At 35.0% G+C, this 57,671-nt stretch carries 40 protein-coding genes (2 of these 40 cut by a window edge); 13 read left to right on the plus strand and 27 right to left on the minus strand.

The annotated features are described in order from the left end of the window. Nucleotides 1–251, minus strand: partial view of a GTP-binding protein gene (locus tag G9C87_RS17230; protein WP_172283398.1) — the 5' end (the start) only. 952 nt of this gene lie to the left of the window's left edge; the window shows 251 of its 1,203 coding nt (coding positions 1–251); its start codon is at nt 249–251; its stop codon lies off the left edge, out of view. Between the two features lie 6 nt (nt 252–257). Continuing rightward, nucleotides 258–596, minus strand: coding sequence for a MerC domain-containing protein (locus G9C87_RS17235; RefSeq protein WP_172283400.1), 339 nt, complete (start codon nt 594–596; stop codon nt 258–260). 90 nt (nt 597–686) lie between these two features. Between G9C87_RS17235 and G9C87_RS17240 the strand changes: the two genes are divergently transcribed. The 4 genes from G9C87_RS17240 to G9C87_RS17255 all read left to right on the plus strand — a co-directional run bounded on the left by G9C87_RS17240 (nt 687) and on the right by G9C87_RS17255 (nt 4,764). Next, on the plus strand, nt 687–1,073 hold the full coding sequence (locus G9C87_RS17240; RefSeq protein WP_172283402.1) for a Fur family transcriptional regulator: 387 nt from the start codon (nt 687–689) through the stop codon (nt 1,071–1,073). 117 nt (nt 1,074–1,190) lie between these two features. Continuing rightward, the gene (locus G9C87_RS17245) at nt 1,191–3,782 is read left to right on the plus strand and encodes a phosphatidylglycerol lysyltransferase domain-containing protein (protein ID WP_172283404.1); all 2,592 of its coding nucleotides are present in this window, start codon (nt 1,191–1,193) and stop codon (nt 3,780–3,782) included. Then, nucleotides 3,772–4,458, plus strand: coding sequence for an alpha/beta fold hydrolase (locus tag G9C87_RS17250; protein ID WP_172283406.1), 687 nt, complete (start codon nt 3,772–3,774; stop codon nt 4,456–4,458). Before G9C87_RS17245 ends, G9C87_RS17250 begins: the two co-directional genes overlap by 11 nt. A 60-nt stretch (nt 4,459–4,518) precedes the next feature. After that, nucleotides 4,519–4,764, plus strand: coding sequence for a redox-active disulfide protein 2 (locus G9C87_RS17255; protein ID WP_172283408.1), 246 nt, complete (start codon nt 4,519–4,521; stop codon nt 4,762–4,764). A 50-nt stretch (nt 4,765–4,814) separates the two neighbouring features. On the opposite strand, the gene G9C87_RS17260 is transcribed toward G9C87_RS17255, so the two are convergent. From G9C87_RS17260 to G9C87_RS17280, 5 genes are read right to left on the minus strand one after another with little or no spacing between them, the layout of a single operon-like run. Further along, on the minus strand, nt 4,815–5,984 hold the full coding sequence (locus G9C87_RS17260) for a MalY/PatB family protein (RefSeq protein ID WP_172283410.1): 1,170 nt from the start codon (nt 5,982–5,984) through the stop codon (nt 4,815–4,817). 4 nt (nt 5,985–5,988) lie between these two features. Continuing rightward, nucleotides 5,989–7,554: an ABC transporter permease/substrate-binding protein gene (locus tag G9C87_RS17265; protein WP_172283412.1), complete on the minus strand. Its 1,566-nt coding sequence runs from the start codon at nt 7,552–7,554 to the stop codon at nt 5,989–5,991. Then, nucleotides 7,554–8,468, minus strand: coding sequence for an ABC transporter ATP-binding protein (locus tag G9C87_RS17270; protein ID WP_172283414.1), 915 nt, complete (start codon nt 8,466–8,468; stop codon nt 7,554–7,556). The genes G9C87_RS17265 and G9C87_RS17270 overlap by 1 nt, the downstream gene beginning before the upstream one ends. A 9-nt stretch (nt 8,469–8,477) precedes the next feature. Further along, a complete protein-coding gene (egtB, locus tag G9C87_RS17275) occupies nt 8,478–9,650 on the minus strand; it encodes an ergothioneine biosynthesis protein EgtB (protein ID WP_172283416.1) in 1,173 nt (390 codons plus the stop codon). Nucleotides 9,651–9,670: 20 nt separating this feature from the next. Then, nucleotides 9,671–10,654: an L-histidine N(alpha)-methyltransferase gene (locus tag G9C87_RS17280; protein WP_172283418.1), complete on the minus strand. Its 984-nt coding sequence runs from the start codon at nt 10,652–10,654 to the stop codon at nt 9,671–9,673. A 375-nt stretch (nt 10,655–11,029) separates the two neighbouring features. On the opposite strand from G9C87_RS17280, the gene G9C87_RS17285 reads away from it, so the two are divergent. The 4 genes from G9C87_RS17285 to G9C87_RS17300 all read left to right on the plus strand — a co-directional run bounded on the left by G9C87_RS17285 (nt 11,030) and on the right by G9C87_RS17300 (nt 15,702). Next, nucleotides 11,030–12,073, plus strand: a complete 1,044-nt coding sequence (locus tag G9C87_RS17285) for a helix-turn-helix domain-containing protein (protein WP_228457039.1) — start codon at nt 11,030–11,032, stop codon at nt 12,071–12,073. Between the two features lie 217 nt (nt 12,074–12,290). Then, nucleotides 12,291–12,902 carry a DUF2306 domain-containing protein gene (locus G9C87_RS17290; protein ID WP_172283422.1) on the plus strand — a complete coding sequence of 204 codons (612 nt, stop codon included), beginning with the start codon at nt 12,291–12,293 and terminating at the stop codon, nt 12,900–12,902. 155 nt (nt 12,903–13,057) lie between these two features. After that, nucleotides 13,058–15,061 carry a sensor histidine kinase gene (locus G9C87_RS17295; protein ID WP_172283424.1) on the plus strand — a complete coding sequence of 668 codons (2,004 nt, stop codon included), beginning with the start codon at nt 13,058–13,060 and terminating at the stop codon, nt 15,059–15,061. A gap of 11 nt (nt 15,062–15,072) precedes the next feature. Further along, nucleotides 15,073–15,702: a response regulator gene (locus G9C87_RS17300; RefSeq protein ID WP_172283426.1), complete on the plus strand. Its 630-nt coding sequence runs from the start codon at nt 15,073–15,075 to the stop codon at nt 15,700–15,702. A gap of 81 nt (nt 15,703–15,783) precedes the next feature. Here the strand turns inward: G9C87_RS17300 and G9C87_RS17305 are convergent, their stop codons facing one another. Beyond that, the gene (locus tag G9C87_RS17305) at nt 15,784–16,758 is read right to left on the minus strand and encodes a T9SS type A sorting domain-containing protein (protein ID WP_172283428.1); all 975 of its coding nucleotides are present in this window, start codon (nt 16,756–16,758) and stop codon (nt 15,784–15,786) included. Nucleotides 16,759–17,042: 284 nt separating this feature from the next. On the opposite strand from G9C87_RS17305, the gene G9C87_RS17310 reads away from it, so the two are divergent. From G9C87_RS17310 to G9C87_RS17320, 3 genes are read left to right on the plus strand one after another with little or no spacing between them, the layout of a single operon-like run. Beyond that, entirely contained in the window at nt 17,043–17,825 is a 783-nt protein-coding gene (locus G9C87_RS17310; protein WP_172283430.1) for a hypothetical protein, read from the plus strand. A 50-nt stretch (nt 17,826–17,875) separates the two neighbouring features. Continuing rightward, complete coding sequence (locus G9C87_RS17315; protein WP_172283432.1) at nt 17,876–20,200, plus strand: chlorophyllase/cutinase-like alpha/beta fold protein; 2,325 nt, start codon at nt 17,876–17,878, stop codon at nt 20,198–20,200. 29 nt (nt 20,201–20,229) lie between these two features. After that, on the plus strand, nt 20,230–20,574 hold the full coding sequence (locus G9C87_RS17320) for a nuclear transport factor 2 family protein (protein ID WP_172283434.1): 345 nt from the start codon (nt 20,230–20,232) through the stop codon (nt 20,572–20,574). A gap of 34 nt (nt 20,575–20,608) precedes the next feature. Here G9C87_RS17320 and G9C87_RS17325 read toward each other — a convergent pair whose 3' ends face one another. Then, the gene (locus G9C87_RS17325; RefSeq protein WP_172283436.1) at nt 20,609–22,192 is read right to left on the minus strand and encodes a Na+/H+ antiporter; all 1,584 of its coding nucleotides are present in this window, start codon (nt 22,190–22,192) and stop codon (nt 20,609–20,611) included. Nucleotides 22,193–22,420: 228 nt separating this feature from the next. On the opposite strand from G9C87_RS17325, the gene G9C87_RS17330 reads away from it, so the two are divergent. Further along, nucleotides 22,421–23,260 carry an alpha/beta fold hydrolase gene (locus G9C87_RS17330; protein WP_172283438.1) on the plus strand — a complete coding sequence of 280 codons (840 nt, stop codon included), beginning with the start codon at nt 22,421–22,423 and terminating at the stop codon, nt 23,258–23,260. Nucleotides 23,261–23,324: 64 nt separating this feature from the next. Here G9C87_RS17330 and G9C87_RS17335 read toward each other — a convergent pair whose 3' ends face one another. Both G9C87_RS17335 and G9C87_RS17340 read right to left on the minus strand, forming a co-directional pair. Continuing rightward, nucleotides 23,325–24,209 carry a serine hydrolase gene (locus G9C87_RS17335; protein WP_172283440.1) on the minus strand — a complete coding sequence of 295 codons (885 nt, stop codon included), beginning with the start codon at nt 24,207–24,209 and terminating at the stop codon, nt 23,325–23,327. Nucleotides 24,210–24,350: 141 nt separating this feature from the next. Further along, nucleotides 24,351–24,710 carry a VOC family protein gene (locus tag G9C87_RS17340; protein WP_172283442.1) on the minus strand — a complete coding sequence of 120 codons (360 nt, stop codon included), beginning with the start codon at nt 24,708–24,710 and terminating at the stop codon, nt 24,351–24,353. A gap of 382 nt (nt 24,711–25,092) precedes the next feature. On the opposite strand from G9C87_RS17340, the gene ppk1 reads away from it, so the two are divergent. Beyond that, a complete protein-coding gene (ppk1, locus tag G9C87_RS17345) occupies nt 25,093–27,117 on the plus strand; it encodes a polyphosphate kinase 1 (protein ID WP_172283444.1) in 2,025 nt (674 codons plus the stop codon). Between the two features lie 5 nt (nt 27,118–27,122). Here ppk1 and G9C87_RS17350 read toward each other — a convergent pair whose 3' ends face one another. The 16 genes from G9C87_RS17350 to G9C87_RS17425 all read right to left on the minus strand — a co-directional run. Next, nucleotides 27,123–27,866, minus strand: a complete 744-nt coding sequence (locus G9C87_RS17350) for a 4'-phosphopantetheinyl transferase family protein (RefSeq protein WP_172283446.1) — start codon at nt 27,864–27,866, stop codon at nt 27,123–27,125. 702 nt (nt 27,867–28,568) lie between these two features. After that, nucleotides 28,569–29,939, minus strand: a complete 1,371-nt coding sequence (locus G9C87_RS17355; protein WP_172283447.1) for a DUF6734 family protein — start codon at nt 29,937–29,939, stop codon at nt 28,569–28,571. A gap of 49 nt (nt 29,940–29,988) precedes the next feature. After that, a complete protein-coding gene (locus G9C87_RS17360) occupies nt 29,989–31,152 on the minus strand; it encodes a DUF6625 family protein (protein WP_172283449.1) in 1,164 nt (387 codons plus the stop codon). Between the two features lie 61 nt (nt 31,153–31,213). After that, nucleotides 31,214–33,034 carry a lanthionine synthetase LanC family protein gene (locus G9C87_RS17365; protein WP_172283451.1) on the minus strand — a complete coding sequence of 607 codons (1,821 nt, stop codon included), beginning with the start codon at nt 33,032–33,034 and terminating at the stop codon, nt 31,214–31,216. Next, complete coding sequence (locus G9C87_RS17370) at nt 33,031–33,921, minus strand: DUF6734 family protein (protein WP_172283453.1); 891 nt, start codon at nt 33,919–33,921, stop codon at nt 33,031–33,033. Before G9C87_RS17370 ends, G9C87_RS17365 begins: the two co-directional genes overlap by 4 nt. Before the next feature lie 11 nt (nt 33,922–33,932). Further along, the gene (locus tag G9C87_RS17375; RefSeq protein WP_172283454.1) at nt 33,933–35,855 is read right to left on the minus strand and encodes an alpha/beta fold hydrolase; all 1,923 of its coding nucleotides are present in this window, start codon (nt 35,853–35,855) and stop codon (nt 33,933–33,935) included. A 74-nt stretch (nt 35,856–35,929) separates the two neighbouring features. Next, on the minus strand, nt 35,930–40,336 hold the full coding sequence (locus G9C87_RS17380; RefSeq protein WP_172283455.1) for a non-ribosomal peptide synthetase: 4,407 nt from the start codon (nt 40,334–40,336) through the stop codon (nt 35,930–35,932). A gap of 12 nt (nt 40,337–40,348) precedes the next feature. Continuing rightward, the gene (locus G9C87_RS17385) at nt 40,349–41,965 is read right to left on the minus strand and encodes a cyclic peptide export ABC transporter (protein WP_172283456.1); all 1,617 of its coding nucleotides are present in this window, start codon (nt 41,963–41,965) and stop codon (nt 40,349–40,351) included. A gap of 28 nt (nt 41,966–41,993) precedes the next feature. Beyond that, nucleotides 41,994–42,692, minus strand: a complete 699-nt coding sequence (locus G9C87_RS17390; RefSeq protein WP_172283457.1) for a thioesterase II family protein — start codon at nt 42,690–42,692, stop codon at nt 41,994–41,996. Nucleotides 42,693–42,717: 25 nt separating this feature from the next. Beyond that, nucleotides 42,718–43,935 (minus strand): glycosyltransferase, encoded by a 1,218-nt coding sequence (locus G9C87_RS17395; RefSeq protein WP_172283458.1) that lies wholly within the window; start codon nt 43,933–43,935, stop codon nt 42,718–42,720. 19 nt (nt 43,936–43,954) lie between these two features. Further along, nucleotides 43,955–46,336 carry a TonB-dependent receptor domain-containing protein gene (locus tag G9C87_RS17400; RefSeq protein WP_172283459.1) on the minus strand — a complete coding sequence of 794 codons (2,382 nt, stop codon included), beginning with the start codon at nt 46,334–46,336 and terminating at the stop codon, nt 43,955–43,957. An 8-nt stretch (nt 46,337–46,344) separates the two neighbouring features. After that, entirely contained in the window at nt 46,345–47,739 is a 1,395-nt protein-coding gene (locus G9C87_RS17405) for a hypothetical protein (RefSeq protein ID WP_172283460.1), read from the minus strand. A 118-nt stretch (nt 47,740–47,857) separates the two neighbouring features. Next, nucleotides 47,858–49,468 (minus strand): MBL fold metallo-hydrolase, encoded by a 1,611-nt coding sequence (locus tag G9C87_RS17410; protein ID WP_172283461.1) that lies wholly within the window; start codon nt 49,466–49,468, stop codon nt 47,858–47,860. 21 nt (nt 49,469–49,489) lie between these two features. After that, entirely contained in the window at nt 49,490–52,822 is a 3,333-nt protein-coding gene (locus G9C87_RS17415; protein WP_172283462.1) for a non-ribosomal peptide synthetase, read from the minus strand. 27 nt (nt 52,823–52,849) lie between these two features. Beyond that, a complete protein-coding gene (locus tag G9C87_RS17420; RefSeq protein WP_172283464.1) occupies nt 52,850–57,181 on the minus strand; it encodes a type I polyketide synthase in 4,332 nt (1,443 codons plus the stop codon). A gap of 7 nt (nt 57,182–57,188) precedes the next feature. Further along, nucleotides 57,189–57,671, minus strand: partial view of a non-ribosomal peptide synthetase gene (locus G9C87_RS17425; protein WP_172283466.1) — the 3' end only. The gene runs 2,850 nt beyond the window's last position; 483 of the gene's 3,333 nt are visible here — the last part of the coding sequence; its start codon lies off the right edge, out of view; its stop codon occupies nt 57,189–57,191.

The raw sequence follows: 57,671 nt of genomic DNA on the forward strand, positions 1-57,671 counted from the left end.
ACTTCAATCATCAGATCTTCGCGAAGAGTACAGCAGATACAGCCATTACTCATTTCCACCAGCTTCTCTTCTGTACGGGATAATGTACCCTGATTTTCTACAAGTCGTGCATCGATATTGATTTCACTCATATCATTAACGATTACCGCTACTTTTAAACCTTCTTTATTGTGTAGAACATGATTCAGTAATGTCGTTTTTCCGGCGCCAAGAAATCCGCTGAGCACGGTTACGGGAAGTTTATTCTCCATAATAGGTTAATGTTGATGATTATTAAAATTGAAAATATGGCCTGCGATTAAACCTGCAGCTCCAATATATATTAAAGGAATATGGATTTCAAAAATCAGGTCTACCAATACAGACACGGAGATTAAAAGAATGGAGATCCAAAACCACCATTTCAGCCATGTTTTTGAGATTTTCTTCGTGACTCTATAGACTACGATGGCTCCGATGAGCAGAAACGCCAGATCGATATAGGGATTGTGGGATATTCCAAGGGGAATGATCATCAGTAAAGGAAAGACAATACAATGAATCAGGCATAAAACCGCTGCGGAAATACCTACTGCATCTAAAATTTTTGATTTCATAAATGATATTTAAGTTTAAAATACTTATCGTAACTTTGTTGCAAATGTAGATATTAATTTTAATTAATGCAACAAAGTTGCAATAAAATCATGAAACAAGTCAGAAACACCCAGGCCAAAACAGAAATATTAAACATCATTAATAGCTCCGACAGCGCATTATCTCACACTGCTATCCAGGAAAAAATCGGGGATCTGTGCAACCGTGTTACCACTTACCGCGTGCTCGACCGTCTTGAAGAGGAAGGAAAAATCCATAAGATCGTTAATGTGGATGGGGTTGTGAATTACGCAAAATGCCATCATTGCACAGAAAATGATCACTCTCATAATCATATTCACTTTAATTGTGAAAAATGCTTGTCTGTAACATGCATAGAAAATGTGGTTCCTGAAATAACACTCCCTAAACACTTTGTTGCCAAAAGCTACAATTTTGTGGTAAGTGGAATCTGTCCGAAATGCTATCAGAACTAACAACAGATTACTTTAAATAAAGTAAAATATCTGTGAATTGCTACACGTTTTTTATTTATTTTTGATTTCAGGACATTTCAGCGTAAAAAATGCATGAAAGGGTTCTATATCACGAATATGAAAAACATAAAATTTTCAAAAATCTTCAGGCTGGTTCGTTGGAAAGAAGTTCTGGCAGTTATTATTTTATTACTGGCCTTCGTATTTTTCCGCAGTGAAAGACACGAACTCGCAACCATAGGCCCTCAATTGCAAAACTCAAAATTAAGCTGGGTTCTGACAGGTATACTTTTAACACTGATTTATGTCCTGCTCCAAGGTTTAATGTATGTAACGAGCTTTCGTGCAACCCAACTGAATGTAGGGATATCTGATGCCACCGTTTTATTTTTAAAACGAAACTTTCTTAGTGTATTTCTTCCTGCCGGAGGTGTAAGCTCGCTGGCATACCTTCCCAGGAATATCAGAACAAAAGGATATAAATCCTCCAAGATCCATCAGGCAAGTGCAATTTATGGATTTGTAGGATTACTAACGGTAATGATCGTAGGAATCCCGTTAATTGCTTACGCAGTCCTGATCAATAAAAGCTTCAATGACAGCTGGGTGGGGATTATTGTCTTGGCGGCTATTCTTTTAGGCAGTTATTCAGCATTCGTTTCGTTCCGTAAGAAAAATTCCCTCTACCGGTTTCTGGATCGGAAATTTCCTAAATTCATTGCTTCCATAGATGAGATATTCAATAATGAAATCGACAGAAAGTATTTCTGGATCACTATTTTAGTTTCAGTACTTATTGAATTCTGTGGTGTTTTCCATCTCCTGATTGCCATGTATGCTTTCGGAGTTCCGGCATCATTTTCTGCTGCAGCGATATCGTATGTTGTTTCGATTTTACTGATGATCGTCTCCCCTTTCCTCCGTGGCTTGGGAGCCGTGGAGTTTTCGCTTACCTATATTCTTACGAACTTCGGATACAGCCACGCTGACGGTTTAGGCATTACTCTGCTCTACCGTTTTTTTGAATTCTGGATTCCATTGGTTCTTGGGATTTTTGCTTACCTATGGAGCGGACGGAAACTATTGGCCCGTATTTTACCTGTAGTTATGATTTTTTTATTGGGCATCATCAATATCCTTTCGGTAATTACTCCCGCCCTCACGGATCGTTTACACATCCTGAAAGGGTATCTGCCCTGGGAGCTCATCCATATTTCCAAAATGATCACACTCATTTCCGGAGTCTTGCTGCTGGTAACCTCCGCTAATCTTTTCCGGGGATATAAAAGAGCCTGGTATTTTGCAGTAGTACTCACCATAGTATCCATTATTTTTAATTTGTCTAAAGCACTTGACTATGAGGAGGCCTTATTTTCTGCATTTACTTTAGGACTTCTCTGGTACAGCAGAAAGGAGTATATCTTTACCACTAAAATCGTTTCTTTACAAAGAGGTTTCAGCTGGTTTTTAGGAATATTCACCATTATCCTTATTTTCAACTATTTCAGCTTTTACTTTATCAGTAAATCCCATTTCGGCATTGATTTTACAAAGAAAGAAGCCCTTTATTATACATTGTACACATTCCTGCTGTTCAAAGATTCGGGACTTACCCCTCTTACCGGATTTGCACGGGATTTCCAGAACCTTAACTATATTCTTGGGGTAATTTCCTGGTTGGTGCTCATTCTTTCGTTTTACAGAACTCATTCCTGGGTCGTGAAAGATGAGAAAGAAAATGCCATTAACGCTAAACAGCTGATAGAAGAATTCGGAACATCTTCATTGGATTATTTTAAGTTGGCCAAAGAAAAGGAGTTTTATTTTTCTGAAGAAATTAATGGGGTTGTGTCTTTTCGTACGGCGAATGGATTTGCAGTTGTTCTCGAAGAGCCCGTATGCGCTGAACATCACAAAACAGACTTGATCAGGGAATTCGATCTGTTCTGTAAGAAAAACAATTTAAAAACCTGCTATTACAGAGTGAGTGAAAGTGGTATTATTTATTTTAATCCCTTAAAAAAACAAAAATTGTTTATCGGTCAGGATGCCATCCTGGATGCTGAAGGTTTTACGCTTACAGGAAAAGATAAAAAGACGATCAGGAACGGCATCAATGCGGTTGAAAAGTCCGGTTATATTACGGAAATACGATATGCGCCTCAGGATGATAAAACCATAGACCAGATCCAAAGTGTTTCTGATGAATGGCTCAGGGAATTTGATAAAAAGGAAATTGTTTTTGCAGAGGGAATGTTTGATCGCGATACGGTAAGAAACCAGGATCTTATTACCATTTCTGATAATAACGGACAATGCGTTGCATTTCTGAATATAATTCCTCATTGTGCTCCTGACGAGTGCAGCTATGATATGATCAGAAAAACTGAAGATGCTCCCAACGGCAGTACTGATGTACTGATCGTAAAACTTGTAGAATATGCCAAAAGCAAAAACCTGAAATACATAAACATGGGAATGACCCCAATGGCAGGGATACAACAGACCCATAATACGGCTGAGGATATCATGAAGTTTGCATATCAGAGGGTCGGTAGCTTTAAACATTATCAAACACTGCGAAACTTTAAAGAGAAATATGCCAGTCTCTGGGAAGATCAGTATCTTGTTTATAACAGTGATTTTGAACTGCTTCAGATACCAACGGCATTAAATAAAGTGATGAAACCACAGAAAAATGAAGAATAGACTACGAAAATTCGGCAATCTCCTATCATTATCCCTACTGGCCATTTTTTCAGGCTGTCAAAAAGATAATGACTTCAAAATAACGGAATGGAATTTAAACACAGACAAACCTGTTATCTTTTACATCAGTGGCGACGCCGGCTTTAATACTTTTACAAAAGGCCTGGGTACAGATCTCCACAAATTAGGGTATGATGTGTTTGCTTTGGACACGAAGGCTTACTTCTGGAATAAAAAAACACCGGAACAAACTTCCGGAGATATAGAGAATTACATCAACCAGCAATTGCAGGGACGCAAAAATCAAAAAGTAGTTCTTCTTGGGTTTTCATTTGGTGCTGATGTAACTCCATTTGTATATAACCGTTTTACTCCTGATCTGAAAAGCAAGATCCAAAAAGTCTTTATTATGGGGCCTTCTAAAAGCAATGACTTTCAGATTCACCTGGATGAATATTTTGGAGTTGAGCCCAAAGGAAGTTTACAGGTCATCCCGGAGATCAACAAAATGGGAACAGTTCCTGTACTGCTTATTGTAAGTGATTTTGAATTTGCCCATTTTCCGTATTATGAAATAAAGCTGGGTAGTAATTATAAGATGAAACATATTCCGGGAAACCATCATTACGGAAATAATACGAAGATGCTGGCCAACTTTATCAATCTTAATTTATAAAATACAGCGACCGCACCGGTTGGAAAAATTAATAACCTTGAAGTCATCAACAAAAATAACATGAAAAATAAACCAATAACAGAATACACCAATGAGGAACTCATTAATCAGGAAAAAAATTCAAAAGCAATAACCATTTTGCTTATGGTTGCTATTCCACTTTTATTCTTTAGTAATCTTTTTCTGACATTCAAACACAAATTCAGTGCTTTGGCCGTGATTCCTATCGCTCTGGTTCCTATTTTAATTGTAAATATTAATAAATGGAAGCAACTTAAAAAAGAAAAAGCCTATAGAAATCTATAAAATAAAAGCCTTCCAGAATTATTGAAAGACCTTTAAAGTAGGAATATAAGTTAATCCTGTTTCTTATTGATATATTTTTCAAACCGTTTTAAACCTCCTTCCAAAACTTCTCTGGGACAGGCAATGTTCATTCGCAAAAAACCTTCCCCGGAACTGCCATACATTGTTCCCGGGTTCAGCCACAATTTTTCTTCCTTAAACAGGAGTTTTGAAAGCTCTTCAGATCCTTTACCCAAAATCCGGCAATCCAGCCATACAAGGTAGGTCGCCTGTAATGGGCTAATGGTTATAGTGGGTAAATGATCTTTGCAAAAATCTTTTAAAAACAGATAATTATTATACAAATATTCTTTTAATTCCTCCATCCAGTCCCTTCCATGTGTATAGGCAGCAATTAAAGCTTCAGCCGCAAATGGATTGATACCATAAGTCTCCTGTACGGATAATATTTTTGAAATTTGTTTTTTAAACTCCTGATCTTTAGTAATAACATATGACACAGACAGGCTGGACAAATTAAATGTTTTACAGGGAGAACCGCAGGTTACAGAAAGTAGATCATAATCTTCCGCTACAGAAAGAAATGGCACATGCTTGTTTTCTTTATACACGATATCGGCGTGAATTTCATCAGAGATAACCATCACATTATGTCTCGAACATATTGAAGCTATTTTTTCCAGTTCCTGTCTTGTCCATACTCTTCCTACAGGGTTGTGGGGACTACAAAGCAGCAGCATTTTATTCTGAGGGTCTGAAGCCTTCATTTCGAGGTCTTCAAAATCAATCTGATAGTTTCCGTTTTCGTACATCAGATGATTTTCAACCGCATGGCATCCGCAATTTTCAATCAATATAAAAAAATGGTTGTATACCGGTGATTGTACTATAATATGATCTCCCGGCTGAAGGTATGTTCTTACAATAGCAGAAATTACCGGAATCATTCCCGGAACAGGAAGCAGCCATTCTTTTTTTAAACTGACCTCATGACTTGTTTCCCACCAACTGATAATTGCATCATACAGTGCCTGGGGAGTAAAGCTATATCCAAACATTCCCTGTTCAGCTTTCCGTGAAAGAGCATTTATGATTTCAGGAGGTGTTTTAAAGTCCATATCAGCCACCCACATAGGGAGCACATTATCATCTGCCACAGAATCCCATTTGATGGAATTGGTGCCTCGTCTGGAGATTATTTCGTCGAAATTATAAGTCATTGAATTAAGGAGTATCTAGATAGTTTTTGAGATCTGAAATATTTTTTATGTTTAATTGCCGGGCCTGTTCCCGTCTCATCATCAGGGCGTAGGAATTATTAAACCCTAAAGGCTGAAGCCATTCTATACCATATTGTTTTTTAAATTCAGTGTTTACGTAGTTATAGGTTTTTTCAGGACTTGGGCTCACCTCTTTTAAAATTGTTTCCGAAGGTTTTAAAAGGACCAAAAGGCCTGTTCCCGTATATTCAGGGTAGAAATCAATGGCATCATTCACCAGTGCATCGAAACAAATTTTCGTTCCTCCCAAGCCTGTTTTGGTTTCTACTTTATAATCCGTATTGCCTTCAATAAGCATTTTATACATTTCTGTAAGAATATATTGCTCTCCAAAAATTTTGGAGCCGATCCGCACGGTCCCTCCATTTCCTTTTCGGGAATTTTTGAAAAGATCATGCTGCTTCAGGAAGTCCTTTGCAATTTTTTCCGGGGTTTGGTGGAGGTAATCAGACCGATAATTGAGATCCGTCATGACAGAGTCATTGAATTTTCCTGCCAGCAAATTGAGCGTTTCTTGCAGCTGCGGAAACTTTTGTAATGTTTTTGTCTTTATAATGGGTGCGGCAAAATACGGTGGAAATATTTTTTTATCGTCCTCCAGTACATACAGATCATAAGCTTTAATCCTTCCGTCTGTAGAATATCCGCTTATGAGATCCAGTTCCTTATCGTAAGCTGCTTTATACATAATGGCATCACTTACAATAAGTGGTTTGGCATTAAGCCCGTATACTGATCTCAATCCAATATCTCCATCCTGCCTTCCCATAAATTCAGGCGTAAAACCTGCTTTAAGCTTGGTTCCGGAATAGGAATTAAACACATATACACCTCCAATAATAACCAAAACTATGGGAATAATGAACAGCATCTTACGAAGCCTCCTATAGCCGGATTTCTGTAAAACAGAAATCAGTTGATCCAGGATAATAGCCAGTAACGCAGCCGGGATGGCGCCTGCTAGAATCATATTGGTATTATTAAGGGAGATTCCTCCAAATATAAATTCTCCCAATCCTCCTGCCGCAACAAATGAGGCTAAAGTCGCCACACCTACATTGATTACTGCAGCTGTCCTTATTCCTGCAATGATTACAGGCATTGCCAATGGAAGCTCTACTTTGAACAAGAGCTGTTTTTTGTTCATTCCCATTGCCTGGGCAGCTTCTACAACCGAAGCATCTACTCCCGTAATTCCCGTATAGGTATTCCGTATAATTGGTAGAAGGGCATATATCAGTAATGCTACAATGGCTGGAGTAGCCCCGATGCCAAAGGCAGGAATCATAAATCCAAGTAAAGCTATACTCGGAATGGTTTGCAGTATACCGGCAGTTCCCAGGACAGGGTTGGCAAATAATTTCTTTCTGGCGATGAATATTCCTAACGGAACACCCACAATTATTGCCAGGAGTAATGATACAAAAGTAAGCCCAAGATGCTGTATAATCTGGAGAAGAAGTTTATCCTGCTGTTCGGCAATAAACTGCCAGAGGTTCTGCTGTGTCATTATGCCTGTGCTTTTCTGTAAAGGTTAAATGCCTCGCTCAGTTTTTCATACTGATCCGAATAGCTTTTATCTGCACTGAGTTTCTGTAAAATATTCCACACATTTTCCTTTCTATCAAATTCTTCTCTGAAACTTTCGTTCTGTTCAAGAAAAGGACTTATATTATCCAGCGTGGCAACTTTATATTCAAGCAAAAGCCTGTTTTCTGCAAAGAAATTTTTCACAAAATCCCCGGCAGGATGATAGAGCATTTCCTTGGGAGTTCCGATCTGGACAATCTTTCCTTCATTCATAAGGCAGATCCTTTGCCCCAGCTCGAAAGCTTCCTGTACATCATGTGTAACAAGAATAATGGTTTTATTTTTAAGTTCCTCTAATGATTTAAATTCAGAATGAATATCCGCTTTAGTAATATTATCTAATGCTCCAAAAGGCTCATCCATTAATAATATCGGGGTATCTGCTATTAAAGCTCTTGCGATCCCGACCCGTTGCTGCTGTCCGCCGCTTAATTCCTGGGGAAAACGGGAAAGCAGTTCTTCCGGCAGGTGAAGCTTTTCCATAAGTTCTTCCGTTCTGCTTCTGATCTTCTTTTTCTCCCATTTGAGCAGCTCGGGAACCACAGCAATATTCCGGCGGATGTTATAATGAGGAAAAAGCCCGGCATGCTGCATAACAAAGCCAATGTGCATGCGGAGCTCTTCCGGTTTTTTTCCAAGAATATTTTGTCCGTCAATCCAGATATCACCGGAATCAGCTTCTATCAGACGGTTGATCATTTTCAGGGTTGTGGTTTTTCCACAACCGCTTGTTCCGAGAAGCACCAGAATTTCTTTATCCTGTGCTTCGAAAGAGATATGATCAACGGCAATCCGGTCATCAAATTTTTTGGTGAGTGATTCTACTTTAATCATAGGCAGGACTTATCTCGCTAATCTTATTCCTGTAAACTGCCACTGAAGACTTGCATGAAAGAAATTCCTGTATGTATTTCTGCTGTGCCCTTTCGGTGTAGCTTCGGAAGCCCCTCTTAAAACCATTTGATTGACCATAAACTTTCCGTTATACTCGCCTACGGCACCCGCTTCTTTTTTAAATCCGGGATATGGTAAATAAGCACTTCCCGTCCATTCCCACCTTTCTCCCCACTGAAAATGTACGGAAGCAACCTCCCACTCCGCTTCGGTTGGAAGACGCATTCCTTTCCATGCTGCAAAGGCTGAAGCTTCATAGAAATTGATGTGACAAACCGCTTCGTCAGGATCTACTTGCTGTAAACCGTCTAAGGTATAATACATCCATTTTTCATCGATCCAATGCCAATATAACGGTGATTTCACCTCATTTTGTTTCACCCAGTCCCAACCCTCTGCATGCCAATGCCTGAAATCCTTATATCCATTGTCATTTATAAATTCCAGATACTCGCCATTGGTAACCAGACGGTCACTTATTTCAAAATTGTTGAGGTATACTTTATGTCTTCCCAGTTCGTTATCAAAGCAAAAGCCATTACCATTAAAACCAATTTCATACACCCCTTCACTTAATCTGATCATTTCACCGGTCCGAACCATTTCCTTGCTCTCTTCCTTACCTTTCCGGTACGCCGGGAAAAGAGGATTGTGACCTAAAATATATTTGATGTCCGTAAGCAACAACTCCTGGTGTTGTTGTTCATGATTGAGTCCCAGCTCCAAAAGCGGCTCAATGGAAGGGTTCATAAATTCACTCTGAAGAAAAGCAGTCATCTGGCGGTCCACATATTCCCTGTAGCGATACACATCTGCCACTGAAGGGCGGCTCAAATTACCCCGGTCTGTACGGATGACTCTTGCTCCTATGGTTTCGTAATAGCTGTTGAATACAAAATTATATTGAGGATCAAAAACAGTGTACCCCGGAAAATTCGGAACGAGAATAAAGGTTTCAAAAAACCATGTGGTATGTCCTAAATGCCATTTTGGCGGGCTTACATCCACGATAGGCTGTACGACAAAATCTTCAGTCTCAAGAGGAGCACAAATAGCCAACGAATGGCTGCGAATATTCCTGTAAGTCGTTACGGCATCAATAATCTTAGGATTTGCTATCATCTTTTTAGATTTTTTATTATTTATTTAAACTTCCAGACGGAGTCAATAAACCATTTCCTCGAGTCTTTAATTTCTCCGTCAATCTCAAAGCCCGTTTTCTTTGCCAATTCTTTTATATCGGTCTCAGAAAATTTCTGTGAAACCTCCATATCTATCAGTTCATTTTCCTTAAATATAATCTCCGTATGATCTATATTTACCACCTGATCGGCCAGACTAACGAGATAACTCCTGCATGCTCCGCTTACAGGATCATACGTCTGATAATGCTGAAATTGCTCAATATTAAAATCAGCATTAAGTTCCTTATTGATACGCGTAAGAAGATTAAGGTTAAAAGCTGCTGTTATACCGGTGGCGTCGTTATAGGCATTTAAGATGGTGTGAGGATTTTTTTTAAGATCAAACCCTATCAGAATCCTGTCTCCGGGATTCAGGTGATCTTTCAATCCTATACAAAATGCATTAGCCTCTTCGAGTTCCATATTACCGATGTTCCCTCCCAAAAACAAAATGACTTTTCTTCTTGAGGAAAGCGAGGCCGCTTTATTGAGCATTTGAAAATATTCTCCCTCGAGCTGGGTAACTTTTAAATCAGGTATCTCCTTTTTTAATTTCTGATCCAGGACAGATAAAATATTACCTGAAATATCAATGGGCATATAAGTAAAATCCAACCCCTTATCTATCATATATTTAAGAAGATAGGTCGATTTCATAGCATCACCTGCCCCCAGTTCGATCAGATCGAAAGGAGTATTGTCAAAACCTATCAGATTAGCGATATCGGCTGTTTTATTTTGAAATATATCAAGCTCACATTGGGTAAGATAGTATTCAGGCATTGCCATTATCTTCTGGAAAAGCCGGTCTCCTACTTCATCATAAAAATATTTTGAAGATAATCTTTTGGGATTGCTATCCAGTCCTTTTTTTACATCGAGGAAAAAATTTCCGGTCTTATTGTGATTGTTTTTTATTTGTGAATTGGTGTTTGAGTTCATTTTACGTTTTCATTATAGTTCGGTAAGCACTACAAATTACCGTTCTCCTCATTACTCTTCATAAAAGTAGTTGCTTGGCGCATTCAATATAATTAAATGTACACTTAAATTTTGATTTAGCTATTCTATTTTCCATCTTTTTAATAAAATTATGAAAATTTAAAAGTCAAAATTCATATTAAAAAGTTCTTATTAATAGCAGGTTATTCACTCCCAACCCTGAAAAATGTCCGTTAAATAAAATATACCTCAGAAATATGATTTTAATATTTTATTTTTGGTCATTACTCGGTTTGGTATTGTAACATGTTCTATTTATCAGGAATCTTTATTGCTTATTTTTCTTCTTTTCTCATTTTAGGTAAGAAAAGGAAAATGATGGCAGATTACCTTTTGGCATTATGGTTCTTTATCATTGGGATTCATTTGACATTATTTTATTTAAATTTTTCCGAAAACAATATTACTACTCCCTATTTATTGGGATTAGAGATTCCTCTTCCTTTGATACATGGACCTATGCTTTATGTATATGTCCTTACGCTTACTCAGCAAAACAATCGCAGATATCTGAGGATTCTGCATTTCATTCCTCCTTTGGTCGTGTATCTTATTTTGTGGGATTTCTATTTACTTTCGACAAAAGATAAGATTTTAATTTATCATAATGGCGGAATGAGGTATCAAAACATAAGAGAAAATATCAATATACTTATTTATATTTCCGGAATTACATATATCATACTTAGTATCAGATCATTAAAAAAATACAAAGACAGTATTGCAAAACAGTATTCTAACATTGAAAGGATCAACTTGAACTGGGTATATTATCTTATTTTTGGAATCGCTGTAATCTGGATCTTAGTTATCCTTAAAGATGACAGAATCACATTTACCTCAGTTGTAATTTTTATATTACTGGCGGCTTATTTCGGAATTACCAAAGCAGGAATTTTAAATTTACCAGAGCCAAAAATAAAAGATACTGAAAAAGATGATACCACACCGCCTAATGAAAATCAACAGATTAAATATCAGAAATCGATTTTAAACGAAGCCTCAATCCAGGAAATCTACACCAGGCTGACTTCCAAAATGCAATCTGAACAACTTTTCAAAGATCCCGAATTAAACCTGGCTACACTGGCCGGCATTATCGAAGTACATCCCAATACTCTTTCTCAGGTTATCAATACCATTGAAGACAAAAACTTCTACGATTACATCAATATACAAAGGATTGAAGAATTTAAAAGAATCGCTGTCCTTCCGGAAAATCAAAAATTCACTATTCTTTCACTGGCATTTGAATGTGGGTTTAATTCCAAAACTGCTTTTAATCGCAATTTTAAAAAATATATGAATTGTTCCCCGAGAGACTTTTTAAAGGAGCAGAATCTTGAGATTGGAGGTTAGAAGTTAGAGGTTAGAGGTTAGAGGTTAGAGGTTAGAGGTTAGAAAGAAAATAATTATTCGACTTCCACAAAACAATCCGCTCAATCAGTTATTTTATGTGTATGAAATTAGTTCCACCTTACATTCTGGGGCATTTATTTTTTTAACAATCCGCACTTTTGCTAAAAAAACAACATTTAACCCCATTGTTAAGCCATTTAACTCAAGCTCTTTTACTATGAAAATATTTTTGTTCGTTATCCTGGTCATTTTTGCATTATTAATCGGACTATATCCTTTAATTTATCTTTTTGTTGATCACAAACATACTTTTTTACAAACCAAGCTTCCTGAAGTTGTTCATGATACTGTCTGGAGAGCTCTTTTCTTTAGCCATATGATCTTCGGGGGTATCTCTCTTTTTATTGGATGGAGACAGTTTGGAGCAACATTTCGGAATAAGCATAAAGTTTTACACAGAATAATAGGTAAAACATATATATTCTCAGTAATTATCAGCTCAGTATCGGGTATATATATTGGCTTCTTTGCTAATGGAGGAATTATTTCTTCATTAGGTTTTATAAGCTTGGGAATAATTTGGTTTTCTACAACCGTTGCCGCATTTTTAAAGATAAAAAGAGGTGATGTTTTACAGCATCAGAAACTGATGACTTATAGCTATGCCTGTACTTTTGCAGCAGTAACACTAAGACTGTGGATGCCTTTATTAAAAATAGCTATAGGGACACCGGATATATCCTACCTTATTGTTGCCTGGCTATGCTGGGTTCCAAATCTCTTAGTAGCATATTATATTAATAAAACTCACTCATTGCAGAATCAATAATGTTTTGAAAAGATGTCTCATGAAGGCTTGAGTTGTTTAACCAGATAAAAATCCACGAACTGCACTTAAGTATCTACCATTTAAATGGTGATAAATGTATATTTGTATAAGTAAGAATTTTATTTTTGCTGCACCAAAGATCACAATTTATACGTATGAAAAGAAAATTACTCCTGTTGCTGGTATCTTTCACTTTCGGTTTTTCTTATTCTCAAAGGTTTTACACCCTTGATGATGACGGCCCGTATATCGACAGTCTTACTCATGTTATACAGACAACCAAGTCAGACAGCATACGAGGAATAAACAGTTTTAAGCTGGCCGATCTGTTCAGAAGAAGTAAAAAGAACGAGCTATCTGACAGATATCTCCTTACTGCCAATAAGATAGCACCCAAATATCCTTTCTTAAAAGCTGCGGCTATTTATTATAATGCGGCAGGATTAGTAAGCAAGGGAGATTTTGACAATTATGGTAAGCAGCTCAACCTTGCTCTTACTGAGCTCAGGAAATATAAAACAAAGGACTCATATTCATTACAGGCTTTTATCCTGAAAAACATATCTCTTATCAAAGTTTTACAAAACAATGAGCTGGAAGGGATGAAAATTCTCATCAATGAAGCCATCCCTACGGGTAAAAAAGGAAACGATCTGGAAACTCTGAGTATTCTTTACAAATCCGTTGCAACCATTTTCATGAACTATGATGAAAGGATTAAGGCAGACAGCTACCTGAAAACCGCTAAGGAATATATTGAACAGGCCTCCAGATCTACATATACTTACCAGGAAACAAAGGCCGACATCTATATTATAGATGCTGAAAACAAAAGCCGCCTTCATATGTTGGCGGAGGCTAAAAAATCTCTTGATATCGCATACAATATCATTAGAAAATATCCGGATTCTAATCTCAACGGCAGCTATTATACAGCTGAGGGTTTTTATTTTTACAGACTCGGACAGTTTAATAATGCTTTAAAAAGTTATGATAAAGGGATTGTAAACAGTACCCTCCATCAGGATATCCTTTTAACCAATCGACTGAAGTTTTCCAAATATGAACCCCTGAAAGCTCTGAACCGGCTTGAAGATGCTAAAAACCTGCTGCTGGATCTTATAGGAAGCACGACCCATTTTGCCCTTGACCAGAGAAACTATACCAAGGAACTGGCGCAGACCTTTGAAAGTCTGGGGGATACCAAAAATGCTTATAAATACCTGTCCAGATACAATACGATCAATGACAGCCTCAACCTGAGTGAGTATCAGGGAAAAATAGCAGCTCTTGAAGCCAAGTTTAACCGGGCGGAAAATGAGAAAAAGATCAGCCAGCTTGAAGCTCAACGCGAACGTGATCGTTTGGTTGCACAGAACAATAAACTTTACTATGGTTTGCTGGTTGCGGTTTCGGTTATTCTGTTATTACTTGTTATCTTCCTTTGGATCAATTCAAAAAATCAGAAGAAAATAGCCACCCAACAGTCCCTTAATTATGTACAAAACCTGGAAAGCTTAAAAAATCAGAAGGAAATAGAAGTCATGCAGGCGGTGATCAGAGGAGAAGAAGATGAACGTAAGAGAATAGCCCGGGACCTCCATGACGGCGTGGGAAGTATGCTATCTTCCCTTAGAACCAGATTTTTAAAGATAAGCAGTTCTTCGGGACCTGCATCGAAGGATGAAATTGAAAATATGAACGGAATCCTGAACAATTCAATTACTGAATTACGGCAGATTTCTTTTAACCTTATTCCGGAAACGCTTCTCAAATTAGGTCTGGAACATGCATTAAATGACCTCTGCCATATGTTGGAAACCGATGACATCCGTATTTATTTCCAGGCCAATCAGATCCGGTCTGATATTCCGGAAAATATTCAGATTATGATTTACAGAATTATTCAGGAATTACTGAACAATGCTTTGAAACATTCATCCTGTACAGAAATCCTGGTGGACTGCAGCCAGAATCAATCCCGTTTTTTCATTACGGTAGAAGATAATGGTAAAGGTTTCGATACCAGTCAAATCAAGAACTTTACAGGACAGGGATTGAAAAATCTCAAAAGCAGAGTGGAACTTTTTAATGGAAAAATAGACATCCAATCTTCTGCAAATCATCCTACTACTTTTAATATTGAATTATCCATTTAACTGCACCCATCATGACAAAACCCTACAAAACAATTATTGTTGATGACCATCCTATTATCGCTGAGGGACTGCAAATGCTTTTTTCGAAATCAGATGATGTGGAAATTGTCCGGAGCTTCAATACCGGTGAAGCCCTCCTCAATTATGAGCATCTTGGTAAAGCAGATGTTGTTCTGCTGGATGTATTTCTTCCGGACATCAATGGCATCGATCTATGCCTGAAAATAAAAAAAAACCATCCTAAAATCATCGTATTGGCAATGAGCAGCCAATCCGAAAGAAGCATTATTTTACAAATGATCAAAAACGGAGCACATGGATATTTGCTAAAAAATGCGTCACTCGAAGAATTCAAATCCTGCATTAATAAGGCTGTATCCGGAGAAATGGCTTTTAGCTCCGAAATTGAAGCAATTGTTGAAAAGACCAGTATTTATGATCTTAAATCGGTTCCCAGGTTGACACAAAGGGAGAAAGAAATTCTAAAGCTGGTATCGGAAGGTAAATCGACACAGGAGATCTCGGATATCCTTTTCTTAAGCTATCTTACAGTACAAACTCACCGGAGAAATTTATTGAACAAATGTGAGGTCCGTAATGTGGTTGAACTTTTAAAATTTGCAAAAGAAAACGGACTTTGACAAAAGGAAATGATCTCCACATAAAATAAAAAGTACTATCCAAAGCGGATAGTACCTTTCCATCATAAAAAATGAAAAAAATTACTGTTTACTGATTTTTTTCGAAATAATTTTCCCACTTTTTAATTCTCCCTGAACCACATATATTCCATTAGGCAGCTCTGAAACATCGATCATTCCGGAATTCTGTGTTTTCTGAACAACTTTACCATCTAGGCTGATAATACTGATATTCTTAATGTCATCTTTAGATTTTATTGTGATGAATTTTGATGTCGGGTTAGGATAAATCACAATCTCATCTTTTTTGTTATCCATATCTATCGTAGATAATGTAGACGACGGTGAAAAATATGCCAATGAAGGCTGGGTCGTGGTTTGTCCGTTAGTTGTAAATGTATTAAATGCAATTACCAGAACTGGTCCGTTGGATTCAGTGACCCATTGATACGATTCATTATGATAGTCCTGAGATACTCCGCCGCTGGTTTGGGTTGCCGTTCTTACTCTCTTAATCCTCAAAGCATTCTGAAAAGTTCCGTTAGGTGTTATCACAGTGCCATACCCGTCTACTTTAAAGTTTTCCTGTCCGTTCTCTACCGTACCGGGAATATTGATCTGATAAGTATCTGTAAATTCCTGAAGGTAATTAACAGGAAATTTGTAATTGATCAAGGGATCAGTATAGGTCATCATTACATCTCCCTGTGTACTGTAATTACCAATAGTTGTGGCTTCCGTATCACTATTGAGAAGATAATCGTAAGTACTTCCTCCTACCAATTCGCTTATTCTGTTGGCCGTTGGAAATTTAGAACAATTGGCATGCCCCGGACACGGATATAGTTTAGTAGTGATTACGGGTGTGCCTACATAAGATGAGAAATCCCAGGTTTGTCCGGCTCCGGAAGGTCCCGGATTCAAAGATGCCGAAACATTGGCATGATAAACATCAGTGGTAATATTAATTTTATCAAGTGCCGCTCTCGTCACTGTGGGTTGTGCCGCAATGCTCAACCCTGTTAAAAATAAAAAAGTACAGATTAATTTTTTCATTTTTTTATTGTTTGGTGTTAAAATATATACTGTTAAATCCATGAAATGAATTCAGATGCATCGAAAATATGGTTACAAGCTCTTACCCTTCCTTTCATCAATTATAAAAGCAAATTTACCTGCATAAAGAGGCCCCTCCAATACCTGCCGGAGCGTATTTTTTTCTACCTGACAGCAGGTATATACTAAATAAATTGATTAATTTCACCTACTTAAAAAAAATAATAGTACACAAGTTCGAATTCACATCATTATAATTAGGAAGGAGATAAAAAAAAGTTAATATGAAAAAAGCAGGAATAATCGGTTGTGGCTGGCTGGGATCAAGGATTGCAACAAAATTGTCCGAAACCTTTGAGATCTATACAACAATAACAAGTCCGGACAAGGCTAAGCACTTGGAAAAACAGGGATTTCATCCTTACCTTGTCAATTTTCCCGATTATCTGCTGACCGAAAAAATGGATCAATGGCAGATTATCAATGAGCTGGATGTCCTGATCATTACTATTCCTATTTCGGGAAAAAGCTGCTGTGCAAGTTCTTTATACAACAGGATCCAGAATCTTTTTTCATTTATAGAAGATTATGACGGACAGATTTTTCTTATGAGTACAACAGGGGTATATCCTGATCACAATAAAGAATTTACCGAGGAAGATGTATCTCCTGATCAGATTTCCGGAGAAAGAATGATCAGAACCAGATATCCCCAAACTAATATTTTAAGGTTGGCTGGTCTCATGGGAGATGATCGTTTTCTAAGCAAATATAATGTCTCAAATCTCAATTTTTTTGTCAATCATATTCACTACAACGACATTTGTTCGGTTATTGAGAAAATGATTGAAAAGCAATGTTCTTCCAGAATCTATAATGTGGTTGCCCCACTTCATCCTACCAAATCAGAAGTCATCAGTATTCAGAAAAACATATTGAACACAGATACCGCAAAACCGGAAGGAAAGAAAATCTCTTCAGCCAGACTGATCGCTGAACTGAATTTCGAATTTGAATATGCTGATCCCAAGTACTTCCACCCTCCTTTTTCAGCAATTGATGTGTAGCTTCTATAGTAGACTTCCATTTTATAAAAACAAACACCAAGCAATATATTATGAACGAAAAAACTTCACTATGGAAAAAAATAACAGGTTGGTTTCAACGTTTAGAAAACTCGATTGCTCCAAGCCGTCAGACATTAAAAGCAAGCGGGTATGGCATTCTTTTGAGTTCCTGTATTTTTTTCATTCTGGTATCCGCGGATAAATTCCTTCCTGCCATAGGATGGGGAAATTTCATTTTATTTCTGCTGATTTCACTTCTGGTAAGTTACCTTATTGGCGGATTAATAGGCTGGTTGACCGGCTTAATAGGCAGAACACCTTCTAATTTCAGACATGCAATCGGTTTTACCCTGTTTTTTTTCTTCTATCTTATTTTAATTACATCTACATTTCGCTGGGTATTGATTGTATTTCTTGTTCTTTTTCCTTCTCTTACCTTTGGAGCTTTGTTCTATTGGAGATCCAAATCTAAAACAAGCTGGTCATTGCGTCAGAAAATACTTACCGCAACTTCACTTTTTATTGGAATTCTTGGAATCGTGATTGGCGGTTATATTTATTTGGATTCGGGGAATACTCCTTCAGCAGTTAAAAATTATAAAATGTCCGGGAAACTTCCCCTCCCGATCAATGCTCCTGACCCTTCCCTTCCGGGAAAATACAAAGTAGCTTTCCTTACTTACGGATCGGGAAAAGATAAACACCGTACGATCTATGGCCGGGATGTAAATATTAAAACAGCTTCTGTAGACGGCTCCCTACTTCTTAACTCATGGGATGGAATGTCCGGTAAACTCCGTACACGCTATTTTGGATTTGATAAAACGCAACTTCCCCTGAATGCAATGGTTTGGTATCCTGAAAATCTCAATGGAAAGGCTCCTTTGGTATTGATCGTTCATGGCAATCATCTGGCCCAGGACTGGTCTGAAAAAGGATATGATTATCTGGGTAAGCTTCTGGCAAGCAAAGGATATATCGTAGCATCCGTTGATGAAAATTTCCTGAATACAAGTTTTACGGATATCGACCAAAAAGGATTCAAAGACGAAAACGGAGCAAGAGGCTGGCTGATGCTTAAACATCTGCAGCTTTGGAGAAAATGGGGTCAGGATCCTCGTAATCCGTTTTTTAACAGGATCAATATGGATCAGATTGCGCTCATAGGACATTCCAGAGGCGGGGAAGCCATGTCGCACGCTGCGCTGTTCAATAAGCTGCCTTATTTTCCTGATAATGCCAATGAAAGATTCGATTTTAATTTTAATATAAAAGCTTACATAGCTATTGCACCGGTGGATGGACAGTATCAGCCGGCATCTATTTTAGCACCCTTGGAAGACATCAATTATTTTGTCATCCAGGGAGTTCATGATATGGACATGCAGTCTTACGGCGGACTTGCCACATATAAACGGATTCAGTATTCACCGGATTATAAGGGATTCAAAGCTGGATTGTATGTTCATCAGGCAAACCACGGACAGTTCAATACTTCATGGGGAAGCTATGATTCCAGCAGTCCGTATATCAATCAGTTCAATATGAAAAACCTGATGCCTGAAAAGGAACAACAACAGATTGCGAAAGTATACATATCCGCTTTTTTAGATGTTAACCTGAAAGGAGAAAACGTCTACAAACCTCTTTTTACAGATTACCGATATGGACGAAAATGGCTTCCGAACCATGTTTATTTCAATCAGTTTGAAGATAGTGAAACGACATTTGTTGCCCGTTATGAAGAAGATCTCAACTTATCTACCGCCACTTTAAAAGGTGTACAGATCACGGGTGAAAACCTTAGCTTATGGCGGGAAGCCCAGCAGAAGCTGATATGGAACAGTCAAATTTCAAGAGCTGCTTATATCGGCTGGAATCACAGTGAAACCGGTAATAAACCAGGAAAATATACTTTTACTTTCCCTGACAGCCTCCGCCAGGATTTAAAGGGCAAAGCATTGGCATTTAATCTTGCAGAGAGCGATGAATCTTCGGTAGCAGCCCGGAAAGGAAAAAAAGAAACTAAAAAGGAGGAGTCCGTAAAAAAAGATCTGCAAAAAAAGGCCATCGATTTCAGTATTGAGCTGACGGATCAAAACGGAAAAAAAGCACATTTCCTTTTGAGTGACTGTGCACCTTTACAACCTCAACTGAAAAAGAACTTAACCAAATTCAGTTTTTTCAATGATAATCCTGATGCAGAATCTATTCCAGACTATTTTTATTTTGACCTTGATACCGTCAGAAAAAAGTATCCGGAACTGGATCTGGATAAGCTGAAATCGATCTCATTGATCTTTGATAAAACTCCGGAAGGCGTAGTTATTCTGGATGACATCAGCTTTGTTAAACTTCCTACTTCTACCCGTTAATCTATTGACCCTAAAAAACTAAATATTCTATGGACATTAAAAATTTTGCCAACCTTTGGATCAATTCCTGGAATTCTCATAATTTAGAAGACATCCTGAGCCATTATGCAGATGATATCGAGATCACTACTCCGATGATCAAAACATTCACATCAGGTGAAGATACCCTTAAAGGAAAAGAAGCTGTTAGAGAATATTGGGGACGTGCTCTTGAGAAGGTACCCGATTTGCATTTTGAGCTGTATGATGTCACTTACGGTATCAATTCCGTTGCATTGTATTACCAATCTATTATGAACAAAAAAGCAATTGAGGTGATGTTCTTTAATGATGAGGGCAAGGTGAAAAGGATGCATGCATTTTATACTGATTAACAAAAATAAACGAGCCAAAGCCCGTTTTATTGATTTATAAAAGTCTGATTCTCTCTTCTTCCAGATCGATCTGATATATTTGCCAATTGATGTATTCTTCATGCAATTCAGGATCTTTGTTAAGTCCCGATAAGAACTTACGCTGATTTTCCAGCAATTCGAGGTAATTCTGTTTGGTCCGTTCGGTCATTCTCAAATGTTCCGGCTGGCTTATTTTATATTCCCACTGGTCAATCATCTTTTGTAAATGAGGATCTTCATACTCCCCCATTTTTTGTTTTTCTTTTAACAAACGTATTGTTTCTACCACAAGATGGTTTTTAACTTTCATTTTTGCTTCATCCTCCGGTAATTCCCTGCCGTAATCAAACAGTTTCGAGCGTTCAATGATAAGAGGAAGAGTAAGCCCCTGGATAAGAAGTGTAAAAAGTATCACTGTAAAGGTGACGAACAATATAAGATTTCTATGTGGAAAAGCTTCTCCGGTCGGTAAGGTCAACGGAATAGATAAAGCAGCGGCTAATGACACCACACCCCGCATTCCTGTCCAACCTAATAACAGCGGTAAGCCAAGTATTCTCCGGCGGCTTAAACCTCTTCCGGGAGCAACACTGGGTCTGAACATAACAGTTGCAATCAGTGCGGCATAAGAAGAGATCATCCGGGTAGCAATTAAAATTACCGTAACAAGGGCTCCATAAAAAATTGCTGTTCTTAAAGGAATTCCATCTGCCCTAAGCCCCTTCACAATTTCCGGAAGAGCTAATCCGATGATCATAAATACGATACCATTTAAAATAAAGATCAGCGCTTCCCAAAAACTGAGCCCTTTGATCCTGCTGGCGCTACTGAGAAAAGTGAGCCTCCGGGTGGATAAAAACAATCCACCAGCGACTACGGCCAGCACACCTGAACTATGTGCCTGTTCAGCCACCCAATACAGCAGATAGGATTCCACCAGTGTAAATACAATATCTGAAGGTGCATCCGTAGGCAGTCTTTTATGAGCCTGAATAAAAAGCCATCCTCCTAAAAGTCCGATTCCTATTCCTCCTATAACCATCCAGAAGAAATCCGTAATCGCCGTCTGGAAAATAAATTGTCCCGTTCCTATAGCTACTAAAGCAAAGCGGACAATAATAAGCGATGAGGCATCGTTCAGTAAGCTTTCACCTTCCAGAACTGCGGAGGTGGATTTTGGAATTCTCACAAACTTCATTATTGCTCCCGTACTAACCGCGTCGGGAGGCGATACAATTCCTCCTAACAGAAAACCTAATGCAAGGGTAAAACCCGGAATAAAATAATTAGATATCAATGCAACTGTGAGCGCGGAAAAAAATACAACCAGAAACGCAAAACTTCCAATGATCCGCCACCACTTTTTCATTTCTTTAAATGAAATACTCCATGCAGCTTCAAAGAGAATAGGCGGCAGGAAAATAAAGAATATAAGGTCCGGATCAATCTGTATGCCTGGCAGCCCGGGAATAAAACTGATCAGCAGTCCGGCAACAACAAGAAGTATGGGATATGCAATTCTCAGTTTTTCAGCCAACATTTCGATCAATACAATTGCTATAATCAAGGCTAACATGAAAGGTAATAGTTCGTGCATATTCGTTACTCGTTGTTTGAAATAGTTATTTGAAATGATACGGATTTTAAAAATAGTATTTTCGGAGATTACTTTCAAGAAAAATTATGTATAACACTTAAAATCAAGGCAATTCTTCTCTTATTAAAAAAATTATGGCTTACATTTATTAAAAATTTTTATTCACTATTTTATCAAAAACCTCTTAATAATGAGAAATCATTATTTATTCAAACTACATAACCAAATATGATGAAAACAGTAGAAATCAAAACCAATGAAGGGTATCGTGTTTCTGCCCATATTTACGAAATTCCTGACAGTAAAAATATTCTGATCATATCATCAGCCACCGGAGTAAAACAATCTTATTATAAAAAGTTTGCGCAGTTCCTTTCTGATCATGGAGTTTCAGTCATTACTTTTGACTACCTTGGTATAGGAGAATCTCTTAAAAAGCCTATTCAAAAACTGAATAATGGTGCTTCAGACTGGGGAAAAACCGATTTGCATGCTGTAACGGAATACACTAAAAAGAATTATCCGGACCAGAATATCATTTTATTGGGGCACAGTATCGGAGGTCAGCTTATCGGGTTATCATCATCTTCCACAGAGGCTGGTAAAATTATTCTTGTCGCAGCCCAGAGCGGATACTGGAAATTCTGGAAAGGGTTTCAAAAATATAAGTTATGGACTTATTGGAAAGCGATGTTTCCTCTACTAATCAACTTTTTTAATTATCTTCCCTCCAAAAGAATCAGCGGTATGGAAAATTTACCTAAGAATGTTGCCAAACAATGGGGAAAATGGTGTTTGTCGCCTAATTATCTTTTTGATCATATTCCGAAGCAGGATCTATTTTTCAAAAACATCACAACCCCTTTAATTTCTGTTAGCATTGAAGATGATCATTTTGCCCCCAGAAAAGCCGTTGACTGGCTCAGTAAAAAATATGAAAGCGCAGATCTGACCAGAATTCATCTGGTTCCAAAAGATTTTAATACTGATACTATCGGGCATTTTGGCATTTTCCGTGAACAATTCAAAGACAATATATGGCCATTATTTTTACGGGAAATAATTTAAGAAAAGTACAGTGTTAAAGTCCGTCCATAAACATACAAATCAGACACATAAAGTACATGAACATTTATTTGTTCAACTTACTATACACTAAGTCCGTTATTTTTGCTATTACATCATCATTGGTCTTATTGTCTTCATGGGAGTCGGATATAAATACGGCAATACTGAAAGATTTACCATCCTGAAGATTTACAATTCCAATATCATTACATGCCCGGAGCACACCATTGTCCCTGCCTGATGTTCCTGATTTATGAAATGATTTTGTTTTATTTTGTATCAATCCCTGTATTCTGGTATTTGTTACCGAATGTTCCATTCCGTTTTTTAGCAGATCAAAACTTTCGTGAGATAATATTTTCTTCTTTTCAACCTGATAAAGGATTTTTGTAGCAAAACCAGGGGTAATCCTATTTGATTCAAAGTCTTTTAAAGGACTGGTATAATCATACATAATACTGAAATCTCCCGGATTTCCCATGTGAATTTCATGGATAAAAGTATTGAGGCCGCCAAAGCTTCCGGGAACATGATTCGCAAGCTTATCGAATATATTATTATCACTACGTTTAAGCATAAAAGAGACGGACTGTTTAAGAGACATTGTTGTCCCCTGGGGAATACTATCTCTCAGAGGGCTATAGGTATCTGGTCTTAAATCTTCTTTAGAAAATACAACCTGTTGATTCAGATTCATCTTTCCCTGATCTACAAGATGTAAAATATAAAGACCTAAAAAGTATTTTGATACACTGTATAGCCTGTATTTCTTATCATTATTAATCTTAACTAATTCATTTCCTTCATTATTTCTGACAGAAACTCCTATGTCCATTTTTTTGCCATCTATCAATTTATTGATGTCATTTGTTAAATTTGTTTCCACAGAAGTACTCCTGCACGACGTCATAAAAATGACCAGCAAAAAATACATAAACGCTTTTTTCATCTGAATGTGTTTGTTTTTATTATTGTTTTCTATTTTAAATTTTTAGTTTTTCCGGATTCCATTCAACCTATCATCTAAAACATTCGTATAAGATTCACAAAATCAAAATCTTAAAAACCTCTACCTTAATCAAACTAAAAACTATTCATAATAATGCCCCACCTCTATCATCAGGTTTTCATAGCTGAAATAAAAACCAAAGCTATCCCTTATTTTGCGGGGTTCCTGTTCTCCTACGATACCTCCTGTTTTTAAACGTTGGTATATATAATTAACCTGTTCTATGGTGTCCAGCATAAATCCTATGTGAAAGGCTTCGGGGTAAGCAGGAGTTCCTTCTCGGTTTTTCATCAATACCAGTGTAAAATTACCTTCTCCCTTTAATACACTAACGATATAATCTCCTTTTACATCTACACATTTAAAACCGAAATAGGTCTGAAAGAATTTTGTTGTCTTTTCAACATTGGCAACAACTAAATTGATATGATTAAGCTTCATCTTCTTTTTGTTAAAAAGTGAATTTAGCTATTATTTTTTAATTTAAAATATAGATTCAATAGATTATTTAATAATCAAGCGCTAACGATTACGCTTTTTCTCTATTGCTTATCCCTGTATTTGTACATATTCAGCCTCATTTCATGTCTATTTTGATCAGGAATCAATATTTAAGATCACCTATATTTTGCTTTATCACAATAACCGGGTCTTATCTAATTTCCAGTATTAATATTTCGCAAACTAACCATGAATTATGGTTTTGATATTAAAAATTGTATTAATTTCACATTCAATATCGCTTAATGAAATTTTGAAAGAGGATTTTCTAAACTAAAACTTGAATCCATCCTTATCTATATTTGACTTCAACAATTATAAAATGCCTAAAAAATATATATTTCCATCCGAATTGTCCTGGTTATCTTTTAATGACTGTGTTTTACAGGAAGCGGCTGATAAAACCAATCCTCTGTATGAAAGAATAAAATTCCTTGCCATTCATTCTTCTAATCTTGATGAATTTTATAGGGTAAAGATCAGCGATCTTCATTCTATTCCTGAAAAAAGCAATTTGTTTGAGAAGGTTAATAAGGAAATTAACCGCCAGCAGAATACATTCGGTTCGATATGGAAAAAGCAGATTATCCCGGAACTTCAGGAAAATAAGATCATCTATTACGAAAACCAGCCGTTGCTCCCCCTGCATACAGAGGAGATCGACAGTTACTTTAAAACAACCATCCTTTCTTATATCCAAATTGTTTATTTGTCAGAAGACGAAAATCAGGAGTATTTTTTAAATAACAGGCAGCTTTACTTATTGATCCGGCTAAAAAATACAAATGGCGAAATCACTTATTGTTACATCAATATACCAGCTGATAAGCTGAACCGGTATAAATTACTGAGCCCTGTAAAAGGAAAAAATTACATCATATCCATAGACACAATAATTAAAAAATGTCTGCATTATATATTCCCTGACCAGAAAACCTCTACAGCATTTGCTATTAAACTTAACCGGGATGAAAATTACCTGATTGAGGACGAAGCTAGCGGAAATCTGGTTTCCAAGATCAAAAAGAAACTGCAGGAAAGAAAATCGGGTTCATCTACAAGATTCCTGTATGATTTTAATATGCCTGAAGAAATGAGAAAGCTATGTAAAAATGCATTCCATCTGAAGGACTACGAAATGATTGAAGGTGGCACTCATCATAATTTTTTTGATCTGTTTAAGTTTCCTAATCCCAATTTTCCGGATCTTCAGAACGAAAATTTCCCACCGCTGAAATATTTTCCGTTTGAAACCAAGAAATCAATATTTGAAGTCATTGGTGAAGAAAACCAGCTGCTCCATTTCCCATATCAATCTTATCATTATGTTCTACAGTTTTTTAACGAGGCTGCTATTCATAAAGATGTAACGGAAATAAAAGTAACCCTGTACCGCATATCTTCACAGTCTCTCATCGCTAATGCTCTTATCAGCGCTGCAAAAAATGGAAAAAAAGTAACTGTTTTTGTTGAGGTAAAAGCCAGATTCGATGAGAATAATAACCTTTTCTGGGCCAATGAAATGCAAAGGGCCGGAATCAGGATCATTTACAGTATGCCTAATCTTAAAGTACATGCCAAGGTGGCTCTATTAACCTTAAAAAATGCAGGAAAGACAAAGAATTATGCTTACCTATCAACAGGAAATTTCAATGAAAATACAGCAGAAACATACACCGATTTTGGCTTTTTCACCTCTCAAAAAGAATATACGGATGATCTGAAGCAGGTATTCAGGTTTTTTAAAACCAAAGAAAAAAATTACCCTATTTCTAATTTATGGGTCGCAGGATTTAATCTGAAAGAAAATATCCTACAGCATATTGATATTGAAATACAAAATGTTGAGAATGGCAAGAAAGGAGCAGTATTCATGAAGATCAACGGTCTTAATGATAAGGAAATTATCAGTAAACTGATCGAAGCCAACAACGCAAAAGTTGAAATTACCCTTATTGTGAGGGGAATCTGCACTCTGTTGCCGGGAATTAAAGGTTATACGGAAAACATCAAGATTTACAGGATTGTAGACCGTTATCTTGAACACTCCCGTATCTATCGATTTCACAATGATGGAGCAGAAAAAATTTACCTTTCTTCGGCAGATATGCTTAGCAGGAATCTCAACCGCAGAATAGAAGTTGCCTTTCCTATAAAGGATAAAAAAATCATGCAGGAGATTAACGCTATTATCAATATGGAGCTGAATGACCATACCAAAAAGAGGATCATTAACAGTAAAGGCCAGAGTACTTCCGAAGACCAGGCTGGGCAACCGGATAGCTCATCTCAACGGGCTACTTATCTTTGGTACAAAAAGAAAGAGAAAAAGTCAAAGAAAAAATAACTGTTCTACAAACACAATCGTGAAATCACTGCTGTATCCAAACTACTTTTTTTAGGTAATACAATGGACCATGCATGTCCTTTTGACACCCAGGATATGGATTGATATTGAGGAAAATTGATAAAGTTGCAAACGATAACGTTTCCTTTATGCTCAATATCCTCAATTTCATATAAATGAAAAGGAGTCATAAGACCGGTTTTCAGGACTTTGGACAGGGCTTCTTTAATCGTCCATAAAACAGTAAGACTTTTGTTTTCATCACCATCAATATCCAAAAGCTTATCTTTCTCATGAGGAGTAATAACTCCTTTAATGGTATCTGATTGCTCTGCACTAACAGCTTCTACGTCTACCCCCATCGGATGTCCTTCCGGAAATACCACAGCTATCCCCATTTCTGTAGTATGAGAAATACTTAATTGGATATTTCCCGCTCCGGATAAATGAAGAACGGGCTGCTGGAATATTCCGGAAACTATTTTTGTATCTGGTAAAACAACTTCATTCATAAATGCACTTAATGCAGTTTTGGCAGCGTATCTACCCAGCAAATAACTGTGCTGAACTTTAGGTAACTTTAATGTACCAAAAAAGTCCAGTTCTTCCTGATGCAAAAAAGAATGTCGTATTTCTTTCAAGTGAGCCAGCGAGTGCTGAGTTACTGCAATAGCAGCAGGATACAAACCATCTGCTCTCTGTAAAGCTAATTTTTCAACTGCACTATTATTTTGTATGGATACATTCATAGCAATAAGTTCATCGTCAATAAACGCATAAAATTAGCATTATTATTTGAAAGAAAAAGGGTCTGGCTGATTCTTCCGCATCCTGAAATCTGTAAAAGCATCTCTTCTGTTCAAAAGGAAATTAATTGATTAACATAGTAAAGGATTTACTTTTTTCATGGTTGCCCCAAACGAAATATGGGAATCATAAGTAAATTAGGTTTTACAAAAAAACAATCTTTAAATAAAAATTGTATTCCAAATAAGGTAGTAGCTATTCACAAAGATAATAAACTCTTTCAAGAAGACTAAGGGTATTAATATAATGTTTTTGGATAAATTTCAATTGAACATGTAATTTTCTTAAATTCTCCAAATTAAATTTTAGTTTTATAAGTGAAAATTTACTTAAAAAAAACCGAATTAGATAAAATCTAATCCGGTTATTAAGTTTACAAATACAAATTACGATCAATATAATTTGAATGAAATACTTTTTCTAATCCAAAAGTAATAAACTAACAAGTACGCGGATATCCACAGAGACACCATGGTCCTAAACAACCTGATCCTCCCTGAATCTTTCTCAATTCATTTCTTGATAAACTTTTCTTAATTGTTTTTAAATTAATCTTTTTCATAATAATTATAATATTATTAAATAAATGCCTACTCTTTAGCTTTTCGGCTTACGCTTTATTATTTCCGGTTTAAATTAAAAAATTACTCTATATCATAAATCAAAATGATTCTATTTTTTAGATAATAACTTAGCCTTTCATCAATCATATTATTGAATTCCTGAATCATTTGAACAGCATCCTGATCAAGCATTTCAAATAATTCGTTCTTTAGTTTACTATATGCTATCCCATATGAAGCTTTTTCCAAAATTATAGAGTCTATTTCATCTATAGAAATCCTCATTTGTTCATCATCAATTTCATCAATAATTAACTCTGCATCAAAATTTTCAGATTGCTTTTCAAAGACTTTTATATAATTTTTTTTTAATTTTTTAATATAAAAATCTTCACCATCTTGGATAAATTTCAAAAGGTTATATTGAGAACTTATACATGCAAGGTTTCTATTGAATAAATATTCATTCCTATTTTCTATTTTAATTGATTCTATTTCGTTACGGTGATATTCTACGAAACCTTGTATTCTTCGTACATTCTCTGAAAATGAAAAATCGTAGTTTTTAATTTTTATAAGCCAATTATAATCATTGGGAAAGAGATCTATAATTTTTTTAAAATACTCCGGATAATGCATTAAAACATAACTCTCCATTTGTTTACAAACTTCTTTACTTCTTTTATAATCCCCCAATAAATGCAAGTATTTGCGTTTAAGTGGAACCTCATCAAAACTTCCAAATCCTTCATAATTATTATCAAAAGAAGTTTCATTAAAAAGATAATTGCTTTCTTTTTGATCTCTCATCAACATTTCAAACAATAATACTTGTTCAAAAAATATATTGAAGTTTCCAGCATGCACATATTTTGGTAGCGATTTATTTTTTTCTGCAAATTCAAAAGATTTTGCAGCGTATTTTTGTAAAAAATTTGAATCATTCCCTCCAAAGATTCCCATATTACAAGCAAAATTGTTTTGATGAGTGACATACCCCTCTATCTCTTCAGGAACAAAATACAAATGCGGCTGGATGCGTTTCCACATAGTACGATAATAATCCGTTGTTATTTCCAGATTTTGTGAGATTACCCCAGATTTTAAGAGGTCATCAGGAAATTTTCCCCAGATAAAAACATCACCATCTACATGAAGAAAGGGGCCTTGTTGAAGACTATATGTTTTTATTTTAGGAAGTGCCCAAAAATCTTTGTGGAAACTATTAAGCTCATCCAAAACAATATGAACTTTTTTATATGGAAGGTTCAATTTATTTATTAAAAATTCGTATCCTTCATTATCAGTATATAGTTCAACATCATAAAATTTTGAAAGCTGAACACAGCTTAAAATCCAACTTAGAGTATGAAATTTGGGAGAAGCCCATCCAAAGTTGCTAGTCTCAATATTTTGCTGGCCACTCCAAAATGACTGTATAATTTTAATCATTATTTATAGTTTGTATCGATTTTATAAAAGATCATAAAAATACCCATATTTACATACCTTTTTGATAAAATAAGGGTGTTCCGTCATTTTTCAATACTTCCATTCCATCGTTATTTTGGAAAAAATAAAGATTTGCTTCTTTTAGGTAATAAAAATTTTGAAAAAAAAATGATTTTAAAATTCTTCCACGCAAAAAAGCCAATTGAAAAGTTGTATGCTTTTTTCCATTAACAATTTCAAATTTCTGACCCATATAGTTATAAGTCCCATTATTTAGATCTTTAGGTATATTTTTCCTTCCAGCCATCATAATTTTATCAAAGAAATGAAGTAGTTTGAATTTTATTTGAACATAAAAATCATTAATTCTACCAATTACTCTCAGCTTAAATGTATTAGGAACTATGCTATATTGATGAATGATAAAGCTGTCAAAAATTTCATTTTTTATATTCTTATCAGTAAATAAATTCTTTTTATAATCACTTAGATGATAAATTAGTATTTCAAATTCATCTTTATAAGAAAGAATTCCTTTATTATATTTTATATTTCCGGGAACTCCTCCTATTGAGTAATATTCAAACAAACATCTTATATTGTGTTTATTTCTCTCTAATAAGTGATGAATAGAATCAGTCTCTGAAATTGTTTCAAGAATATTTGTCCCTGCTATTACTTCAGTATAACACCCTCCACATTCATCAAACATAAAGTTTTTGTCTTCAGTAAAAATTTGTCTTAAATAAGAACTCTGTTGATATAAATTGTTAATCAAAGGAATATTTCTGTAAATAGACATATAGCCAGAAGGATACTCAGGTGTAGTAGAAATAAAATCATAATTATTAAGTATATCTTGTGACAAAAACCCTCTGATGTTTCCTAAAATAACATCTATATCACAAATTCCCCAAAATTCATAATTCTTGATAAAGTCTTCAAAAATAACGCCGAATGAAGGTCTGAAATCGCAAATCTTATATCCATATTTTATGTGAACTTTCATTCCTAACTTATACGATGCAAGGCTATTAAAATCTTCAAGTGAATAATTAATTTTTTTTATATTTTCTGACTCTATTAAATTATTAAAATTATCACCAATAAATAAAAACTCTGTATCTTCATTATCAATGCAGGATTGATAGAACAATGGAAAATACCAAGGTAGCTTACCAAAATACGCAACAAAAAACAATATTTTTCCCATCTAATTTATAGTAAAATATAGTATCACTTAAAAAACATACTGAAATAAAACTTCCGCTTCATCATTCCACAAACTCCAGACAGCCATTATAAACAAAATTCTTAATAGTTCTAATGACCAGATAATCCAGCCTCTCAATGAGATCTGCTTTATCTTTTGAATGGGTATATTTCACAACCATATCAACTGCCTCATCAGGCTGAGACAGACAGTAAAACTTAAACTCCGCGCATACTTTTCTTGTGGTCTTAGGGTTACTTAATGCTCTCAGTATTGCTTCCTCAATATTAAGAACCGTTTCAGTGGTATAATTCGTTTTACTGTCATAAGAAGGAGTGAGAACTATTGCAAAAGCACCAGGAGGCTTTATAATGTTTAAAGTCAAGAGATACATATCATCAGATGACCAATTCCATTTTGTATTTATGATTTTCGCTTTAGAACTTAGCTGAAGAGGTACATCTAAAACAGCATCTCCCAGATCCTCAAATCTGTTGAAAAGTGAATTTCTAAAGGCTACTATATCTGAAAATCTTTCCCAATTATTATTTTTCATCATGGAACTGTAAAAGAGATTTTTATTTTCTTCCCAGAATAAGAGGTCTTTAAACAATTCAACATACGAATCGGTCTCTATAATCAGCAAAATATTGGCAAGGATATGAATATTATCTGTTGTTATGGCCATTAATATTTTATGATGGACTGCAGGAAAATTTACTTTCGTAAATTCATAAAACTTAGGATATCTCTTTCTGAATATAAAATCTTCTCCGGAAGGAACCTCCAATGACAGTGTATATTCTTTTTTTCCAGAGTCGTCAGTAACCTGTTTATTGTTCCTTATCTCCGCATAAGCAACTCCCATTTTTCCTGCGAGAAAACCTTCTTCAAATCCTGTAATTTCATCTGTCTGACCTGCTGTATTTTCACCGTCGAATATATTTCGGACAAGTGAAATAAACGGGCTGTTCACTGATGGGGAAAGAAGCAAAAGCAGCGGTAAATTATTTCCCAAGACTTCCGTTTCTTTATTATCTGATAAGAATTTAAAAATCCTGATGTAGTCTTCTTTATGAGAATTAACTGTGAGAATATGTTTTTTTTCGGTCACAGAAATAAACTGATACTGATCCAAAACAATATCTTCATTGAGATTCCGGATACCATTTTCAATATATTTTTCCGTCTGTGTAATATAAAAGGATAGGCTATCATTTCCAGATACCGAATCTATATATTTAAGTGTAAACAATACTCCTAAAGCTCCCCGCGCAAAATCACATGAGTTTTCTATATTTATTTCTTCTTTTGCAATCCATGAGATTCCTTTTGATGACAGAATGCTGTTGTCCAGAACTATATTAAGATAGGTATTAATAAGTTGTTCTGTTTCTTTTGACTTATTTATTTTAAACAGGGTAAGAAGAATGAATATCATTCCCGCCCGTCCATCTAAAAAATAATCGGAAGTATAAACTGAGTCTAAAAATTCATTTTCCGACTCTTTTATCAATTTAACTGCATTTTCAAGAAAAACCGCTTTACCATTTTCTTTATAGAGCTCGAGCAGGAAATAGACTACTCCTCCTCTTCCTGTGTATAGGGAATAGTTTGCCGTAATTGCCTGATCACAATAAGCAATCAGTTCCAAGGTAAGTCTTTCTATTTTTTCTAATAATCGGGGACTTTCTTTTTCTTTGTAATGCTCCAATAAGAAGAACAAATATCCGGTTATCCCAAATTCTATATTCTCAATATTACCGGATATCAAGTAATTTCCTTTCAGGTTTTCCCGATTTCTTTCTGCCTGCTTTTTTAAATCTGCAAGACTTAGATTTAAGATTTCATCTAATATATCTAATGCTGGTTCCAGTTTCATATCTGATAGGTTTTAAGTAGATCAATTATATTATTATAGTATTCCGGGTATTCTTTTCTCACCAAATCTTCTACCTGTTGAGAGCGCATATCATCACTTTTAAAGACTCCAAGCGCATGGAGATAAGAACGCTCTTTTGAGCTTCCCAGAACATCACAAATCCCATCAAACTGGCGATTAACATTCTCGAGATAATATCTGATATCCGAATTTTCTTTGTTGGCTATTGAATGCAGAAGTGCCTGCTCGTAAATAATATTAAAAAAGCCTACATCAATTTTAGACAAATGATCAACATTTTTATTGATAAACTCGAAGGCTTTTTGAGTATATCGCTTAAAGAAAGGGATGTCATTACCTCCGACAATACCATTATTTACTCCATCAATTCTATTAAATGTATTAAAGTAATGCTTCATTTCTTCCGGTATATAGGTAAAATACCCCTTCATTTCATTATAAAAATCGGTGTATGACTGAAATCCAAATTCAACATTCTGTACTAAAATCTGAGAATCATCGAAAGATTTATCCAGTTTTTTAAATACAAATACATCACCATCCGCATGCAAAAAGGGTTCGTCCTGAATACTGAATGCATATATTTTCCCCAATGCCCACAAGCGTTCATGGTAATCATTAAGCGTATCAAGACTCACATCTACCTTTGTATAAGGTAGCTTTAATTTGTTGATTAAGATATCATATCCTATTTCATCGGTAACCAGTTCTACCTGGTCATAAAATTTTCTGAATTGCAGACAACTTAATGTCCAGCTAAAATAGTTGTATTTTTTATCGTTCCAGCCTCCATTATTCCGATCATGGGGACTTGCATTTTTCTTTTTATAACTTGGTTTAGACCAAAAACTTTGTACAATTTTCATATAAAATAATTTTAATTAAAAAAAACCCAGTAATAGAAGTAAAACAAGATTAACAACAGGGAAAATATAATTGCTGCAATCACCACCTTATGTTTGTATTTCATGATTCTGAATGACAATAAAAGTAGAACAACAACCATTGCAATATGTACATAAAGAAGGGAAAACAGGTAACTGAATTTTTCTTTCACTCCGAACGCACAGATAAAGAAGTTGCTGCCGGCTGAGTCTTTGATGGCATAGAGAAACCCACTCATCAGGGCAACCGCCATGATGCAGGATACGATCAACAGACCATAGAAAAGTTGATTTAAAGCACTTTCCTTTCTTCCTTTTTTAAAGAAATGCAATGAGAAATAAACAATTCCGATAATCATAATCAGGTAAGCAATAACCAATGGTGCCAGTGTCAACGGATCGAAACCATTTCCTATAAACATGGCCAGCTTTGCAACTCCCGGATTAATATGAATATCGGTCACAAAATTGGTGTTATAAGTACTCATGATTTTGGAAGGATTTCTCTGATAGGTATCTTTAATGAACTTATTGATAAATCCGCTTCCTTCTTCTGTGAATCCCAGAGCATGTCCTTCATTTTTAAATATAATGAGATCTCCTTTCAACAGTTCTGATAATGACTGTGCATTTGAAACCGGGGTAATGGGATCAAATTCCCCGGCTAAAATAAGCGTGGGTATTTTGGAGATTTTTGTATAATCCAATACATTCTGCGGCAAAGTTTTGCGATTCCATTGATTATTGATTAAGAAATCTGCTCTGTAAAATGACAAACCTCCCTTTAAACCTGGATATTTCGCGGCAGCAGTGTCATAATAATTTACGGAGTTATAAGGTACGGCATCATTGAGCACCATACTGTAATAGGTTCCGAAATCCAATGCGGTGAATGCGCCGGAGAAAACACCTACTACGGAACTCAATGCTTCAGCGTTTCTTTCATGAAATAAAGTAATGATAACGGGCAGTACTTCTGTCAGCTGTTTGTTGTATAAAGCCTGATGAATGACAATTTTAAAATCTTCACTATTAAAAGTAAAACTTCCTTTTTTCAGCAATTTTTCCGGAACTTTTACCGTTAATGGTCTTTTATCCAGATCTGCTATGACTTCAAAATATGTTTTTTCAAGGTTTGGAAATTTCTTATTGGAGACAGGGTTTTGTTTACATTTTTCAAAGAAGATGCTCAATACCTGCATATAATGTTCATTGATCTTATTATAATATTCGGAAATATGATCAACAGGAGAATCCAGAATCATTTTATTAAAATCCTGAGGATAGGCATTTGCATACACCTGTGATATATAGGTGCCGTATGAAACTCCAAGAACGTTCCAGCTATCATAGTGCAATGCATTTTTAAGGGCATGCAGATCATTAGCCACATTGACACTGCTGTAGTTTGCCGGATCAATTCCTTTTCTGATCAGCTCATTTTTACAGTTCATCGTAGCAAATAACCTGTTTTTTTCATCAGCGGAAGAAGATTCGTTGGAAGATAAAATTTTAAATATTTCATTTCCCAGCTCCGGGCAGAGTCTAGGCAGAGAATTCCCGACACCTCTTGCGTCTATCAATATAATATCCGAGTATTCTCTCAGCGGATGATCACGAAAATATCCGAAGGTCTGTACCCCTGATTGTCCGGGGCCACCTTCTATGTAGAGTAAAGGTTTCTGGGACGACTGTTTTCTCTTCTTCAGAACAGTAAATGCTATTTTTATTTTGCCAGACTTGGCCATCCAGTTTTCAGGAACGGTGAGATACCCCCATTCTATTGTTTTATCGTCTTTAAGATTCTCAACATCGAAAAATGGTTTTGTTTTTTGAATAGCAGGTTCTCCGTTCTGGGCAAACAGAAATGAGGATACCATGAAAAGCAGTAAAAAAATTACTTTTGGGGTCTTCATATAAGAATTATTAATTTTTATGTTATGTTGTTTATGTTATTTATATTTTTTTTTCTTCTTCTGATTATGAATATTTAAAAATCAAAATCAATATCCACGGAATTTTTGCTGTAGAAAAAGTTTTTATATTCCGATTCCACATCAGCTTTTAATGCTGACAGGTATTTCAGAAACTCCACATAGGTTTGCGAGAAATCTGCAATGACATGATCTTTATACAGGCTTTTGTTGTAACTGATTTCAAGATGTATTTCTTCCATCTCGCTGATGACATTCATAATAAAAGGAAATTTGTTGTAAACCATACTCTGAGGAACTGTTTCCAATGAAAAACCTGCAAAATCGCTGATGGTATGATAATTAAATTCCGGATTTTGAGCCACAAAAAGAATATCTACCTTATTTTTCAAAAAAGAATAGTCGGAAACTTCTTCATATTTTGTCACTTCCAAAAATTCTCCGGTTACTTTCTGAAGCATTTCATCGAGTTTTTCTTCTCCGAATTTCACTCTCAGCAGTATACTTTTAATGAAAATTCCCAGAAGCGACTGTACCTGAGGTAGAGATCTTCCCGAATCTACCGTTGCTATACAAATATCTGTTTTGCCCGATATATTTCTTAAAAACACCAATAGCGATGTTAACATTAACAGATAGGGAGTGGTTTTCATTTCTTTGGCTAAATCTGTCAATCCTTTGCTCACCTCCTTATCCAGAGAAATAGTCAATACATTTCCATCATAGGAATCTACGATCATAGATTCTTTCTTTAAAAAAGATTCATACTCATAGGCTTTGGTATAGTTTTTCCAGAAAGTATCATTTTTTTCAAGGTCTGTATTCTGATAATACCAGTACGCATAATCTCTGAACTGAATTTCAGGCATCAATCCTACTCTGTGGGCCGAGTATTCATTATAAAGAGATACCAACTGCTTTATAAACAGACCTGTAGAGATGCCGTCAAAAATAATATGATGGGTAAGAAAAAGAATTTTGTATTCCTCTTCTACTTTCAGAATCATCATTTTAAGCAGCAGTTCCTGTTCAAGATCAAAGCAATAGCTCTTGCAGGCATCAACGGTCTGTCTGTATTCAGTTTCATTCTTAACTTCATTAATTTCTAATGCAAAATGGGTATGTTCTGCAGAATTAATTTTCTGACTAACGGTTTCGTCTTTCAGTATAAAATTTGTTCTTAAAATTTCATTGGCCGCTATAATATGTCTGACTGCTTTTTCCAGCAGTACAATATCTACCGTTCCGGCTACATCGAACTCCATGAACATATTATACGACGGAGAAGCTCCTTTTCTCTGGCATGCCAGCCAGATATTGTTCTGCGCCGGAGTTACCCTGATAACCTCCTGATAGGGTGCATGTGTAATCCTATGATCGCCATTATGTTCCTGAAGAATAACCTGACATAGAGAATGTAAACCGGGATTTTCAAACACTTCTTTCATGGATAAATGAACGGAAAACTTTCTGTTTACCTTGTTAATCAGCTTAGTAACCAGCATAGAATGCCCACCTAATTCAAAAAAGTTGTCTTCATCCTGAATATCTTCCTTCGTATTAAGAACGTCTCTCCAGATATTTTTCAGCTGCTGTACCAGCTGCGGATCTTCAATCTCTTGATTTTTAACCGGCTCATCCGAAGGAAGTTCCTTTGATGAAAGCTGTTGCCTGTCTATTTTTTTATTGGGAGTAAGAGGAAACTCTTCAATCATAAAAATAAAATGGGGAACCATATAATAAGGAAGCATTCCCTGTAGCTTTTCATGTACACCGGACATTTCAATCTGAGCACCTGTTTTCAGGTAAGCTACCAGATGGTTTTCACCTTCTATTTCTTTAACTACAACTACGGAATCTTCAATATTTTCAATGGTATTCAGATGGTTTTCGATATCTCCAAGTTCTATTCTGTAGCCTTTTATCTTCACCTGATGATCACTTCTTCCCAGGAAAATGATTTCGCCGTTTTCGTTCCATTGTCCTACATCACCTGTTTTATAGATAAACTCTCCTTCTCTGAAAGGATTTTTCACAAATTTTTCTAGGGATAAAGCTTCATTATGATAGTATCCTTTTGCCAATCCTTTACCCCCAATGTAAATATCTCCAAGATTATTGACAGGTAAGAGATTCAGGTTAGCATCCAAAATATAGAAAGAGGTTTCTTTAATAGGTTGTCCGATATTCTGGGGAGATGTTCCATGTTCGATCTTTTTGACTGAAGACCAGATGGTAGTTTCCGTAGGCCCATACATGTTCCAAAGTTCTTTACAGGATATTAATAATTCTTCAATCAAATCATTATTAATTAAATCTCCTCCACAAAGTATTTTTAGTTCAGAATCGGGTTTCCAGCCTAAACTGATCAGTCTTTTGAAAAAGCTGGGAGTGGCCTGGATAATGGAAGGTTTCACTTTCAGAATCTCCTGTATTGTGGCCAGAGGATCTCTCAAAATCTTATCACCAGCCATATATAAGGTGGCTCCGCTTATCAAAGGAGTAAAAAATTCCAGAATAGAAATATCAAAAGAATACGTGGTTACGGAATATAAGGTGTCTTCAGGATGTACACCCGGTTTCTGACTTATACTCTGCAACAGATTCAGCAATGAGGCATGGCCTATTTCAACTCCTTTCGGATTTCCCGTGGATCCGGACGTATAGATGATATAGGCTGTATCTTCGGGTTTAACAGCGGTTTGAACAAGATCTTGCTGGGTATTCAGTATATTCTCTAAAAAAACACTTTCAATATTGGTAAGATGAATAGAAATATGTTCCTCGGATACTAAAAGCCCGGCCTGACTGTTTTTCAAAATATACTGCAGTCTGTTTACCGGAAATTCAGGATCAAGAGGGATATATGCCTTCCCTGCTTTCATGATTCCCAACAGAATACAAACCATATGAGCAGATCTACCAAGTAAGACAGCGATGGCCTTTTCATCCGGATAATTATTTAAAAGAAAACAGGCAATCCGGGAGGATATTTTATCAACCTCAGCATAAGACAACCTGAACTTGTTGTCTGCTATGGCTGTTTTATTGGGAGATTCTGAAACATTTTCTCTGAATAGATCCAAGAATGTCTTCTCGGTGCTTTCTATTTGTTCGGAGCTGATGAATCTTTCATTGAATGAGAAAAGGTTTTCTTTTTCTTCCTGCGACAGGAATGAAATATTCTTCAGAGGTTCGGCCGCCAATGCCTCTATGTTTACGATCAAATGATCAATATGCCGCACACACTGTTCTATAGAATAGTCATCAAAGAAATCTGTATTGTAATCGAAATCTATTTTAATATCTTCATGATCATCAAATTCTCTGACGTATATGGCCAATGCTGATCTTTCGGATTTATTGGTGAGAGGAATTACGGTAGTCTCGGTTCCATCAAAGTGGTCGGCATAGTTATGTTTTTCGTAAGAGAACGTGATATTGAAAAGCCTGTTCTTTTCATTGAACAGTTTCAGATCGCTGATCATTTTTCCAAGAGGATATTTCTGATATCTGTAATCTGACATCAGCTGTTTTCTGGTGTTTTCTATGAGTTCAAGCAGGCTGTTCTCATCATTCAGTTTCATTCTTAAAGGTGAAACTCCCATAAACAATCCTACCGTTTTTTTGAATGCTTTGGTGTTTCTGTTCAGTACCGGAATTCCGATTGCGAGATCATCGCTTTGGTTTATTCTTCCAAAATAGAAGAAAAAGAGCCCCAGAAATCCATGAAAAGTAGAGAAATTATGCTTTTTACCGAGTTCGATGAATCGGTTATAATCTTTTCTGCGAACGATCAGTTCTTTTCTGTCGCTAATATGAACCCGATGATCTTTTGTTTCATTTCCATTAAAGATCACCTGTGGCAGGCTGGAAAATCTTTCAGCCCAGTACTGTTGATCTCTACTGAATTCATCGGAGATCCGGTAAGCTTCGTCATGAGCAGCAAAAGTGCTGTATTCATAAGGATACTGATCCTGTACGGCATTCAGTTTCAGGATATCATTGTAGTTTTTAATCAGTCTCTGGAACATAAGGGATGTCCCCCATCCATCGGTGATAATGTGGTGATATACGGAGAAAAGATAATAATGATTTCCGGTAGTTTTTATGAGAACGAACCGATACAGATAATCGTCTTCCAGTACATTAAAAGGTATTAAAAACTCTTCCTGCATATATTCTTCAGCGGCAGAAACGGGATCCGCATTCTCCGAAAAATCTACCCATTCCAGAGGTCTGGTTTCTCCTTCATAGATGTATCTTCTTACTTCGTTTCCATTTTCGCGGAAAAAACTCCGATAGGCGTCATGCTGCATGATCATTTCATGATAAGCTTTTGTAAAGGTTTCTGTACAGATTTCACCTTTAATTTCTATTTTGGCACCTATGTTATAGATTGGAATATCCGGATGCAGCATCTGCTCAAAAAAGATATCCAATTGGGGAAGTGTTAACTTCATAAGCGTGGGTTATTAAAAGTAAGCATTTTGGAAATTTTCGGGAACGTCTTCTTTTACGATTTTACCGTAATCGAATTTCAGGAGCTTATCGCAATATTGGAAATATCTGTCGTCATGGGTAACGGCAATGATGGTTTTTCCTTCAGCTTTAAGTTTAGGGATCAGTTCTTCATAGAAATATCTTCTGAAATAAGGATCCTGGTCTGCCGCCCATTCATCCAGTATCACGATAGGTTTATCTTCCAGCAATGCGAATATCAATGCCATTCTTTTACTTTGCCCTTTGGAAAACTGTCTTCGTGCAGATTCTTCAGAATCATCTTTCACTACATTTTCAAGTTTGAAAACTTCAAGCAATCTTTTATAGTTTGCATTATCTTTGAGCTCGTAATCATCATAATTTTGCGAGAAGAGGTGATTACTTGTAAATACTGCTGAAATCAGATTTTGAATGTCTTTCTCTGAATCGATTTTTTTCCCGTCAAAAATAATCTCGCCCTGATCCGGAACATAAAGACCTGATAGAATATTGATAAAGGTACTTTTCCCGCTTCCGTTTCCACCTACAATAAAAATAACTTCTCCTTTATTGATATCCAGATTTACCGGGCCCAGTTCAAAATTAGCATCTGCATTGTCATTTTTGTAATTGAAATAAATGTTTTTAAAACTTAGTTTTGTAAAATCAGCAGCAGGCTGAATGGTTGGTGTTTGATCAGGTTTCTCATTTTTAAAATCTTCATAGAAATTCTTGAGCCTTTTATTCGCCACGAATAATCTTGTGACTGCATCCTGGAGATTAACAAGGACATTAATAGGTCCGGTAATAAATAATAAAACAAGAACATAAGGTATAACGAATTCTTTTTTCAGCCAACCCAATTCCGGTAGAGCAAACAGAATAACTCCTATGATAATGTACATTCCATATTGGCTGATTAGCCCTATAGACAAAAAGGAAAAACTGATTTTAAAATCCAGCGTATAGGCTGCATTTCTGTTTTTAAAAACATAATCTTCAAGTAATTTTTTCCTTCTTTTGTCGCTAATCATTAATTCTTTAAACCCATTTACAACATCTTGTACAAATCCAAAATATGACTCATTATATTTTCTTATTTTTTCTAAAGATTTTGATAACAGATTAATAACCAAATAATACATTCCGGCAATCAGTATTATGGCTGCAATAATAATGAGAGCAGAAACTAATGATAAGCGTATAAGATATCCTATACATAATATTACCATTAAGAGAGAAGAAATTGCAGCAGTAATAACGCCTGGTAGTGAATAAAAAGTTCTAATATCTTCTACAGCTGTATAGAATCTCTGTGTTCCCATTCTTTCAATTTTCACTAGCGGAGTTTCCAGAATTTTCTGAAACAACTTTTTTTCCATTCCGGTAAGCATAGCGAAAGTTATTTTATTCAGCTCTTTTTGAAAGAAAATATTTAATAGATAAGCATATATCACAAATGAAAAAAATGTGATGTATACATATCCTTCTATAACAAGTTTATCAGCTATACTGTTATTGATTATATATATAATACCAAAGCTTAACAAGCTGCTTATTAAAGCATATATTGATATCAGAAAGATATGCTTATATTTTATTTTTAGCATAATTTAAAATTTTATGGTATAATTTGCACTAAACAAAGCAATAATTAATAATTTCTCCTATTCTATTGCTATGCTGGTGTATAAAAAAATGATTTCCCTCAAGAATTGAATACTCAAAAGAAGTTTTGGTAAATTTGCCCCAATTTTCAATTCTTACTGATAAAGATTCCTGGTCACCCATTATTGCATATATAGGAGTTTTAATTGAAGTATTTTTTTCAAAATCCTGATCTTTTTCGATGCATTCAAAATCTGCCCTCATTATTTTAGAGAAAAAATCAAATGCTTCTTTATCTTCAATAACTTCTTTGGGAATTCCCCCTAGCTCGGCTATTTTTGATTTAAACTGATTATCATCCAAGTTATATCTATTAGGAACAATGTAATCATCCAAAGGTCCTGGGTTGCCTGATACAATCAGATAATCCGGGCCGTCATTATTTTCCTCAAACAGTTTAGTGATAGAGAGGCCTAATATAGCCCCCATACTATGCCCAAAAATAATAAAAGGCGCCCCATTTCTTTTTCGATTAATCTGCTCAAAAAGATCGTAAATTGCTTCCTTTTTATCAGTAATTAAAGTTTCTCTAAACCTCTCCCCTCTGCCAGGTAATTCCATAGGAACAAATTCAATATTTGATACCACTGATTTTTGCAAAAAATTATAGGAATACTTATTACCTCCTGCAAAATGAAGTAAAAAAAGTTGTTTTTTCTTGATGCTCATAATTAAATTATTAGTTTTAACTCAGTTATAATAAGGTCATGTAACTGGTATTTTTTGAAGCCTGTTCAAAACTGGATTTCATTTTTGTTAGATTCAATCGCATGTTTTTGTCGTTTTGAGTTTCATTTATGATTGATGCCAAATCTTTCATATTAAGAGAATGAGCATTTATTTTAGCCCCAAGTCCGTTCTTCTCTATTCTGTCTGCGTTCTCAAATTGATCAAGCCCCAGCGGAATGACGATCATAGGGATTTCGTTCATAACACATTCTTTAATTCCCCCCATTCCACCATGCAGAATGGCAATGTCTGTATATTCCAAGATCGTTACCTGAGGCAGCCATTTATGAATGATAACCCTATCCGAAGAGTAATTGGCATAGTTTTCATAAAGATTCCCTGCAGATATATATATTACATAATTTTCCAAAAGACTTTGTTCCATTGCATTGATAACAGTATCAATAATTGTCTGTGCTTTATTTTTGTCTATCTGATCTGCCCAAGAACCTAACGAGCAATAAATTATATTCCTCCCGGTTTCTCTTTTTTTTAAAATGTCTTTTTTAAATCCTGAAGTATCATAATGTGATCCAAATATATCTTGCTGTGGAATACACGGTCCTATATAAAAATCATTATCGCGTTCTGTAGCCTCTTCTATTAAAAAATCTTTAGACGAAGTCATTAAGTTTTGAAAATGATCAAATATAGAAATCAAATCCCTTAAGGAGGTTATTTTATACCCTTGCTTTATCAGAAAATCAATCAGAATATTAGCTGCTTCTATGTTATTGTTTTTCATTAACATATCTACGCTCCATTCTTTCACCTTATCTGTAAAAGAGTTTTTACTAAAATCATTTCCCATAGGAAAATGGCAGTAAACCAAAAATGTCTTTATTTGATACTTGATATAAAAAGTGATAGCTTCTATAGGGTTATATGCTGTAAAAATGATAGCCGATGGATTATGGTCTTTCATAAATTCATCAAAATCTCCTTTTATTATAGAGGCAATTACATTCACATCAACCTTACCTGACTCATGTTTCATTCCCCTCGGGTAGTATTCTTCAAAGATCGTTGTGTAAGAAAATGATGTTTTAGCTATATTGTCCGTAACATCCGGAACACCAATATAATGAATATTATTCCCCATCTCTGTAAGCTGTTCACCAATTCCTATTGTAGGAATTATGTTTCCTTTGAAAGGGTCTGTAAAAATTAATATTTCTTTCATGTTTAATTTTTTTTTATAACTACCGGCTTCTTTCTCTTTCTTCTTCGTTACCAAACTGTCTTTGCTGCTTGGATACCTGATCACTTCCAAAAGTGTAGTTAATAGAAAACCTAAAAAACCTATTATTTCCATAGGATATATACTTTTGTTCTACCCCATTATTTTCTGAAATCATACTACGTGGGCTTGAATTAAATATATCATATGCAGCAATACTCATATTTAAGCCTTTATAAGGCGTTTTATAAGAAATAGCAAGATCTAAGGAGTTTGCTTTGGAGTAATGAAATAAATTTTGATTAAATGGAGTTCCGTACCAATAATTGATGTCTGCGGTTAATGTCTTTGATTTATTTATAGTTAATGAATTATTAACGGCTCCAAAAAATTCGAAACCATTTCGAAGTATTAAGTCGAGATCTTTTATTTTCCTGGATTGAGAATAATTCAAAAAAATGGTTGTATATGTTTTCCACCATGAGAATGGATTAAGTTCGTAGGTTTCCATCAAAGAATATCCATAACTTTTGTAGTAATTATCAGAAGTCACAATCTGTTCTTTAGTTTCATCATTCATTTTAAATAGAGTTCCATATACATTAGAATTAATATTAAAAGATAGTTTTGATGTAAGCCCTTTAAATGTATGAGATAGTTCTAAATTATCTACATAAGAGGGCTTCAAGTAAGGATTCCCCATAGAAGATATTTGGCTGTTTATAAAATATCGGGCCGGATTTAGCTGTCCGTAAGATGGTCTTTGTATTCTTCTGGCATAATTAAAGATTAAACTATTATTATCATTAGCTTTATACTTGACAAATAATGATGGAAATAATTTAAAATATTTATTATAATCTGTCTGGTTTGTAGTAACAGAATATCCTTTTGTTTGTGTATATTCTGCTCTCAGACCGATCTGCCCTTCCCATTGATCTCCAAATTTCCGAACCCCATTGATATAAGCCGCCTGAATCGCTTCATTAAATTTAAACTGATCCGACCATTCTATAGGGCTATCCGACGAAAGATTATGATTATCGAGCGTATAATCTGTATTGGTAAATGTGAGTTTCCCTCCATAATTAAGATTAATAAGCTTTCCGGGATGATCAATATCAAACTTTAAACTATAATTATTAATAGTTTGATCTGAAAAACTTCTAATAAAAAAATTCAGTGCTTCATAGTTATTTTCGGCATCATACTTATTTGAAAAAATAGTATTATTGACCTCTCTATTATAACGAAGATAATCTACATCAATATTCAGTTTCCTTCCTAAAGTATCCAACTTTTGATCCACATGGAAATTGAATGAATGATTATTCACTTTATTGTTTATAAACCCATCTCCTCTTAAAAAATAAAGTCTTTCGTTTAAGGCATTTCTTACTTCAGTATTGATATTGTCATTTACATAGTCATTATTTATCCCTCCTAGATACTGTAATCCTATTTTTGTTTTAGGGGTTGCCTCATAATCCAACAATAATCTTCCGGAAAACTGATTGGTATTAATCTTTTGTAATGTTTTCAGATAATAGGGTTCTGAAAAGAAAATATCAGCCCTCTGGTCTACATAATTATCTCCATAAGTATACCCCGTATTAAGCAAAAAGCTTATTTTATTTTTCTGATAAGTAAAATTATTATTTACGGACTGGAGAAAATACTTCATTTTCGCAACATCATCTGTAAAACTTATATTATTATTCCAGGCATTCTTTTTTGCTTTCTTAAAAACCAGATTAACAATCCCACTGTTACCCTCTGCATCATATTTGGCAGAAGGATTGCTAATAACCTCAACTTCTTTGATGCTTTCACTGGGAATTGATTTTAAGAAGTTCTTTAAATCATCACCATTTAAATTAATCAGTCTTCCATCCACCATTACTTTTACGGCATCTCTTCCCAGCATTGAAATCTGATCGTTTTTCAGAACAAGTCCCGGAACTGTTTTTAATGTTTCAAACGTATTTCCTTTATTGGCAAGTGCATTATTTTCAATGTTAACTACTGTTTTATCCAGCTTTTGCAAAACCATTTTGGGTGAAGCGGTCAATTTCACTTCTTCTATTAATTTGGATATCGTGGAGAGTTCTATATTCTCTATTTGGGTATTAGAATTTACAGCTATCTCCTTTTCAAAATAATTATACTCAGGATTCTTAATAACCAATAGGTAGGAGCCTTTTTCAAGCTCTATGCCAAATTTTCCTTCATCATTAGTAGTTACAATTTTTTTTGTGTTTATAGTCCTGGTTCTAAATAAAAGCTCTATATTTTTTACAGGCTCTTTTTGCTTGTTTAATATTCTACCCTCTATTTTATATTGGGAATAAAAAATACCTGGTATAATTAAAATTAAAATGTATAATAATTTAAAATTTTTCATATAGATAATTATTGTGCTTTTATAAAGTTTAGGAATTCCTGAACATATCCTGAAAAATTAATTTCACTAGTTGTAGATGGATACGTTAAATGAAGCAAAATGCCATTAGAATATTCGAAGTTTTTTAAATTAATCCCATCAAAAGCGGTTATTTCTTTCGGATATCTATCAAAAACAGGTAATTCTCTTGATTGATTACTATGATCTACATAATTATATTGTCCAATAATATTCTTATCCAATTCTTTATTTGTTGCAGCTTTTATATCCCCTCTTATGATTTCGTAAGGAATTTTTTGTTCGATTCTCATTTCCACCATATTGGCATATTGTGCCAATATATCCCTCATTGAATAAACATTTGATCCAGAGTATGTTGAAATAATAAAATTGATTAATATTCCCGGCATTTCTCCAAACTCCATATTTTCTCGTCCGGTACTGAGAATACCATAGAAATTCTTTTTTGAATCCGCATGGTCTCTAAGAATTTTCAGATAAAGAGACAAGCAAAATGCATTGAGTGGCAAAGCTACTTTTCGGGCAAGCCTACAAAGAATTGAGAAATTTTCATCTGTAATAAAAAATTGCTGATTTTCAAAATCCTGAAAATAAACAATATCCTCATCTGACTCATATAATGGAATTGCCAGTACTTTCTGTAACTGATTATTTCTCAACCTTTGCCCTTCATTAGACTCTAAAAAGTGATTTTGATATTCTACGAAGCTAAAATAATGAGCTTGAGTATTAACTTGTTTTCCTGAATTGAAATACAGACTTAACTCGTTTCTAAGGAGTTCACAAGAATACTCATCCAATAATGCATGATGCGTTTCAAAAAACAAGATCGCCTGGCCAAGGCCGGTACTCTTTGTTTTAACAATAAATATTCTTATTATTTCTCCCTCAAACAAGTCATAAGGCTGATACATAAATCTATTTTCTGCAAGCTCTATCTCTTCTACAGATTTTGATTCTATATTTTCCGATTTAATTTTTATTTTTACCTCCTGCTCGGAAACATAGCGTTGAACAATATGAGTTCCCTCTTTTTCAAATCTTACCTGTAAAAATGGAAAGTTAGAGATAAACTGCCTAAATTTATTTTCGAAATTATTTTCATCAAATTTTTCAATCCTAATCGTAAAATTAACTGTAGAATATTTATTTCTAAAAAAGAATTGTTGATTCTGAGACAATCTCATGACATCCTCCAATTCCCATTTCTTGTGTTCTGAAGAATTCTCTTTTAAAAACTGAACTATGGAGTCTTTATTGGCTTTTATTTCTTCTAAAAGCTCTTCTGAAATACTTTCTTTATATGAAACTACTTCCAAATCCTCACTTTTTAATAGTACTTCAATATTATGTTTTCTTAATTTTTCAATGAAACTCTTCATGTAATTTTTGTTATTGTATAATGATCAGACTTGTACGCTATTGCTTACTAACAAGAATGAATCATTACATTAAGATATAAGATAATTGATAAAGGGCAAAGGTTGATGAATAGCCTTATTATAAATATTCTATAGTCTTTTCTCCAAATAACCTCTCAGCAACAATCCCTCTGGATATACATTCTTCTAATAGTTTATTAGATTCTACAATTGCTTTGGATTCATCTGTATACTTAATAGAGCTTATAAAAACCAGCCAAGGTTCCATTCCCATGGCATATACAAATACATCCCTAGGATTAAAAATATCTATAAAGGCCATCCCCTGATTATAATCTGAGCCTGCCAAACGACGGGAAAGATCTTTTTCACGATCCAGCTTTTCATACATAAGCGGGCCATACAGCCAGGATAAAGGAGCTCCTTCACATTCCATTCCTAAGAATAATACATCTACTTCACCCACCATTTCTTTTACTTTCTCATAAATTTTAGGTTCTATATTGCAGGAATCGGCAGCAAATAACAACCTGATCCCGTTATGCAAAGAAAAATGATAACAAAGTTTACTTCTTACATCCAAATCAGCATGCTCTCCTAAGAAAGGCAGACCTGTAATAGTACAATTCTCCATTTGCAAACTTTCCAACTCATTTAATTCAACAACCTGATTAAATCCAATCTTTTTAAACATGAGTTTAAGGTCTGGATCCTGTAAGTTTCCTTTACTACTGCTCGGAACAATAATTGTTTTTATTCTGTGGCGGAGTTGTAATAAGGTTTCCAGAAGAATATGATCCTGATGGTTATGGGTAATTAAAACGTAATCAATTTCTTCAGGAAGATCATTAATTGTATATCTGTTAACATCTGTTTCATATCCGTCGTAGCTTACCACCGGATCCACTAATATCGATATCTTCTTTGTTTCAACCAAAACACAGGCATGACCAAAGTATCTTGTTCTAACACCCGGACCATCATATTTATGGAATTCAGTAGGCTTTTCTGTTGTAAAAAACTGTTTAAAGTGTTCTTCCTTTTCAGCAGGTATATTTAAAAGATTTTTTATTCTTTCGTAATCTCCAGGAACTTTTTTCATTTTAAAAAGTTCATCAATTACCTCAGATTTAAAAGGAATTTCCAAATGAATAACATGATCTTCCGGCAATCTCGGAGTACTCAATACAAATGATCTTGAGTCATCTGCATCAATAAGCTGTAAGGCAATGGATTGACAGGATTCATCATAATATTTACTTTGATACAGAAGCGGTTCTATTAATCTATAATTCACATTGTTATTAAGATCATAGTACAATTCAACATATCCTTTCAGTATTGCAGGTATTTTATCATACATACTATTTAAAGAAAAGCCTTTAATCTCACTCTGTAAAATTACATTCAGTTCTCTGAGTGCCTCATCCAATTCTAATAAGTGAGCTCTCTTCTGAAGAGTTTCATCATACAATTTCGAAATCTCGTCTACTCTTTCTTTCTGATAATCCATAAACGGCCCACCTAACATTTTTGGGTTTTTAACAGCTAAACTATGTGTTTTTGAATTTTTGATATAAGAGTTCATAATTCTTAAATGACGTTTCTTTATATTCATTGCCGCAGTAGCCGGAGATATTAAATGAGACCAGGCATACCAAAAGTCAACCAAGGGTTCTATGATCACATTAAGTTTCAAGTAATATGTATTAGTATCTGAATTTTGCATATTTTTTATTTTTATATTTTTTTAAATAATTGTTCTGAAAACATTTTCCTCCTTACTTTCCAGAGAATTTATCTTTAGTACTAGTTCACTTATATTTGCTGACTCTAGGAAGTCTTCTACCCTTATTAATTGGGATATTCTTTTCTGTATTTCACCAATTGTTCTTATGGCATTGATGCTGGTTCCTCCAAGTTCAAAAAAATTATCCGTGATACCTATACCTTCTACCCCTAATATTTCTTCCCAAATTGCTACAAGCTGTTTTTCAAGTTCTGTTTCCGGCTTTACATATTCATTTTTTATGCGGTCTTCAAAACTTACTGCAGGCAAATTACGCCTGTCAATCTTTCCATTACTTGTTACCGGGATATTATCCAATTCCACATAAAAGGCAGGTACCATATATCGAGGAAGTTTTTTTTCTAAATATTCAGACAAGTCCCGTTTTCGGATTGCAGGTTCACTCACGTAGTACACTACCAAATTTTTCTCTCCTTCATGTTCTCTAACATCCGTTACCGCATTTTTAATAGCATCACTATACGATAAAACCTGCCCGTCAATCTCCCCGAGCTCTATCCTGTAACCCCGGATTTTCACTTGGTCATCTATTCTGCCCAAATATTCTATATTGCCATCTGGCAGCCAACGGCCGAGATCTCCGGTTCGATACATCTTTGCCCCTTCAATAAATGGATTATCTACAAATTTCTCCTCCGTAAGATCTGGACGATTTAAATAACCTCTTGCTAAACCATCTCCAGAAATATACAGTTCTCCTCTTACTCCTATTCCCACTAATTGCTTATTCTCATCTAATACATACATTTGAGTATTGGCGATGGGTTTTCCGATAGGAATGTTTACTAACTTTAAGTCTTTAATACAGTCATAATACGTTACATCTATACAGGCTTCCGTAGGCCCGTACAAATTAACTAAGTAAGTATTTTCAGGAAATAATCTATAAAACTGTTCTTTATGGTGTACAGACAATGCTTCTCCACTGGTAAAAACGGTCTTTAAGCTTTTCAGCATTGGCTTAGAAGCCGGGTTTTCATCTATATAGTTTAAAAAAGCCATAAACATAGAAGGAACAAAATGAATAACACTCACTTTATGGGCTTCTATATTTTCTATTATGGATGACGGAATTTTTTCTTCCTTTGGTTTTAAAATAGATAAACATCCACCAGACATAGCCCACCATAATAATTCCCATACTGAAACATCAAAAGAATAAGAGGTCTTTTGAATAAGGACATCTTTTTCTGTGAGTGGATATTGGGACTGCATCCATTTTAAACGATTGGTAAGAGATCCATGCTCAATCATCACACCTTTAGGATGTCCGGTAGTACCTGAGGTATAAATGATATATGCTAAATCTGACAGACGGATCAATGCATCCGTATTTTCAGAGGAATAATCATTCTTTACTGATTCAAATCCGGTCCAGAATTTTTCGTCTATAACGATCTTGGATTTTGTATCATGTAAGATATAATCTGTTCTTTCCTGAGGATAATCCACGTCAATAGGAACATAAGCTCCACCTGACTTTAAGATCCCAAAGATTGAAATCAGCATCTTTTCACTACGTGGCAGCTGAATACAAATCAAATCATCAGATTGTATATCATATTGTTCTCTCAGATAATGGGCCAATCTGTTTGATTGTTCACTCAATTCTCTGTAAGTAAGTTTAACCTCTTCATAAATCAGAGCGATGTGATCAGGGGTAATGTTAACCTGTTTCTCAAACATACTCACTATGGTTTCCTCTTCAGGATAAGAAACTTCTGTAGCATTAAATCTCTCCAGCAATAACTCCTTTTCTTCTGCTCCCAGGTAATCTATTCCGGATAAAACAACATCAGGAGAATCAACCAAAGCATCCAGTAAGTTCTTAAAATGGCTCATGAATGAAGAAACCATCTCTTTTTCATAAATATCTGTATTGAATGTCGTAATAAGTGTTAAAAAAGAACCATTATTTACAAATTCAAAATTAAGATCAAAGGCGTTTTTTGTAGATCCAATTTCTTCTACTTCATCATTAGGCACTAAACCATCATAAGAAGTATTACTCTTGTAATCCTGAAACACAACCGTAATATCAAATAATGGATTTCTACCTGTATTATTTTTTAACTGCAGATCTTCTACCAGCATATCAAAAGGATAATCCTGATGAGAAAATGCCTGAGTAAAGGATTCTTTGGTTTTCCTGAATATATCTGAAAATGTATCTTCTTCGGGATTGATCGTACTGTTTAAGACGATTGTATTAACAAAAAGCCCCAGCATCTCATTGATATCAGGATGATTTCTCCCGGATGTAAATGTTCCCAATGTAATATCTCTTTCTGAGGTATATTTATTAAGCAGGATATTGATAACACTTAATACTCCCACATACAATGTCCCTTGGTTCAGCTTTGAAAAGGCATCCAGCTTTTGAGTCAATACCGGTGAAATATCTGTCTTTAAAAAATAACTGTTGAATGTTCCCGTATGAGGTCTGGATAAGGACGACGGTAAATCGATGACAGGAATATTTTTGGATAACAGGTTTAGCCAGTAATCCCTGGAATTATTGTAGTTTCCTTTATCAATATTTGATTGTTTCCAGTACGTGTAGTCCAGATACTGCAATGTAGGGCCATGCAGATCTTCTGAATTGGATAAAGCGTTATAATAATCAAAAATATTCTGCTTTAATACGGTAGACGATACTCCATCCATAATGATATGATGGAAAATAAAGGACAATACGCTCTTATCATTTAATTCAAAGATTATACATCTAAGCAAAGGTCCTTTACTCAGATCAAAGGCAATTGAGTTTAAATGATCTATTTTTTCCTCAATCAGCTTCTCTCCGTTATTTTTATCTTTAAAATCAACAATCCCGACATCAAAAGTGTTTTTATCCCGGTCTAAAACAGTCTGTCTCACTTCTCCTTCTTCACTGAGACTGAATACGGTTCTGAAAATTTCATGATCATTGACTAACTGAATAACGGAAGATCTCAAGATATCTACATCACAACCTGATGGAATATCAACCTGAAGTTGAATATGATAAGCCTTTGAGCCTTCTTCTGTAATACTTTGCAGCCACAATCTCTTTTGAGCATCCGAAACAGGGTGATCCTGGCTGGTAGAAGTGTGTTTTGTAATTCTATTAGAATTATGCTTTAAAATGTAAGAGATGATTTCTTGTTTATGTACTTTAATTTGATTGATAAGATCCTCTTCTACATCGTGTTGGGTATCAATAACAAGATTTTCATTTTTTACAGATAAATGAATATTTCTAATTTTTAATTCTTCTAATAATTGTAACATATTAAAAATTGTATAAGAAGTTTGAATTTATATTATGATTGTCTGGCGGCCTGTATTGTTTTCCGGGCTAGCCTCAGATTGTGATACATACAGTACCATGTCTATGTGGAGAGCAAGTTCTTTAATTGTAGGTGAGGTATATAGATCCTGAGGGGTTAGCTTTAAATCAAATTTTTTATTAATATTCTTCAGAATAGTCATTGCCTTCAATGAATCTCCTCCCAGTTCAAAGAAATTATCTGTTATTCCTACTTTCTTAGGCTCAAAGAATGTATTAAATAGATCACAAAGTACCATTTCAGTAGGAGAAGTAGGCTCTATATACTCTTTATTTTTATGATAAGAATTAGCTGACGGATCTGTTTCTATCCTATTATTAATTGTTTTATAATCATATAATAAATAATGATTAGGATTCCTCAAGGAAGTAATCACCTGAATGTCATCAACCTGCGAAAATATCGTAGCTTCAAATATCTTAATTAGCTTGCTCCCGTTGATACCATTTTCGCTAACCCCATCCAGATTAATACATTTCCAGCTTTTAAGATCTGATTTTTCTGTAATAAAATAATCCATATAGGAATTAGAAACGGAGTAGGCTCCGAAAGTCTGCCCTCCCAATATTGAGGAAAGGCTGGAAGTCACCCATACAAATTCCGGATTCTTGTTTACAAAAGCTTTATATAAATTTTGAATTCCTTCTATTTTAGAAGAAAACTGTTCTTTTAAAACGTCTAAATCAAGGTTCTCAACAAGTGCTAAGGATTCAGGGGATGGGTTTCCGGCCAGGTTTAATACTCCATTGATTTTACCATGATTCTCTTCAATATGATGTATGGTAGCATTAAAAGATTCCCAATTAGAAATATTTGAGCTGTAATAAGCTATTTTGTCTCCTAATTTAATTTTAATTTCTTCATCAAGATCTTTAACATTTTTTCTTCCGACGATAATCACCTTTGCATTCTGATTATAGAAATATTGAGTCAATGTCTTTCCTATTTTACCAGCTCCACCTATTATTAAAATCACCTTAGAGCTAAGGTCAAAGCGTTTCTCCTTTTCTAATGAGATTCTTTCATAAAATGGCACATATCTTTGTCCGTCTTTATAAGCAACAACAGGATTAGAAAAATTATACTCAATTTCATCGATGATCTCATTACCTGATAGATCAGACGAAATATCTAAAAGTGAACTGTAAATATTTTCATTTTCCTGCGCACAGACATAGAGTTGATTAAACGATGATAATAAAGTCTTATTTTTTACAGCCTGAGACTCCATGTCATTGAATTTTCCCAATACTGTAATTTTTGAATGGGTAACTCTATCATTGAAAATAAGAAATTTACTTATTACATTAAACAGGCTAAAAACGGAAAGCATCGATTCAAAGCTATCGTCCTGAATATCCCAATTGAAGATGATTTGGTTATAAGTATGCTGATCTTTTTCAATTTGGCTAAAAAATTCTTTAACCAATTCAATATCAATACCTTGGTCTTCTTTTAGAAAATCGCTTTTTTTAGCTTCAGCCCAATGATATTTTCTATTTTTTATTCCTTCAATGATATTTTCTGAAAGTATTCCGGTATCAGAAAAAACAATATAGGATCCTTTTTCCCATTTTTTTTCTGTACCAAGAGCACTTTCTTTCCATTTTCTTTTATATAAAAAATCCAGAGAAGCAGGGTTGTCACCCACTACAAATCTTTTGAAAGGATTGACATGAAAATCTAATTTGTTTTTTTCGAACGCATACGTTGGAACAGGAATTTTTCTTCCTTCTTTATTTTCGTAATACTTTGTCCAGTCTATTTCCAGTCCCGACTGCCATAACTCTCCCAAAGCCTGATTAAAAAATCTTTGTTCCGAATTGTCATCTGATTTTCTTAATAGCTGAATAACGGTATCATTTCTATACGATTTGTTTCGTTTAATTGAGTTTGTTAAAGTAGGAATTCCTATTTCAATGAATATTTTACCTTTTCCTCCGCTCATAGTATTTTCAATGCCCTTTTCAAAAAGAACGGTATTAAGCATCTGATTTTTCCAATAGCGGGATGAAGTCGCTTCACTTTCTGAAATTACTTTTCCCGTAAGATTCGAAATATAAGGGATCTGAGGTTTTGATAAATTGATACCGGAGAACAGATTCTCAAATTCCGTTGCTATATCATCCATTAGATATGAATGAAAAGCGTGGGATGTTTTTAGAAAAGTAGAACTAATATTGTTTTCATTCAATATTTTAAAGAACTCATTAATGTCTTCCTCCTTTCCTGATAATACAGTTATCTTATCTGAATTGATAGCTGCTACTGCAATTGTATCCGGTATTATTTTTTGTATGTTTTCAAAAGACGAATTTACCGCAATCATCTTTCCAACAGGAGCCTTATTCATTAAAAAAGCTCTCTCTGCAATAAGCAGTATTCCTTCTTCAAAAGAAAATACACCTGAAATACAAGCAGCAACATATTCTCCCAGGCTGTGCCCTATCATCAAAGATGGTTTTACCCCTAATTCGATAAGCCATTTTGCCAGAGCATATTCAATGATGAATAATAAGGGTTGGGTGTATTGGGTTTCATTAATCAACTCAGGATCAACAGATTCACTATTATAATATCCCAATATCTCAAAAAAATTAATATTGAATTTCTTATTTAAAATTCCAAAACCTTCATCAATATATCTTTTTAGTCCTTCTTCCTGATGATATAATTGTTCACCCATTTTAAAATACTGTGAGCCTTGTCCGGGAAAAACAAAAACGACTTCCTGAGATTCTACTTTTTTGTATTGCCCTTTTTTATTGTCTAGTTCGCTCAATAATTCTTCTCTGTCATCAAAAACTATAAAATTTCTATAATCAAAACCAGCTCTTCCTGTGTTTAATGAGTATGATACATCTGAAAGTGAAGTAGTATTATTTTCCTGTAAAAATGACTTTAGTTTTGTAAAATATTGATCTAATGCTTCAGATTTTTTTGCAGAATAGGTTAAGATATTGTTTTTTGATTTGCTTTCTTTTATTTTACCATGCTCCTCATTATAGCCTTCTAAAATAGCGTGTGCATTAGTTCCTCCTATCCCAAGGCTGCTCACACCTGCGATACGCGGAAGATTATTTTTCGACTCCCATGGTGTTGCTTGAGTATTCACAAAGAAAGGCCCTTTATCAAAACTTATCTCTGAATTAGCTTTGGTATAATGCAATGACGGAGGTATCGTTTTGTTTTTTAGGGCAAGTGCTGTCTTAATAATACCAGCTATACCTGCTGCATTACCCAGGTGCCCCAAATTAGATTTTACAGCACCTATTGCACATTCAAAAGAAGTATCATAATTAAATGCTTTATTAAGAGCCTCAATCTCAATAGGATCACCCAATTTTGTACCGGTACCATGAGTTTCAATGTAAGAAATCTCGTTATTAGCAATGTTGGCAAAGTTAAGAGCCTGCTTTATGCAGTCAGACTGGCCAGAAACACTTGGAGCCGTATAACCTACTTTCCTATTTCCATCATTATTTACAGAGGTAGCTCTTATGATTGCATAAATATGATCATTATCTTTAATTGCATCTTCCAATCGCTTCAACAAAACAACCCCTCCTCCTTCAGTACCAACAGTCCCTGAAGAATCATTATCAAATGCCCTGCAATGTCCGTCTTTAGAGGAAATCATTCCTTCTTCATAAAAATAACCTTTTTCCTCTGTAGTTTTAAAACCTATACCTCCTGCGACTGCCATTGAACATTCTCTTAAAAGCAATGCTCTACATGCCGTATGTATTGCTACCAAAGAACTCGAACAAGCTGTGTCCATAAAAATACTCGGACCTTTTAAATTTAGGTTGTACGAAATCAGGGAACTGCAAAAGTTTTTATTATTGAGTTGTGACAAATAAAAAGGATCTATTGTTTCTTTTTTATTGATCATGGTATGGGCAATCCAGTTAAAATTATCATGAGCAGTAAGATACACGCCTACTTTTTCTTGGATTTTAAAGGGATTGTAAGAAGAATCTTCAAATGCTTCCCACACTAACTGATGTAAGATTCTTGTTTGCGGATCCATACTATTGGCTTCGTCTTTTGTGTATCCAAAAAAGGAATAATCAAAAGCATCTGAACCATCAATAAATGTCTTTACTTTTACAAACTTCGGATTTTCAATAGTTTTAGCTTCTATACCATCTTCTAATAGTTCCTGATCGGTATAAAATTTTATAAGCTCATTTCCGTTAACAAGGTTTTCCCAAAATGTACTTGAATTATTACTATCTTGAAATAGACAAGAAGTACCAATTATTGCGATGTCTCTTTTTAAAGATTCTCTTTTCATAGTAATATTAATTAAAATTGTCAATAAAGCTATCTACATGATCTGATAGGTCTTTATCTTCATAAGTATTAGTCTCTGCAGTAGTTTTGTTCATATTTTGTATAAATTCTGATAGCTCGGAGATTGTGGGATAAGAGAAGAATTTTGCTATTTCTATTTCTAAACCGGCCTCCTTACGAAGTAACTGGGAAAATCTTATCATGGATAACGAATTCAGCCCCATATCAAAGAAATTGTCATGAACACTAACTTCCTGGATTTCATAATTTAATAATTGAGATAATGCATTCATCAACAGATATTCTATTTCTGTACTTGGTGCTACATATTCGTTTCTGATCAGATCTTCTGTACTAACAGCTGGTAAACTTTTTTTATCGATCTTGCCATTACTGGTCAAAGGGATGCTTTTCAGTTCCACATAAAAACCTGGTAACATATATTGAGGCAATTTATTTTTTAAATACCTTGATAAGCTTTGTTTATCTAT

It is taken from the genome of Chryseobacterium sp. LAM-KRS1, from assembly GCF_013184525.1.
Classification (GTDB): domain Bacteria; phylum Bacteroidota; class Bacteroidia; order Flavobacteriales; family Weeksellaceae; genus Chryseobacterium; species Chryseobacterium proteolyticum.

Bases quoted from the DNA above. Each gene is read 5' to 3' on its own strand.
- G9C87_RS17260 (WP_172283410.1), bottom strand. From the start codon at position 5,984: ATGACTTATAATTTCGACGAAATAATCTCCAGACGAGGCACCAATTCC.
- G9C87_RS17255 (WP_172283408.1), top strand. From the start codon at position 4,519: ATGAAAAATAAACCAATAACAGAATACACCAATGAGGAACTCATTAAT.
- G9C87_RS17385 (WP_172283456.1), bottom strand. From the start codon at position 41,965: ATGCTAAAAATAAAATATAAGCATATCTTTCTGATATCAATATATGCT.
- G9C87_RS17315 (WP_172283432.1), top strand. From the start codon at position 17,876: ATGAACGAAAAAACTTCACTATGGAAAAAAATAACAGGTTGGTTTCAA.
- G9C87_RS17395 (WP_172283458.1), bottom strand. From the start codon at position 43,935: ATGAAAGAAATATTAATTTTTACAGACCCTTTCAAAGGAAACATAATT.
- G9C87_RS17375 (WP_172283454.1), bottom strand. From the start codon at position 35,855: ATGAAGACCCCAAAAGTAATTTTTTTACTGCTTTTCATGGTATCCTCA.
- G9C87_RS17350 (WP_172283446.1), bottom strand. From the start codon at position 27,866: ATGAATGTATCCATACAAAATAATAGTGCAGTTGAAAAATTAGCTTTA.
- G9C87_RS17335 (WP_172283440.1), bottom strand. From the start codon at position 24,209: ATGAAAAAAGCGTTTATGTATTTTTTGCTGGTCATTTTTATGACGTCG.
- G9C87_RS17420 (WP_172283464.1), bottom strand. From the start codon at position 57,181: ATGAAAAGAGAATCTTTAAAAAGAGACATCGCAATAATTGGTACTTCT.
- G9C87_RS17365 (WP_172283451.1), bottom strand. From the start codon at position 33,034: ATGAAACTGGAACCAGCATTAGATATATTAGATGAAATCTTAAATCTA.
- G9C87_RS17285 (WP_228457039.1), top strand. From the start codon at position 11,030: ATGATGGCAGATTACCTTTTGGCATTATGGTTCTTTATCATTGGGATT.
- G9C87_RS17325 (WP_172283436.1), bottom strand. From the start codon at position 22,192: ATGCACGAACTATTACCTTTCATGTTAGCCTTGATTATAGCAATTGTA.
- G9C87_RS17355 (WP_172283447.1), bottom strand. From the start codon at position 29,939: ATGATTAAAATTATACAGTCATTTTGGAGTGGCCAGCAAAATATTGAG.
- G9C87_RS17410 (WP_172283461.1), bottom strand. From the start codon at position 49,468: ATGCAAAATTCAGATACTAATACATATTACTTGAAACTTAATGTGATC.
- egtB (WP_172283416.1), bottom strand. From the start codon at position 9,650: ATGATAGCAAATCCTAAGATTATTGATGCCGTAACGACTTACAGGAAT.
- G9C87_RS17360 (WP_172283449.1), bottom strand. From the start codon at position 31,152: ATGGGAAAAATATTGTTTTTTGTTGCGTATTTTGGTAAGCTACCTTGG.
- G9C87_RS17245 (WP_172283404.1), top strand. From the start codon at position 1,191: ATGAAAAACATAAAATTTTCAAAAATCTTCAGGCTGGTTCGTTGGAAA.
- G9C87_RS17415 (WP_172283462.1), bottom strand. From the start codon at position 52,822: ATGTTACAATTATTAGAAGAATTAAAAATTAGAAATATTCATTTATCT.
- G9C87_RS17400 (WP_172283459.1), bottom strand. From the start codon at position 46,336: ATGAAAAATTTTAAATTATTATACATTTTAATTTTAATTATACCAGGT.
- G9C87_RS17300 (WP_172283426.1), top strand. From the start codon at position 15,073: ATGACAAAACCCTACAAAACAATTATTGTTGATGACCATCCTATTATC.
- G9C87_RS17235 (WP_172283400.1), bottom strand. From the start codon at position 596: ATGAAATCAAAAATTTTAGATGCAGTAGGTATTTCCGCAGCGGTTTTA.
- G9C87_RS17250 (WP_172283406.1), top strand. From the start codon at position 3,772: ATGAAGAATAGACTACGAAAATTCGGCAATCTCCTATCATTATCCCTA.
- G9C87_RS17390 (WP_172283457.1), bottom strand. From the start codon at position 42,692: ATGAGCATCAAGAAAAAACAACTTTTTTTACTTCATTTTGCAGGAGGT.
- G9C87_RS17295 (WP_172283424.1), top strand. From the start codon at position 13,058: ATGAAAAGAAAATTACTCCTGTTGCTGGTATCTTTCACTTTCGGTTTT.
- G9C87_RS17320 (WP_172283434.1), top strand. From the start codon at position 20,230: ATGGACATTAAAAATTTTGCCAACCTTTGGATCAATTCCTGGAATTCT.
- G9C87_RS17405 (WP_172283460.1), bottom strand. From the start codon at position 47,739: ATGAAGAGTTTCATTGAAAAATTAAGAAAACATAATATTGAAGTACTA.
- G9C87_RS17340 (WP_172283442.1), bottom strand. From the start codon at position 24,710: ATGAAGCTTAATCATATCAATTTAGTTGTTGCCAATGTTGAAAAGACA.
- G9C87_RS17380 (WP_172283455.1), bottom strand. From the start codon at position 40,336: ATGAAGTTAACACTTCCCCAATTGGATATCTTTTTTGAGCAGATGCTG.
- G9C87_RS17265 (WP_172283412.1), bottom strand. From the start codon at position 7,554: ATGACACAGCAGAACCTCTGGCAGTTTATTGCCGAACAGCAGGATAAA.
- G9C87_RS17310 (WP_172283430.1), top strand. From the start codon at position 17,043: ATGAAAAAAGCAGGAATAATCGGTTGTGGCTGGCTGGGATCAAGGATT.
- G9C87_RS17240 (WP_172283402.1), top strand. From the start codon at position 687: ATGAAACAAGTCAGAAACACCCAGGCCAAAACAGAAATATTAAACATC.
- G9C87_RS17280 (WP_172283418.1), bottom strand. From the start codon at position 10,654: ATGAACTCAAACACCAATTCACAAATAAAAAACAATCACAATAAGACC.
- G9C87_RS17270 (WP_172283414.1), bottom strand. From the start codon at position 8,468: ATGATTAAAGTAGAATCACTCACCAAAAAATTTGATGACCGGATTGCC.
- G9C87_RS17370 (WP_172283453.1), bottom strand. From the start codon at position 33,921: ATGAAAATTGTACAAAGTTTTTGGTCTAAACCAAGTTATAAAAAGAAA.
- G9C87_RS17330 (WP_172283438.1), top strand. From the start codon at position 22,421: ATGATGAAAACAGTAGAAATCAAAACCAATGAAGGGTATCGTGTTTCT.
- G9C87_RS17305 (WP_172283428.1), bottom strand. From the start codon at position 16,758: ATGAAAAAATTAATCTGTACTTTTTTATTTTTAACAGGGTTGAGCATT.
- ppk1 (WP_172283444.1), top strand. From the start codon at position 25,093: ATGCCTAAAAAATATATATTTCCATCCGAATTGTCCTGGTTATCTTTT.
- G9C87_RS17290 (WP_172283422.1), top strand. From the start codon at position 12,291: ATGAAAATATTTTTGTTCGTTATCCTGGTCATTTTTGCATTATTAATC.